Here is a 57,465-nt window from a genome sequence, read left to right as displayed (position 1 = left end):
CATGCACTCGCTTTACCCACAGGAGGTGCGCTCCGGCATCGTCCGGCTTATTTTGGCGCTTGGCGTGGCGTTCTCGGCCGCGGCATTTCTGATTCCGCCCCCATGGGTGACCTATACGACGCCGGCGTTCCAGCTCATTACGCTGTTCACCAGCGGCTACCTGCTGTTCAGCCTGGGCCGCGCCGTGCTTCGCAAAAGAGACGGGGCGCTATTCGCCGCGATCGGCTCGGGCGCTTACGTCGCTACGGTGATGCTGGACATCATGTACTATAACCAGTGGATCAAGCTTGGCGAGCTATCGTCGTACGGGCTGCTTGTCTGTGTATTCATGACCTCATTTATCCTGAGTGCCAAATCGGCCAAGGCTTACGTGGAAGTGGAGACGCTATCGCGGCAAATGCGCGAGATGAACACCGGTCTGGAGCATAAAATTCGCGAGCGGACCGCCGAACTGGAACGCATCAACCGCAGTTTGGAACGGATGAACGACGACTTGGCGCGGATGGAAACGTCCAGGCGGCACCTGCTCAGCAATATCTCGCATGATCTGGGAACGCCGATGACGCTGATTCAAGGGTACGTGGAAGCGCTCATCGACGGCGTTGTCTCCCAGCCCGATCAGCAGCAAAAGTATTTAAAGCTCATCCATAACCGGATCACGGGCTTGAACCGGCTCATCGCCGATCTGTTCCAGCTCTCGAAGCTGGAGGCTAGACAGATGGATTTCGATATCCAGCCGGTGAGCACGGACGATTTTATCCGTTATTTCGACGAGCGCTATGAGCTGGAGCTGGCCGGCGCCGGGCTCAAGTTCGAGACGGTCGCCTACTCGCTGCGGCCCGAAGCCCACCGGCAGGCCATCGTCAAAATCGACGTGGACCGGATCGATCAGGTGCTGACCAACGTTATTTACAATGCGGTCAAGCATACGCCCCGTGGCGGGCTCATCCAGCTTCATTTTATCGTGGACGAGCATTCGCTTGTCGTGCAGGTGCAGGATAACGGCTCGGGCATCGATCCGGAAGACTTGCCGTATATTTTCGACCGTTTCTACAAGAAAGACAAGTCCCGCAACACGTCCGGCGGCGGCAGCGGCCTCGGGCTGGCCATCGCCAAGGAGATTATCGACTACCATGGGGGCCGGATCTGGGCGCAAAGCCGCGTCGGTCAAGGCGCCTGCATTGCTTTCATGCTGCCCCTTGCGAAAGGGGGTGAATAGAGACTCGGACGTTAGCGGCGCCCGCGGTGAATCGCATGCCCGACGTTTAATCGCCGGAATCAGGGGGATGCAGCAGCGAGATGCGGTAATCGGTCGGCGAGAGCTGGTAGTGCCGCTTGAACTGCTTCGAAAAGTACAGCGGGTCCTGGAAACCGACCGAAGACGCAATCTGCTCCACGGTCAGCTCCGGGCGCTCCCGCAGCAGATGGCGCGCTTTGTCGAGCCGGAGCCGGAGCAGGAACGTCACGGGCGTCAGCCCGGTCTGACGCTTGAACAGCGTCGAGAGATAAGCGCGGTTGTAGCCGAGCGACTCGGCCATCAGCTCGATCGTGATCGGCTCCGCGTACTGCTTGGATAAATATTGCAGTGCCCGCTGCACCGTTTGCCCGGCGGCAGTTGCCTGCTCCGGCTCGTCCGCGCGAAGGGGGCGAAGCGCTTCCGCGAACTCGGCGAACAGCAGATGCAGGCAGCCGTTCGCTTCTAGATTGGCGCCTGCGCCGCGGTGTTGAAACGCCAGCTGCACTTGACGGAACAGGACGCCGATCGAGCGCTTTCGTCCGGTATGCACGACCGGCTGCTGCGAACTCAGGCCCGTATCCTGCAGCAAGCGCTCCGCGAGCCGTCCTTCGAAGGCGACCCAGCGGTAGTGCCACGGGTCAAGCGTATCGGCCATGTAATTGACCAGCTTGCCCGGCTCGATCAGGAAGCTGTCTCCTGCGCCGAGCTCGTAAGTCTGTCCCTGGCAGACGTAGGTGCCTTTGCCGGATAACACATGATGCAGCAAATAATAATCGACCACCTTCGGTCCGGGCTTATGACCCGGTTTCGTCTGGCTGTGGCCGGCGAACAGGACGGTCAAAGGGCTGTCTTCCGGCGCGGGGTACGGGTTGGATACGACAAAGTAGGTATCGGGACGTTTGACAGGCCCGGACACGGCGCGACTCGCCTCCTTTTGGGGCATCGCCCCGGATACGTTCAGTATAGCACAACCGGGGATGTCTGCGCGTTCATGATCTAACATTTTTCCATGTCGTTCTGACATCGCTCCATAGTGAAAACCGGTTGTCGGGGCTATACTTGAGGCAAAGCTTACTACAGAAATTCACTATATCGAACGTGTCTTCTTAAATCCATTACGAGGTGAACCGTCATGACGGAAGTCAAAGCATTGCAGGAGCAGTTTGTCGAACTGTACGGAGGAGATAGCTCCAATCCTATCCGGGCGTTTCATGCGCCAGGGCGCGTCAATCTGATCGGGGAGCATACCGATTACAACGGAGGCTACGTTTTCCCGGCCGCTCTGACGTTCGGCACGACGATGCTGATCCGGAAACGGGAGGACGATCAGGTGGGATTCGCTTCCACCAACTTTCCGCTGCGCAAGCATATTTCCATTCAGCAGGTCGAATTCCGCGCTGAAGACGATTGGATTAATTATCCGAAGGGCATCATCCGCGAGCTGCAAAAGCGGGGGCTTTCCGTCGGCGGCTACGATATTTTGTACAGCGGGGCAATTCCGAACGGCTCCGGCCTCTCCTCTTCGGCTTCTATCGAAGTGGTGACGGCTTACGGCCTGCTCACAATGGAAGGGCAGCCGACGGACAAAGTGGAGATCGCGCTGCTGTCGCAAAAGGCTGAGAACGAGTTCATCGGCGTACAGTGCGGCATCATGGATCAATTTGCGGTAGCGATGGGCAAGAAGGAGCATGCGATTTTGCTCATGTGCGATACGCTGGAATACAAGCACGTGCCGTTCGTCAGCGGTGAATACAAGCTGGTGATCGGCAACACGAACAAAAAGCGCGGGCTCGTCGACTCGGCCTACAACGAGCGCCGTTCGCAGTGCGAGCAGGCAGTGAAGCATTTGGCTGCCGAATATCCCGACCTGACGCTGCTCGGTCAGCTGTCGCTGGAGCAATACCGGAGCGCGCAGCATCTGATTCCGGACGAAACGGTGCGCAAGCGGGCGCAGCACGTCGTCGAGGAGATCGACCGGGTGCTGCAGTCCATCGAGGTGCTCGAACGGGGAGACTTGGCGGCATTCGGCCGGCTCATGATCGGCTCGCATAACTCGCTGCGCGACTTGTACGAGGTGACTGGCGTCGAGCTGGATACGATGGTCGAAGCGGCGCTTGCCGTTCCCGGCGTGCTTGGCTCGCGGATGACGGGCGCCGGCTTCGGCGGCTGCACGGTATCGTTAGTGCATCAAGACAGCGTGGAGCGGTTTGTCGGCGAAGTGGGCCGCGTGTATAAGGAGAAGACCGGCTTGACCGCGGACTTCTACGTATGCGACATTGGGAATGGCGTGCAGGAGATGCAGCTATAGGAAACCAACAAATATATTCAGCTTGACGGAAGGAGAGGCTTGATTATGGCCATTATGGTAACCGGAGGCGCGGGTTATATCGGCTCGCATACGGTAGCGGAGCTGCTGGCAAAAGGCGAAGAGGTGGTTGTCGTCGACAATTTGCAGCAGGGACACCGGGAAGCGGTGCTCGGCGGCAAGCTGTACGTCGGGGATATTCGCGATGCGGACTTTTTGGATACGGTATTCCGTGAAAACAAGATCGACGCCGTCATTCACTTCGCAGCGAGCTCGCTCGTCGGCGAAAGCATGCAGCTCCCCGGCAAATATTATCATAACAATGTTTATGGGACGCTCTGCCTGCTGGAGAAAATGAACGAATATGGCGTCAAAAAAATCGTGTTCTCGTCTACGGCGGCGACGTACGGCGAACCGGAGAACGTTCCAATTCTGGAAACGGACCGGACGCTGCCGACGAACGCTTACGGCGAAACGAAGCTCGCCATGGAGAAGATGATGCGCTGGTTCGATACCGCGCACGGCATCAAATACGTCTCGCTGCGCTATTTCAACGCGGCCGGTGCGCACGAAAGCGGCCGGATCGGCGAAGACCATTCGCCGGAGACTCATCTGGTGCCGATCATTCTGCAGGTGGCGCTTGGCAAGCGCGCGCATATCTCGATTTTCGGTGAAGATTATGCGACGCCGGACGGCACGTGCATCCGCGACTACATTCATGTGACCGACCTGGCAGACGCCCACATCCTGGCGGTAGAAAAGCTTCGCGCCGGCGGGGATAGCAGCGTGTACAATCTGGGCAACGGCAAAGGCTTCTCCGTGAAAGAAGTGATCGACATCGCGCGCGAAGTGACGGGACATGCGATTCCGGCGGTCGTCGAAGCCCGCAGAGCGGGAGACCCGGCGGTGCTTGTCGCCTCCTCGGAGCGCGGCAGAACGGAGCTGGGCTGGCAGCCGAAGCGGCACAGCCTGAAGCAAATTATCGCCTCTGCATGGGCTTGGCATCAAGCGAATCCGGACGGCTACGGCAAGTAAAATTACGGGTGCAGGCGTTCGGGCCGAAGGCCTGCCGATCCGAAGGAGTGGAGAACAATGGAACAAAGACAGAAGGAAATGGAATTCGGCTCCCCCGACCGGAAGGCGGCCTATTGGGTCGAACGGCTGCTGCAATTCGGCCTGAAGCGCGGACTATTGGAGCCGCTGGATGTCTATGCGGCCCGCAACGGGCTGCTCGATCTGCTGTGTATCGGCGAGCCGTACGAGGGCGAGCTGAGCGAGCCGGTGGCTGACAGCGTAGTGGAGCTGCTGGAGCCGCTGCTCGATTACGCGGCCGAATTGGGCCTGCTTGAAGAAAATAACACGACAGTGCGCGATCTGCTGGATGCACGTTTGATGGGGCAGCTCATGCCTCGGGCATCCGAGCTTGTGCACCGGTTCTGGACGACCGCGAAGTCCGCCGGGATCGAAACGGCGACGGATGCTTTCTACAAGCTGTGCATCGACTCGAACTACATCCGTATGGACCGAATCGGCAAAAACATGTATTGGCTTGCGCCGACGGAATATGGCGATATCGAAATTACCGTAAACTTGTCGAAGCCCGAGAAAGACCCGAAAGAAATCGCGATGCTCCGAAACGCGCCGCAGAGCCATTACCCCAAATGCCTGCTGTGCATCGAAAACGTGGGCTACGCCGGCAGGCTCAATCATCCGGCGCGGCAGAACCTGCGAGTCATTCCGGTTGAGTTGGCCGGGGAAACGTGGTATTTTCAGTATTCGCCTTACGTGTATTACAACGAGCACAGTATCATTTTTGACCGGGAGCATCGGCCGATGAAGACGTCGAAGGAGACGTTCGAGCGCCTGCTCGATTTCGTGGAGCGCTTCCCGCATTACTTCATCGGCTCGAATGCCGACCTGCCGATTGTGGGTGGATCGATCTTGAACCACGATCATTTTCAAGGCGGGCGGCACAAGTTTCCGATGGAAAAGGCCGGCGTTGAGGAAAGCTTCAGTCATCCGGATTATCCCGGCGTGAAGATCGGCATCGTCAAATGGCCAATGTCGGTCATCCGCATCGGCGCCCACAACCGCGATCAGCTGCTGAAGCTCGCCACGGCGATTCTGGACGCGTGGAAGTCTTACAGCGACCCGTCGCAAGATATTTTCGCGTTTACGGAGCAGGCGGGCGTCAAGGTGCCGCACAACACGATCACCCCCATTGCCCGCAACAATTCAAGCGGGGAATACGAGCTTGATCTGGTGCTGCGCAACAACCGGACCAGCGAGGAGCATCCCGACGGCATTTTTCACCCGCACAAGGAGCTTCACCACATCAAGAAAGAGAACATCGGCTTGATCGAGGTGATGGGGCTCGCCGTGCTGCCGGGCCGTCTCAAGGACGAGCTGGAGCTGGCGTTCAGGCTGCTGACCGGGGAAGAGAAGCTGGACGGGAAGATTACGCGCGATCCGTCGCATCCGCTGCACAAGCATGCCGAATGGCTGGAGGAGCTTGTTGGCCGTTACGGTACGGCTATGCCGGAGGAGGACGCGAGGCAGGCGCTGCAAACGGAGACGGGCCGCAAGTTCGCGGACGTGCTGCGCGATGCGGGCGTGTACAAGCGCAGCGAGCAGGGAATGGAGCGGTTCCGGACGTTTTTGCGGCACCTTGGTGTGCAGGCTTAATGCGGGAACGGGAACAGTTGTCCAAGGAACGTCTATTGAGCGACAAGAGCAGGCAGTAATTGTTCCGGTCCATTCCAGCATGCCCTTATTGACTATAGAGGAGCTAGAAAAAGACCCCCATCCGGGCACCGTGTTGACGGAGCGCCGAATGGGGGTCTTGTGCTTCTTCATGGAATCGGGGCTGGGGTTATCCCGCCCGGGAGCCTTCGTCGCCGGAAGGCCGGCGCGTCTTCGGCTCGATCTCGATCAGATCGGGCTTCCGGGTGATCTCTTCGACCTCGATGCCGTTTTTGGCGAGCGTGTTGGTCAAGAAATTTTCATCCTGTGCCGGGAAAATGTACGACGGATGCCGATCGGTGTCGTTGAGCAACTGCTCGGCCACCTGCAGCAATTTATCCATCGAGAACGGCTTGCGCAGAAACTTCTCGATATCTTTCTCGTGATAATCCTGCGGAGGCTCCAGAGCCGTGGATACGATCACCGGGGTCCGGTAAAACTTCGGATGGCGGTACAACTCGCCGATGAAATCCCAGCCGTTCTTCGTTCCCTCCAAATGAATGTCCACGATGCACAGTCTCGGACCGCCCTCTTCGATCCGGTGCAGGGCGAGAATGCCTTCCTCGGCCGAGCGCACATGCATCGTCGGGATATGCAGCTTGGCGAGCGCCACTTGAATCAGCTTCGCCAAATTATCGTCATCCTCCAAAATCATGATGCTGTTGTCCGCCGTACCGACCCGGTAAGCTTGGAGCGTCACGGTGAAGGTCGAGCCTGACCCCATCTCCGATTCGAACGCGACCGTCCCCTCGTGACCTTCGACGATTTCTCGCACGATGGACAGCCCGAGGCCTGTTCCGCCGATCTGCCTGCGGTCGGAATTGTCGACGCGGTAAAATTTGGAGAACAGCTTATCCTTGGCTTCCTCCGGAATGCCGAGGCCGTAATCCTGAACCAGAAATTGTACGGCTTCGCCATCCTGCCGGAGCGTCAGATCGACACGGTCCGCCTGAGGCGAGTATTTGATCGCGTTGCTGAGCAAATTGTGCGCCACCTGCTTCAGCCGGTCTGCATCGCCGCGCACCCACACTTCATGCTGCGGCAGATGCAGCGAGAGGTCGTGGCTTTGCTTGCCCCGCCACTGCTCGACCACCTCCTGCAGCAATCCTCCCAGCTCCACCGGGGCAAAATGATAAATTTGCTTGCCGGATTCCATCCGCTGCAGATCCAAAAAGTCGTTGATCAACGTCGAAAGCCGGGTCGCCTCTTTATAGACGGTTTGCAGGTAACGCTGCTGCTTCTCCGGCGTAAGCTGGCGGTTGAGCAAAATCTCGATAAAACCGAGAACGCTCGCAAGCGGCGTCCGCAGCTCGTGGGAGACGATGCTGATGAATTCGTTTTTCATCTCGTCGACTTTCTCTTCCTCGGTCCGGTCGCGGAATACGAACAGGAAGCCGAGCTCCTCGTCGTGGCGTTCGACCATCATCCGGATGGCGTACAGCTCCACATATCTTTGCTGCTCTTCCCCGTCGGTGAAGGAGAAGCGCTCCGTCAGCGTATTCAAGTCGCCTCGGAGCAGGCCGCGGATCGATTGGGAAACGCGGGCGAAGCTCGGCGAGCGATCGAGCAGCTCCTGGCTGATCTCGGCGATCGATTCGCCGGTGCGTTCGCTAAGCCGGAGGAAATCGTGCATGCGATGATTGAAAAACATCAGCTTCCCTGAAGCATCGCACATCATCATGCCCTCATGAGTCGATTCGAGGATATTGTTGATCAGGTCGCGCTGCTCCTCCATCGCCGCCTTCTCCTGCTGAAGCTGCTCGTAGAGCGCCTCCAGACGGGCGGATTGACGACGGCGCTCCTCGTTCATTTGCTGCGCCAGGAAGGCAAGTCCGAATTGGCGGATAAGCCCTTTGGCCAGCCGCGTTTTTTGCTCGTCCGGCGAAGTTAGATATCCGGTCAGCAGCAGGAAGCCGGTCGCTTCATGCTCATCGTTGAACAGCGGATAATAGCGGTCTATCGCGTGGGTGATGCCTTGATGGAAGCCGCCCTCCTGCGCAGTGGCTTGACGCACGCACTCCATCGGCATTTTCTCCTTCAGGACGCGCCGCGCCGTGCCGAACAGTTCGCTTTCCAGCATCGTGGGCAGCGTCGACGGATAGCCGATGGAATAGGCGACCTGATAAGAGGCTTCCGTCCCGTCGCCGCCCGGCGTTTTCAATAAAAGCAGAGCCGCGTCGAGATGCAGCGATTCCAGCAGCGCCGGGAGGGAAGCGTTCAAAAAGTCGGCCATGTCCGTCGAGCCAGTCAGCTTTTCCTGATAGCTGCTGATGGCTTCCAATTCCAGCTCGCGCTGCGACAGCTTCTCCAGCGTCGCTTCCTGCTCCTCCTGCTGGGCAATGATCTCTTCGTTCTGCACCTCCAGGCTTTCCGCCATGTACCGGTACGTTTCCTCGCTTTTGCGCAGCTTGGCTTCGGCTTGATTGGCCCGGTTGAAGATGAAGAACGAGAACAGGCCGACGATAATGGCGATCCCGCCTCCGATGAAAACGATGACGCGCGCCCGTTTCTCCGAGGTTTGAGCCGATGAATACGCTTCCTCTGCAATAAGCTCGATCTCGGCGGTCAGCTTCGTATGAATTTGGCGAAAGCGGTCCATCTGGTTCTTGCCCATGGACACCCGCTTGATCGCGTCAGGCAGCTTCCCGGCGCGGATCAGCTCGATTTGGCTGGCATAATGCTCCTGCAGCCGCTGAATTTGCGGGATCGCGTCGCCTTCCATGACGCTGCGCAGGCCGGGGTATTTTTTCTGAAACGCAGCCATGGCGAGCAAGTCGTCCTGCAACTGGGCTTTGCCGAAATCGTAGGGCTCCAGATATTTCTCGTCTTGCGTCACTTCGTAGCCCCGCAGCCCGGATTCCATATTGACCAGATCGACCAGGATGCTTTCGGCCAAATTGTTTAGCGGAATCACTTCGTTAACGACGCTGTTCAGTTCCTTTTCCGTGCTGGAGGATGCAACAAAGCTGGAGACGCTGATCATCACGAGCAGGGAAATCACGACAATCACGTACCCGAGTGAAATTTTCGATCGTGTCATGTTCATGGCAGAGCCACCTTCTTGGCAAATAGACATTCTTTTTTGTACGTTCCTAGTTCGACAAAAGCAGAGTAAATCCTCTATCGCGAACGGTGCATTTCAAGCCGGAACGCAAAAAAAATCACTGCTTTGCCGAAAAGAGCAGCTTATGACGGCATGAGTCGAAGGATGTCAGGAAGCTTTGCATTCCTATTGTTTTCCGGAAGCGGAGGAGAAAGGGAAGGGGAAAAGGACGCGTCTCTTCAAGCCGCATGCTGGAGCTCGCGTCCTTGCTTGATTCGGATTAGGCTGCGCATGAAGCGTGGGAAAAGGGAGGGACTTGCCGCAGATCTGCGTTTCCTGCTGTCTAGCTGTATTTGAGGCGAACGGCGGAGCGGCTCAGGCGCGCTCCACCCATTCGCTGCGCAGGGAGAACAACTCTCTCAAGTCGTCCGTCGACAGCTCGGTGATCCACTGCTCGCCGGTGCCGACGATTTGCTGGCTGAGCCCGAGCTTCTTGTCGATCATCTCGTCGATGCGTTCCTCCAGCGTACCCAGCGTGACGAATTTGTGTACCTGCACATGGCGCGTCTGGCCGATCCGGAAAGCGCGGTCCGTCGCCTGGTTTTCCACCGCGGGATTCCACCAACGGTCGAAATGGAACACGTGATTCGCCGCGGTCAGATTCAGTCCGGTGCCGCCGGCTTTGAGCGACAGCAGGAAGATACCGGAATCGTTCTCCTCCGGCGGCGCTTCGCCTTGGAACGTTTCGATCATGCGATCCCGCTCCGCCTTGGAGCTGCCTCCGTGAAGAAAAGGCACCTTGCCTCCAAACTCTTCTTCCAGCACCCGCTGCAGCAAATGCCCCGTCTCCACGAATTGGGTGAAAATAAGACACTTGTCGCCTTCCTGCCGCAGCTCCTGCACCATTTCCAGCAGCCGTTCGACCTTGTTCGAGCGTTCGCGCCACGGTGCCCGGACGGCATCCTTGGCGAGCAGCGCCGGATGATTGCAGATCTGCTTCAGCTTCGTCAGCGCGGCGAGAATCATCCCGCGGCGCTCCATCGCCGACAGCTTGTCGATCCGCTCGAACATATCTTGAATGTAGTTCTCGTACAGCGTCGCCTGCTCGGCCGTGAGCGAGACGTACGTTTTGTACTCGTACTTTTCCGGCAGATCGAGCTGAATGGATGGGTCCTTCTTGATACGCCGCAGCAGAAAGGGCCGGATCAGCCGCTGTACTTTGGCGATCAGCTCCTTGTCCTGCGTGCGCTCGATGGCGCCGACGTACCGCTGGGTGAAATCGCGCAGCGTACCGAGATAGCCCGGGTTGAGAAAATCGAAGATCGACCACAGCTCGGTCAGCCGGTTCTCGATCGGGGTCCCGGTCAAGGCGATCCGGTGCCGCCCGGCGAGCTTGCGGATCGATTGCGCCTGCTTCGTGTAGGCGTTCTTAATGTTCTGCGCTTCGTCGAGACAGATCGATTCCCATGAAACGGAGCCGAGCTCCGTCTCATCCAGATGCGACAGCGTGTACGTCGTCAGCACGAGGTCGCTTTCGCTGCAGCTCTCGGCGAAGCTGTTTCCTTTGGCCCGGGCCGGCCCGTAATGCAGATGCACGCGCAGGTCCGGCGCGAAGCGCTGCAGCTCCTTCTGCCAGTTGCCCAGCACGGACGTCGGGCAGATCAGCAGGGAAGGGGCGGCCCCGCCCGTCTGCGGCGTGTCAGCCACTTGGGTATCGATGGCCAGCTGCTGTTCCCGGAGGTGTAGCAAATACGTGATCATCTGGATCGTCTTGCCGAGCCCCATGTCGTCGGCCAGACAGCCGCCGAGACCGCATTCGCGCAAGAACACGAGCCACGAGATGCCTTCCACCTGATACGGCCGCAGCTTGCCGCGGAAGCTGTCCGGCGGCTCCAGCAGCGGCGGGCGCTTCGAATGATTCAGCAGATCGACAAGCTCCTGAAGCTGCTCGTCAAGCTCGACTTCCATGTTGAGCGTACGGTGGAAGTCTTTGTCCTCTTCGCCTTCGCTGGAGCCGAGCAGATGAAGCTCCAGCACGTCCCGGAACGACAACCCCTGCTTCTTCTCCACCTGATGCATGACGCGCTGGAGTTGGGCAAGATGAACCGGGTCGAGCTGGATCCACTGCCCGCGGATTTGCACAAGCCGCCGGTTCTGCTCCAGCAGCTCGCGGAATTCAGCCTCGGTCAGCTCGACGTCGCCCAGCGCGATTTTCCAATCGAACTGCATGAGCTGATTCAGGCCGAACATCGACTGCGGGCCGGAGCCGACCGACGATTTGATCTTCGCTTTGAGGCGCGGCCGCCATCTGCGGATGCGTTCCCACCAAGCGGGCAAGATGACCGAATAGCCCGCTTCCATCAGGCGCAGGCTGCCTTTGGCCAGCAGCTCCCACGCCTCGTCCGGCGTCAGCGTGCTGCGCAGCCCGGCTTCGCCCTCGGCCAGCCACGGCAGCATGCGCCGCCATTTCGCCGCATCGCGCGCTGCGCGGCCGAGATGCAGGCGCCACTCGGCGGGGAGCGCCTCAGCCGCCACGGCCTCGCGGTCCGCGGCGTTGTCCGCGGGCGCTTCCGCTTGCGCTTCCGCTTGCGCTTCAGGCGGCACAATGCCGCCTACCGCATCGCTCGCGGCTTCGTCCGCGGCCGTCACGCCGGCTTCCGGCTCCGCCGCGGCCCAACCGGCGACGGCGGACGGGGCCACCTCGCGCTGCACGTCCTTGTCGCTACGGTCCTGCAGCACGACGCGCAGCGGCCATGCGCTGCCGGACTCCGCCGGCTCTTCGAGCTTCAGGCACGTGCGGAACGGCGTGCCGTCCGACTGCCAGCCGATGGAGATGAGCCAGTCCTCCTCGTCCATCCACAGCTCGGCTGCCTGACCGCCCCCGCGTCCAAGCAGTGGAAACGAGCGCTCCAGCTGCTCCAGACTCTGGCGCATGACGCCGTCCTCCTGAATCCACGCCGGGATGAGCAGATCCAGCCAATGCTGCGCAACCGGCGAGGCGGACCAGGCCGCTGCCGCCTCGGGCAGCTGCAGCTTCCAGCCGAGCTCCCCGGCCTTCCACTTGGCGAAATCCGGCATGAAGCGGCCGTGCGTCAGCGCTTCCTTGACATGGGGCGCAAGCTGTGTCAGCTCCTTCAGCTCGCGGCCGAAGGCGAGCCGTTGGTGCCGGACGACGCCCGGCGCCGCAAAATAGTCAAGCGCTTCCAGCACAGGCAGCAGCAATCCTTCGACGTTCTGCGACTCGACGACTTCGATGAACGTTCCATAGAAGGAAGGCTCGTGCCAAGCGAACAGCCAGTCCCGCAAATCGTAAGCGTCGCAGATACCGCCGTTATAGCGGGCGCCCCACAGGAAGAAGCCGCCCTGCGGCGCCCAGCGCACATGGACGTGGGTGAGGCCCGTATCGGTCATGGAATCCATTTTCCTTTCCTCAGCTCTTCCTGCAGCGCGCGCAGGCGCGAATATTTCATCGCCAGCCGGTAAATGAAATCTTCCCAGTCGTTCGACCGGTTCAGTTTTTTGTACATAGTGTGCAGCTTTTTCAGCAAGCGTACGGCGTTTTTGTAGGCCGTCCGGTTTTTCTCCGCGATGCAACGCTCTACCGCCTGGTGAAACAGCGGCAGCATCAGCGACGGGTCGTGCTTTTCGACCGTTTGCAAATCCAGCGAGTACAGATCCAGCGGCGAGACGCGGTTCGAGAGCTGCAAGTCGATCCAAGCCTTATAGCGCTGCGCCTTCATCAAGTAAGCCGTATAGAAATGGTACGTCCGCGGCAGCAGCGCGATCATGACCGACACCCACTCGCCGTCGTCGGTCTGCTGCTGCACCGCCTCCATCCAATATTGGCAAAACTGCCGCAGCTCCTCCTGCTGGGCCCGCTGTACTACAGGCAGCAGCCAGCGAAGCCAGGCCAGCATCCGGTCCCACGCTTCTTCCTCGTAGCAGCGGTGCAGATAGAGGAAGTAGTCCCGCGCTTCCCGCTTGGACAGCGCTTCGAGCTTCTCCCGCGCCGCGTCGTCGTCGCCTTCGATCACGGCAAAATGCGCCTCCGCCAGCAGCAGCGCATCCCGCCGCCTCGGCATCAGATCGGGCGATTCCAGCATGCGCCGCAGCCGGGCGCGTTCCTCCGCCATCCATGCGGGATAGCTTGTCATCCGCCACCAGACGCTGCGGTATACGGTAGACCACGACAAAGGCGATTCCTTCCCCGACAGCGCCGCCTCCGCCAGCAGACCGAGCGTCTCCTTCCAGGGAGCAGAAGCTTTTTCCGCCAAAAGGGCGACATCGAGCCGGGGAACAAGCCGTAGCAGCTCCTCCAGACATTGGCGGCCGACCGTCCGGCAGCCCGTTTCGATATAATAAGAAAGGTAGGACGTTTTCGTCTCCTGATAAAATTGTTCGATTTTCCGCATCACGAAGAACAGCACATGAAGCGAGTACAGCCCCCGCAGCGGCTGCTCCCAGCCTTCGCCGTAGGGCAGCAGCTTTTCCTTGACCGCGCTGTAGAACAGCTCGATCGATTGCTGCTGGTTGAGGGAAAAGCCGTAAAACTGCTGGTCAAAAAACTTCTGCCACTGGGCCGGCGTGTGATCGGGGGCCGGAGGCTCGAACCGGTCCTGCCGCTTCTCCGCAGCCTTGGAGACCGCCGTCTGCTTGGCCTGCTGCCGCGAACGCACGGCGATCGCCTGCTTGAGCTGCTGGAGCAGCAGCTCCGGACGGCCGAACGGCGCGTACAGAGCGAAAGCGACTGCGGCCATATGCTTGCAGTTGTCCCCGTCCGGGCAACTGCATTCGCTTTTGCCGAACTGGTCCAGATCGAGAATCACTTCGTAGCGCTTCGTACCGCGCACCAAAGCATGCACTTCCACGCCATGCTTCAGCTCCAGCTCCGCCACTTGCCCCTTGTGGTAATAAGCCCATCCGCGCTCAAGCCTGGCCGGGTCGAAATTGTCGCGCAGATGCCCGATCAGCTCATTTATTCGATTTTTCGGAATCTGCAGCTTCAGCATGTTTCGCCCACCGCCCTTTTTGTCTATCCTTATAGTGTACCAGATTTTGCATCGAAATGCGTGCCGGATCAAGGCCGAAATGCGACTTTTTTTCCTCGTACACGGCTTTATTGCTGCGGTTGCGGGCCGTCCGGTTTCCGAGTACAATGAGTCAAAAGGATTGCCAAAACATGATTGCCGTTGCCGTCCGCCCGGCCGCGAGCCGCCGTCTCTTCGGAGAGCATGGACCTACGGACAGGGCGAATCAGATACGCGGAAGCGACGGTGGCAACGGGAAAGGCGGAGAACGATGGGGATTAAATTCGGCAGGGAATACCGCGACATTATTGACGATTTTACGAAAGCGCTGCAAGAAATCGAACGATGCCACGAGTTTCTGGAAATGTCGGTCGAGGATTGGGGCGAATTGGACGAAGGCGAGCGGAAGGAGTGCATCAAGACGCTGGCCGACGATTTGTTCTACGGGCTCGGGACAGAAGCGCAGATGAGCGTCGGCGACTGTACCGTTACGCACGACCCGAAGCGGCATGTCATCCGCATCGATCAAGGGGAAGCGCTAACAAGGGTCATACACTTGGTATAGGGAGGCGGCAGGGCATGGGGAGCAAGCTGACGGCGGAAGAAGTGAAGGCGAGTCTGTCCGGTCTTGAGGGCTGGACGGTGGAAGAGGGGAAGTGGCTGGTGAAAAAATACCGCTTCCCCGCCTTTGCAGGCAGTATCGCGTTTGTGAACCGGATTGCAGACATCGCGGAAGCCATGAACCATCACCCGATGATCGCCATCGATTATCGGATGGTGACGCTCCGTCTGACGTCGTGGAATGCGGGCGGATTGACGGAGCTCGACTTCGCGAGCGTCGCCCGGTACGACGAGGCTTATGCCGGAAACGCAGACGAGCGCACGCCGTAGCTCTTGCTCTAGCCTCCCGCCACTGCCATAGCTGCAAGCACGCGTGCGCGTACTTCGGCCGGTAACGGCTGCCGCAAGGCGGCCTCCAGCCGGTCCCGCCGAATGCCTTGCTGCTTCAGGCAGGCTTCGATGAGATCGGCTTTGCCGCCTCGCCAGGGCATGAGCAGGTACAGTACGAACCAATCTTCCAGCGGCGTCAGCGGGACGGAGACGCCCTCCAGCGGTTCGACCCGCGTGTTTGCGTCCATGCGCCAGTCCAACCGGTATACGCCTTCCGCATGACGGATACCGAGCAAGCCCATGACATCGACTTCCGTACCGAGTAGGGTGTAATGGGTGAAGTATTTGGTGCAGAACGGCTCCTTTGGCTGCAGCGTCTCGTACGTTCCGAGCTGGCTTAACAGCTCGTGCGCCCGCAGCGCATCGTGTTCCGCGACCAGCAGATCGATGTCGTTGGGGCGGTCGATGAGCCCGTGAAACCAAAGCATGGACGAACCTCCAAGCCCCCAGTCGACGGCATTGCTGTTCAAAATTTCCGCGATCCGCAGCAGCGCTTCTTTTTTCAATCGATGATCTCCGATCTTAGCTCGATGGATTCAAAAATTCGCGAATTCGCGCGATATGATGCCGGTCATGCCAGACGAAATCCGGGATGTACTCCGAGATGACGAACGGCTTGCCGTCCAAGTCCGGAAACGAACGGCGGAATTCCGTCTCTGACAACCCTTCCAGCGTATCCACAAGCCGGCTGCGCCATAATACGAGCTCCTCCACAAGCTTGCCGCCGGATTGATCCCGCCCGTACTGCGCCGCCCGGGCGTTAAACGCGTCGAAATCCAGATGCTTCAGCGTCAGCGGCTTGCCTTCCGCGATTTTGCCGACCGCCGATTCGTAGAAATACTGGTCCCACAGCAGCAGATGCCCGGCCACTTCTTTCATCGTCCACTTGCCGGGCGCCATAGGCTTGTCCCATGTCTGCTCGTCCACGCTGCGAATTTCCTCTGCAAAAGCGAGCAGCCCGCGAAACTCGTCAAGCAGCTCGGCCTTCGCTCGTACATCATTCCCCATTGTCTTGTCCTCCTTCGTTAATCGTGCCTGTCCATACCATGCAGTGAAACTCGCCGGACCCATCCGGCGTCGGGCGTTCATACGTATCCGTGATGACAAAGCCTGCCCGCTCGTAAGTCCGGATGGCGCGTTGATTCCACGTCAGCACTTCCAGATCGATTTCGTTGCCCGGTGCGCTGCGCTTGGCCTCGCTGACGATGGCGCGAACAAACGTTGTGCCGCTGCCCTTGCCGCACAAGTCCGGCCGCAGTCCGAGTCCGAGGCGCGTGACGCCGACCATGGGGAAAAACTGCGCAAAGCCGCACAGTTCCCCAGATTCGTCAAGCACAGACCGGAACTGCGCCTCGCGGATGCGCGGATCGCCGAATTCCTCGCCGCGCGCTACCATCCACTCCCACGGGTCCCAATGGTATAGATCGTAGGGAGGCGGATAATTCCACATACAGACATCGCGCCCATGCTCTTCCCGCATCGGAACGAGACGGAAGCTTTTTGTTTCGATTGGCATCGTTCCTCCTGCTTTTTGCACCGACGTTTGTGCTTTCGCCGGGCATTTTTCCGTTGTATACTGATAACTATACCGTATTTCATCCCATCTAAGGAAGTGATTGGTTTGAAGCATATTATAAGCCAACCGTGGCTCTTCGAACATGGTACGGACGATCACATCGTCATCGCGGATTGCCGGTTCACGCTGGGGAAGTCGGAATCGGGGAAGCAAAGCTACGATATCGATCACATTCCCGGCGCGGTGTATTTTGACCTGGAGCGAGACCTGTCGGGCCCGATCACGGAGCACGGCGGCCGCCATCCGCTTCCTGACGTGCAGAAGCTTGCGGCGAAGCTGGGGCAAGCAGGCATCCATGCCGACTCCACCGTCGTCGCTTACGACGATCAGGGCGGAGCGATGGCTTCGCGCTTATGGTGGCTGCTCACTTACCTCGGCCACGATAAGGTGTATCTTTTGGACGGGGGCTACAGCAAGTGGAAGGAAGCGGGTTACCCTGTCACCGACGAGCCGCCGTTACTGCGCGAGGCCGTATTTACGCCCCGCGTGCGCGAAGACATAGCTGTCAGCGTCGAGCAGGTCAAGGAACGGCTGGGCAAGCCCGGTGTGACTTTGATCGATTCCCGCGAAGTGAAGCGCTACCTCGGCATCGAGGAGCCGATCGACCGGATCGCCGGACATATTCCCGGCGCGAAGTCGTATTTTTGGAAGGACGCCTTGGACGAGACCGGCGCTTGGAAGAACGAAGCTGCGCTGGCCGAGCGTTTCGACGCGCTCCGTCAGGCGGAGGAGATCATCGTCTATTGCGGTTCCGGCGTTACGGCCTGCCCGAATGTGATCGCGCTGAGCGAAGCGGGGCTGAACAATGTGAAGCTGTACCCCGGAAGCTGGAGCGATTGGATTTCCTACGCGGACAATCCAGTAGCGACGGGGGAAGAGTAAGAGCCGAGAGGCCGCGTCGGACGCGGGTTGGAGGGCTGCGACAGGTTGCCGTGAGGCGGACTGTTGCGGCCCTCTTTGGGCTTGTTTGCAAACAGCTTGCAAACAAGAAGCCGGAGAAAACAGTTGCAGCAGGCCCAGAGCCAGCCACGGTTCAACAATTGAGACAGGTTACTGTTGAAAAGCTCGTCCAGTATATCCATCCACAAACGTGCGCGGTGTCTTTGGCTTGGGAGCAAGAGTCCGACCGTCATGCTAGGGTAGCTCTTCTTGATTTTATATTTCACTAATGTTATATTGCATATATGTAATATAAAAAGGAGATAAACAATGAATTCTCTTTCCAACGTGGAATTTATGTTGCTGCAAATTATTGCGGAATCCAAACAAGCGTCGGGGTACCAAATCAATAAGTTAATAGAGCTTAGAGGCTACAGGGAATGGGCGAATATAGGTACGACTTCTATTTACGTCGGATTGCAGAAACTGAAAGACAAACGACTGATCCGATCCGAAGATTCCGTCCATAAGTCTGGCAAAGGACCTGTGCCGTCTACGTATGTCATGATGGAAGCGGGGATAGAAACATTAAGGAATGAAATCATCGTAAGCCTAGCTTCTGCGCGGGAACGGGATAACCGTTTCGATCTCGGACTCGCGGCTCTCCCTTTTATAGGGAAAGATGAAGCCGTGGAAGCTTTGCGGAAACGGCAGAACTTTCTAGAGGAGACATTGAGGAACTTAGGTCAGAAATATGAATCGCAAGGCGGCTATCGATTGCCATTGCACGTTAGGGCTCTTTTCCTTCACCCGATGAGTCTCATCGAGACTGAAAAGACATTTGTCGCAAATCTGATCAGTGAACTAACAGGGGAACTGGAGGGACATGCCCATGTTGATTGAAGGTTTTGCTCTTTTTCAGGGAGAACACTGCGAGACGACAGCGATGGGCAATCTCCTTCAACATAAAGGTGTTCGATTATCGGAGCCGATGTTATTCGGTATAGGGCAAGGTTTGGGATTCATTTATTGGGATTCGAAGGGAATGGACTTTCCTTTTATTGGGGGTAGAGTAAAGCCTGATGAACTGTCTGCTTGCATAGCATCCCGGCTCAATTTGAATATCAGGGTGCAAGAAACCTCGTCTGTTACAAAAGCATGGCAGAACGTGCAAAGCTGCATAGACCGTGGAATTCCTGTGGGACTTAAATTAGATTCGTATTATTTAGATTACTTTACGAACAAAATACACTTTGCAGCCCACTATGCGGTGATATATGGCATGGATGACGAATATGCCTATATGGCAGACACAAGCCAACAAGGCGGACTCGTGACAACGCGATTGTCGAATTTGACTATGGCAAGAAACGCAAAGGGGCCCATGAGCTCCAGGAATCGCTCCTTTACGATCGAGCAAACGGATACCCTTCCGCCGCTTGCACCCGCCATACGATCATCCCTTATCAACAATGCTCATGACTATTTGAATCCGCCTATCCGCAATATGGGCAATAAAGGAATCAAAAAAATGAGCGGTGAAATCCTGAATTGGCCTTCTAGAAGCAAGCATTTAGAGAAAGATCTGTGTTTGACCGCTTTATTGATGGAAAGAGCGGGGACCGGCGGCGCCTTATTTCGAAACCTGTATAGAGATTTTCTAAAAGAATGCGTGGATTTGTTCGGTGATTCTAAATTAGAGCAGGCATACTTTCTGTTTACGGAAATCGCGCCGATGTGGAACGGTGTTTCGGCATCGATTGATAATGCGGGAAGAACCGGAAATCAACAGGAGCTAAGACTTGCATCCGAGCTTCTAGTCGACATTGCGGAGAAAGAACGATTAGCCATGGAGTTTGTATTGACAATTTAACTTTATAATTGGTTTCGCAACTTAACTCGTTTTGAATCGACATTAGGGTAGACGCAAACAACCGCCAACAGGCTGCAAACAACAGCGTTGCAGCGCTCTATCCGTCCACAACCCAGCCCATCCACACTTTGGGGTGGTTACCTTGCTTCACTTGGCCTTTTGTTGGCGATCCGTTCGGCTTGACCCAGCCACAGGTGGATACTTCCTCTTAGCTCAAACCATACTGTTTCGCCAACCCCGTCCTCCACGGGCTTCTTGTTCTTGAATTGCTCCCAAGCGTAGCCAAGGGAGGTCGTAGCACACGGGCACTGGCATGTCCTCCGAAGCATTCCCGCCGCGCTGCTCGGAACCCCCATTTGTCGGCGTTGGAACTATTCGAGCATAGGGGTTCGTGGGGGAATAAGAAGCTGGAGCGATTGGATTTCGTATGAGGGGAATCCGATTGCGACTGGAGAAGAGTAAGAGCTGAAAGGCCGCGTCGGACGCGGGTCGGAGGGCTGTGACAGGTGGTGAGTAAGTGACCTGTTGTTGAGCTGTCTTCTCAATTGTGAAACAAACAACCCCGGCCGAAGGGCAGGAGCCAGCACATAACATGCCGTTTTCTGCGCCATCGTAGCGCAACCTTACAAGAGTGTAAGGCAATTGTAATCTAGATCAATGGTATCAACCTAGTTGCTCCTGTAAACTAATCCTATCCATCGATGGGATTAGTTTTTAGGGGGAGTTGGCGTGAGGCTTTTTGAAATGCTGCTATTCTTTTCAAGTGCTTGTTTGTTGGCACTCCTATTCATTTTCAATCAACGTATCCGAAGATCAGCTTTGCTCCTGACAAGCGGAGCCGGCTCCATTTTTTTAGTGATACATTTGCTTGTCGAAGGATACAGGGTTCAGCTTTTATTTTTATACGGATTTACGATCCTGATGCTTATGCTTTCGCTTATAGACGTTTTCATAACGCAGAAAGCCGTTCGGACTGCCTCGCGAATCCGTAGGGTGCTGGGCCGCCTTTTTATCGTGATTGGGTTAATCGTAACGGCGTGCTTCCTCTATGTGTTTCCCGTATTCGACCTTCCGGCGCCAACCGGCGAGTTGAAGGTAGGCACGCAAGTCTTTCATTTCGTCGATCCAAACCGGGAGGAGACATTTGGAAAACCCGCGACAGGCAAGAGGGAGTTGATGGTTCAGGTATGGTATCCGGCTCAAGCTGGCACCGGCAAGTACGCTCCCTTTATCCCCGATACCCGGATTTTACGTTATATGGCGGCGAACTATGGCCTTCCCGGGTTTACTTTTCAACACCTGAAGTACGTATCCAGTCATGCTTATTCGGGGGCCGAAGTCTCTTCGGCACAGACTTCATACCCGCTGATCCTTGCGAATCCCGGCTTCAGTTCCTCCAGGTTCCTCCACACGTCGCAAGCCGAAAATCTCGCGAGTCACGGATATATCGTGGCAGTGATCGACCACACCTACAATACATTTGCAACCGAGTTTCCGGACGGTCAAATCACGACCAGCACAACCAACGACTTATTCTCGCCCGACCATGATTTCCGGACGGAAAGCGGAAACCGCGACAAGTTGGGAAAAGTGTTAACCGACGATGTGGCGTTTGCGCTGGACCAATTCGAGCTCATCCAATCGGGGCACATTCCAAGTCAGCTAAAAGGGAGGATTGATCTCGGTCATGTCGGGGTGTTCGGTCATTCCATCGGCGGAGCGACGGCCTATGACGCTTCTTACGATCCGCGAATCGCGGTTGGAATAGACATTGATGGAGGGCTTTATCGACTGCGTGACAGAGAGGGTCTGCGAAAGCCGTTTTTGTTCATGAACTCGGAAAGCGTATTCGAAAGATTAAAAATGGTGATGGATAACCGGGTCTACACGGATGCAGAGCTTAACCGTATAGGCAACACAAGAGAGTGGGTAGATCAAGAAACGGAATACAAAAAGTTGGAGCTTGAACGGATGCGCGAAACGGTTGCCGCAGGGGGACAATTCCTCTATATCGACAATACGGAGCATTTGAATTTTACCGACGCACAGTTCATTTCTCCGATTTTCAAAATGCTGGGCATTACAGGAAAGATTGCGCCCGAAAGAGCGAACTCCGTTATCAATGCCTATATGCTGGATTTCTTCGATATGTATCTGAAAAATCAAGGCGGAATCTTAATGAAAGGACCCGATAGCCGCTTTCCGGAGGTGAAGTTCGTAACCTCGCTATTATAATTACGGAACAGGCTACCGATATCGCGGCAGCCTGTTCTCTATGAGCTATCGTACCCGTTTCCTTAAGCGTGGCTCGGCAGACGCGGTTTTGGGGGCTGCGACAGACCAGCATGGGCTGACTGTTGCGGCCCTTTTCTTTTTTACCCAGGCTTACTACTCCTGCTTCAGCCTGTTCATCTCTTCCAGAGTCATCGCGTTGCACCGCTTGATAAAATCGAGAATCACGCACAGCTCCTGTTCGCTATAGCCCGATATAATGTTGTGCGTTGCCCGGAAGACCGAGTCGAATAGCGGGGGGATCGTTTCGGATTCCCGGCCGGTAGGCTTGACGACGACGCGCCGGCGGTCGTTCGGGTCCTTATCCCTTATCACATATCCCGCCTGTTCCAGCCGGTCGATCACGTTCGTGACCGCCCCGGTGGTTAGACCGGTTAACTCGGCCAACCGTCCGGCGGTTACCGGTCCGGCGCTGTTCAGAAAGTCGAGGCATTTGTGATCCGTGGCATTCAGTCCAAGCTTCTCGGAGATGAGCTGGTGGAACATGACGGCCCGCGCGCTATTTTGGCGCAATTCGAGGAGCAGTTCCTGCTGCAAGGGAGTAAGCTGCGGGACAGTATGATTGCGTTGATCGCTTGACATAAGGAGACCTCCGGTATAAGATGAAAATATCTTAATTAATTAAGATATATAATTTGTTAAGAAAATTTATGGATTAAGCATTTATCTGGTCAACAGTATATCACAATAAGGAAAGCACAGCCAAAAATCCAATGATCGAGAGGACGGAACTGGAAATGGAATACCAGCAAAGAGACATGCAAGCGATGCAGGAATTGTTTACGGCGTTAAGCGATGCCTGGAATCGGGGCGACGGAGCGGCTTTTGGCGAATGCTTCACGGAGGATGCGGATTACGTGACGTTTATGGGGCAGCATTTAAAAGGGAGGAAGCAGATCGCGGAGGTCCATCAGTGGTTATTTAACGGTCCGCTCAAAGGGTCGACCTTGGAATCCAGTGCTGCCGCCGAACTACGGCCGCGGTTCGTCACCCCGGAAGTAGCCATTGTCCATGGGATCGGGGAGGCGAAATTGGCAGATCCGGCGCAGGACTCGACGGACCGGGGATCCATCAATACGAACGTGGTGGTCAATCAAAACGGAGTGTGGAAAATTACAGCGTTCCATAATTGCCGTATTCAAGAAATTCCGGGAGGCAGGGGTTAATTGTTACCAAGTAAGGACGAGGCTTCGTGCAAAACGGCGGTGGGGTTGCAGCGGGCTGCTTTTGGGCAGCTTGGAGCAGCCCCTTTTTAGTTTATTTGCGTTATCATAGAACTTGCGAAGCTTTTGTAACCTTTGTGTGCTCCTTCGGCACCTTATACTGGAGCGGCAATGAAAGGGGGCGAAACTCACATGCTGCAGTGGATTGAACAGGCAAAACAGAGAGACCGGGAAGCGTTTGACCTTATCGTCCGGCGCTTCGAAGCGATGGCTTATACGGTCGCGTACGAGAGGCTGCGCGATTCCTATTTGGCGGAGGATGCCGTGCAGGAGGCGTTTGCGGAAGTTTTTGTCCATTTGCACAAGCTGAAGGATGCGGAAGCTTTTCCCGGATGGTTCAAAACGATCGTGATTCGTCAATGTCACCGTCTCGTGCGGAGGAAACGGCATACTACGGTGCCGTTCGATCAATTGACGCAAACGATCGGGCGACAACCAAGCGTACCGGAGATTGTCGAAAGAAGAGAGATGCATCAGTTGCTTTACGATTCCATAGCCGCTTTATCGTCCAACTTGCGCGTCGCGGTCCAACTGTTTTATTTTCACGGCTACTCTCTGCAAGAGATTTCCGCGTATTTAGGAACGTCAGTTCCGGTGTTGAAAAAGCGGCTGTTCGACGCCCGTGCGAAGCTGAAAGGAACGCTCCCCGTTGCCGATTTCGTCTCCGTGTTTCACCAATTGTACGAAGGAGGGAAACGAATGCTGCACATTGTTAATGGCGATATTGTTGCGGAAAAGCTGCGGCAGGGCGTCGTCCAAGGCGACATACTTGTCTGGAGAGAGGTGTATCCCGAAGGACCGGTATTTACCAACCCGGCTCAGGAGGCCAATCGATCGGTTCGGGCGCGCTATTTGGAGCAGGCGCTGGGAATTCCGAGTGCGGAATTTATACGAATAAGCGAAGAGCAGGAGAAGGTACGCGCAGACTTTCGCAACTATGAGGAAATCGTGCTGTGGTTCGAGTATGATCTGTTCGATCAGACGATGCTGTGTTGTTTGCTGCATTGGTTTGCGCAGCAGTCGTTAGGCGCAACGAAGCTAAGCTTGCTGTGTATCGGGGCCTTCCCGGGAATCGAGCTTTTTCGGGGGTTGGGGCAGCTGTCCGTGAACCAAATGGCGACCTTGTCGGGCACTTGGCAGTCGGTTGGCAAAGAGCAGCTCGAACTGGGCACAATCGTCTGGGAGGCTTACTGCGCCCCGGACCCGGGCAAGTTAGTTCAACTGCTTGAAGAGGAAGATACCTCTGCGCTGCCCTATGTGCACGACGCTTTTCGGCTTCATTTATCGCGGTTTCCTGCGATCCGGAACGGACTTGGCATTGTAGAACAAACCACACTGGAGATGATCCGCGGCGGCATGACTTCTCCGCTGGACTTGTTCGGGCATGTAGGAAAAGAGCTTCATGGGCTGGGCATGGGAGATCTTCAATACTGGCACCGTTTGGCTAAACTTACGCAAGGTCCGCACCCGTTGCTGAAGCTCGAAGGTTTCAATGCTTTTCCTGGTTATAAGGACCCGGCGCCGTCATTTCGTCACGGTACGGTTGCATTAACGGAAGCAGGCAGAAGGGTGCTGGACGGGGAAGCGGATTGGATTGCTTTAAACGGCATCGACGAATGGTACGGCGGCGTACGTCTGCAAGGACGGTCGGCCCCTTGGCGCTGGGATGCGTCTCAAAACACGCTCGTTCCATGGACGGCCGCTGGAGAGTGATGACGGCGGCCGGTTCGATTTTAGGGTGCGAATCATTCTTCTGGCCCCGCCTGTTATGGTATAATGGTTTACAAGTCAAGAAACAGGGAGGCGTTTGTTATGAAAACAAACAGCGTTCAGGGCAAACTTCATGCGGGGATTAGTGCCTAATTGCCCGTAAACCGTGCGATTCCCCGCCTGAGAGGGGAAAATAGTTTGAAACAGCATGCACTTCAGCAGTACGATTACCACGTATGGGCGAATACGAAGGTTTGCGCCTATCTGCAAGAGCTTTCCGAGGATGTGTACCGCAAGGAAATCGCAAGCGTGTTTCCGACGATCTACGATGCCATGACGCATATCTATGTGATCGATTGCAACTGGCTGACGTTCCTTGCCGGGGGCGGCGTCACGGAGATGACCGCCGACTATATTGAGGAACTGAAAGAAACGACGAACCGGTTGGTGGCCGAAACGGAAGGCAAGACGATGGAAGAGCTGGGCCGGCTGATGACCGGACTGAGCGTCCGATTCCGGACGTATATCGCACAGCATGAAGATCTTGAAGCGATGTGTCCATCTGGCGAATTCAAAGCACGGTATGTCGATTTTATCCAGCATCTCGTCAATCACGGCACGTATCATCGGGGGAACGTTACCGCCATGCTCAGGCAGCTCGGGCATCCCGGCACGCCGACGGATTTTGGCTTCTATCTGTACACTTTAAGTCAATCCTAATAGCAGCATGTTAAATCAGAAGCAGTCTGGCGCCTTGGGGCCAGACTGCTTTCTTTGCAAGGGAGGCTATCTGATCGCCCCGGTATCATTGACAAAATACCAAAACCATCCTATAATACCCACAATACCTAGTTAATAAGTTGGTTTTTGGGAAGCCGGAACGCACTCGATAATCAAAGGAGAGTATACTATGGCCGCGGTTCAAACCTTCAAAGCAACAGCACATTTGCAAGACGGAGTGAAAGTAAAGGCCCGTTCCAGACAGTTCGAGCTGACTATCGACGAGCCGAAAAGCTTGGGCGGGACGGATACCGGAATGAATCCGGTGGAAGCGCTGCTGGCTTCGCTAGGCGCTTGCCAATCGATCGTAGCCAGAGTCTATGCACCCAAGTTCGGGGTCAAACTCGACGATTTCCAAGTAGACGTGGAGGGCGATCTTGATCTCGACGGATTTTTCAACCGCTCGGAGGTTCGTCCGGGCTACTCCGAAATCCGCTATACGTTTCGAATTAAAACCGATTCACCGAAGGACAAGGTAGACGAATTTATCCGGTTCATCGAGAGCAAATGCCCGGTAGGAGATACGATCGCCAATCCGGTCAGTCTCAAATTAAACAGCATCGTTATCGAGAGCTAAGAGAATATGAAAAAAGCCGCGGGGACGCGGATGGTTAGAGCTGCAGCAGATTGCCGTCGGGCAACTGCCGCAGCTCTTTTTGCGCTTTATTCCTGCATCTTTTCGCCTCCGGAGCGCTCAACCCACAAGATTACGGACGACCAACCTCTAGCTGCTGATCGCCTTCCGAAGCAAACCGTAGCGCGCGGCTGATCAACACAGGAAGCACCGAGACGTGCCCTTCACCCTCGAACTCGTGGAACTTCACACGCACTCCGCGGCTCGCGAGAGCGGACAGCCGTCCCGCAAGCTCCTTCGCATTATCGTTCATATGGCTGTGATGATGTTTTTCGTGCTCTCCCACCGCAAGCAGCACTCCGACGCTGCGGGGCTCCTTCTCCAACCGGGAGGCGAATTGCCGTTCTTCTTCCAGCAGAATTCTTTTGCCCCAATGAATGGAAGGACTTCCTGCGACGTACGCCTGGAACGTCCCCGGCCTTGTAAAAAGCGCATGCAGCACGAAGAGGCCGCCAAGTGAATGGCCGAAAATCGTTTGGCTGCCGCGGTCGATGCTGAACTCGCGTTCGATCTCCGGCTTCAGGTCCTCTTCGATGAAATTCAAGAAAGCATCCGCTCCGCCCAGCTCCGGCCACTCCGTTCCGCGCGGACTTTGAGGCAGTTCCGCTGCGGGTACGGGCATCGTGAAATCGTAATAGCGGGCGTTCGAAAACGGCCCTTCCGTATCATAGCCGATGCCGACGATCACGGCCGGAACGACTCCGGTCTTCTCCGGCCTTCTCGACTGCAAGCGTATCGCCTCGGCCATCGTACCGAACACGGAATTTGCATCGAGCAAATAGATGACCGGATATCCCGAAGGAGGCGGCTCAACGTCCGGCTTGGCGACGAAAATGCGATATTCGCGATTTTCGGCCCGCGAACGCATGATGCGCTGTTCTGTTCGAGGAAGGGTCACCAAGCCTTCGGCAGCAGTCTGTCCCTCCGTTGCGGATGATTCCCTTGTTTGATCGACCACGGTGTTCCTTCCTCCCTGATTCTGCATTTCTGAACCGATCAAATTCCTGCAAAGGACGATCATTTCCAAATTATAAAGCACGGCTCCCTGCAGAGCCATGGACGATATCCGGAAATCCCATGAGCCCTAATCCGAAAAGGACAGGGAATTCTTTCGGTGGATCGGCGGCTATGCTTACTGAACTCTAGGGGCGCGGTCTGAACATGCAGTAAATGGTAACGCCGCCCAGGTTTCTCTTCTCTACGAGCCGATATCCGAACCGCTCATACAGGAGAACATTGTCCTCGTTTTCCGTGTCGAGTCCGATGCCCGCAGATGTCGGGTCCTGATCTGCAAGCGCATGAACTTCGTTCAGCAGCAGCTTGCCCAGCCCTGTCCCTTGATGCTCGGGGTCGACACCCACAAATACCAAATAATGATGAGGGACGGAGGGACGGACGGATGTCGTGAGCCGCATATACTCATTGATCAAAGCAAACGAGCGCGGCGGAACTTGACAGAAAAGCCCGATTGCCCGGCAGAGGAATCGCGCTTTTGCGAGGAATCCCGCATCTTTATAGCTTGTCGGAAGCTCTACGCATGCGGCGCCCCGCAGCGTACCGTGTTCTTGCACGCCGATCAGCATTTCCTGCAGCAGCAAGCTCTTATGAAATAAAAAGATAAAAAAATGCCCGATATGAATGGATCGCTTTGTCCCCGGGAACAGATGGCAGAACATCGGATCATCGGAGAAGGCTTTCGGCAAAATGTCCCTAGCTTGAGCGGCGTGTGCAGTTCCCAAACGGATAATTTCCCGGCCGCAGGTTGAATGGTCCCGGTCCGTCATCTTCTAACGCTCCCTCCGCGCATAATGATCCACCGCGAAGCTGAATACGACTTTAAAAATAAAGAAAAACAGCATGACGAGAAGAAGCTTGGGGATCGAGGCGAAGAATAGCAGCAGACCGGCAAACCCGGTGCATACGAAAACCGCCGCAATCGTTCGTTGAGCCGGATGCCCGAGGAGGGCATTGACGATAAAAGCCGACACGATCGTATAGCCCCACACGAAAAGGCAGGGAATAAAGTGCTCCCCCAAGACGGCAGCGAGCAGAATGGGTTGAACATGAATGGCGATAAACACCAGTCGCGCTACCGGATGAGCCTGGTAATGGTTATTGGTCGATAGCGTGAAGTTGGCAATGACGCCGCCATGGATGTCCAGTGCCAAGAGCAGAATGGCAAGCAGCTGCCACAGGACAAGCCCGCTCCACTCGGAATACGTCAGAGCAAGGAGCGCCGCGCTCATGCCGACGCCAAAACCTAAGGTTAGCGCCAACTCCAAGACGGTCGATCTTTTGCCGAACACTTCATGAAAAAAGGCCGGGATGTTTACAGGTTTCATGACAAATCCTCCTTAGACTCAAAATATGACCGTTCGAACGGTCAGTTTTATGCGAAACGAGCTCCGGCTTACGCCGGGGAGTCGTCTTCGGCCAAGTGTCGGCAGAGCATGCTAACCTGCAGCTGCCAAGCTTGTTCGTAGAGCTGAGCGTTTCCATTCAGCAAATAATGCAGGCCCATGCCGTCCATGAGCGAAAAGAGAAGCGCAGTCACGGATTCCAGCGTTTTTTCGTCGAGGGGGCGGGGAGCCAGCCGGTTGAGCTGATGGCGTAAGAGCTCGGTGATTTTATCGGTACAGCTTAGGAGGGCTTCTCGAAACTCCGCATTGAACATTCCTTCATGATAAAAGGAGAAGAACGCTTTGAACGCTTTAAGATATGGTTCCGGCACTCGGAATACGGACTGTCCGAGCTGATGAAGAAACTGCTCCAAGTCCCGATATTCCTGCGTCATTGGCTCAAGGAGCTCGTCGAACAAAATATGGAGCGCGCCGTGAAGGATTTCGTCGATGGATTTGAAATGGTGAAATATATTGCTTTTGCTCACGCCTGTCAGCTGCGCGAGCTTGGCCGCCGATACCTCTTTGATACCGTGCTCCGAAATGAAGGCAATCGCAGCGTGTAAAATTCGTATCCGGGTTTGTTCGCCCTTTTCCATGCGCTTATCGTGTACTTTAGGGTCCATGTGAAGCTCCTTTCCGGATCATTATATAACTGACCAACCGGACAGTCAATATGTTGACGTGTACAAGATCGATGGTTTCAAAGTCACATGGGCTGGCAGGAGAGTGAAAAAATAGGTCTAATTTACCAGAATTTTTGACAAATTGTGTCGAAAATCACATTGAAATGCCCTGCTTTTACCAGATATCATATAGTACATGCCGAATGGACGGGTAACCGTTGGATGCGCGTAAAAATTTTTTAGCGGGAGTGGAAGTTTTGGTATGCTGACAAATTCAGAGCTTCGCCGGATGGCGAGGGAAAGCTTGCAAGGGAACTGGGTGAACGCGGTTCTTGGCGTTTTCATTTATGGGATTATTCTTTCCGTGATGGCGAACATTCCGTTGATCGGATGGATTGGCGCTATCGTGATTACCGGACCTTTGACGTACGGCCTGTACGGTTATTACCTGGGCACGGTTCGCGGCGAACTGACGTCGGTCAGCAATTTGTTCGACGGATTCAATAACAACCAGTTCGGAAATGCCTTCGTTTTAAATCTCGTGTCGGGCATCTTCATTTTCTTGTGGTCGCTGCTTCTTATTGTACCGGGGGTTATTGCAGCTTTGAGCTACTCGCAAGCGTATTTCATTATGCGCGACAATCCGGGAATACCGGCCCTCGATGCCTTGCGTCAAAGCAAGGAAATGATGAACGGACACAAGACCCGGCTGTTTATGCTTTATTTGAGCTTTATCGGATGGATTCTGCTCGGCATGATTCCGTTCGGCCTCGGCATGTTTTGGGTGCAACCGTATATCTATGCGGCGATGGCTGCTTTCTACGAGGAATTGAAAAACCAGAATTTTTCCACGCCCTATGAGGAAGCGCCTCGCAGCTATACTCTCTAATTTGCCATGATCGCAGGCAAACCCCGGAGCGGGCTTCCGGCAAGCGTATCACAAAAACAGAGCTGTCTCCGTCGAATGACGGCAGGCAACTCTGTTTTTTGTGCTTATTCACAACCGTTGAACCGAGAGAGGCCAGCTCTTCTTCCGCTAAAGACGGAAAGCCCTGCAGGCTTGTCCGGTCGGCTGTTCGTTGGAACGAACGCAGAGCAGGCAAACGCTGAGGGCTTTCGAAGGTACGGGAAACTTCCGTTCAGGTGTTAAATTTACTTGTCAGTCATCACTTGCGTGTACTGCTCGTCCGACAGGACGCGCCGCGCCGTGACGTAACGCTTGGCGTAGTAGGAGTCACTGAGTTTCGTAACGGTGACGCCTTGATCCGTAGCGGAGTGATAGAACTTGCCTTCGCCTACGTATACGCCGACGTGGGAGATCCCTTTGCCATCGGTGTTGAAGAACACCAGGTCGCCGGGACGAAGCTGGTCTTTGGCCACCTCGGTACCAAGCTCGGCTTGGCCTTTGGACGTATGCGGCAGATCGACGCCGAATTTGTCGAATACCCAGGAAGTATAGCCCGAGCAATCGAAGCCTTTGGTCGTGGTGCCCGCGTACTTGTAGGGCGTGCCCATAGCCTCGTTAACCGCTGCGCTTAGTGGGGTTTCTGCAAAAACGCTACCGACCGAAATGCTGCAAAACAGGGTCAAAGAAAATGCAAAACCTACAAGCTTTTTCAAAGAAGTTTCCCCTTCCGGTGCCTACGAGGTTAGCTTGAGGGTTCGGTTGAAGGTTCCCTATGATCACTCTACTGCGAGATCAATTCACCCAAAAATGGATCCCCCGTTTTCTGCGAACAGAAATTCGGCAAAATTTTCTTTTTTTAATTCCGAGTACATATATTCGAGCAAACATGACGTTTTCCTCCCTTTGTCACATAATTGTCACAAAATCAATGCTTATTTATGAAACTTTTTGTTTATAAGCCAAAAGAACGTCATCTTCCGGCAGTTTCGGAAGACGGCGTTCTCGAATTTTGGCACTATTTAACTTTAACGGGGGAATAGGGCTATGCCTTCTCCGCCCAAAGCGCATACTGCGTGCCGATCTCCCATACCTTGAAGAACATTTGCACCAGCCGGTACGCCTGCATGAGAACGAGCGCCGCGAAGCCTGCCCACCAGAAAGACGACACCATGACGGCGGCGGACAACACAATCGACAGAGTGGCGACCGCCAGCGCGGCCAGCGCGATGACCGGCAGATGCCGGAAGGCGAACAGCAGCGTGTACAACGTGGACCTTCCGTCCGTTTTACCAATCTGCAGGAACAGGAACAGCAGCTGCAGCAGGAACAGGTAGGCGGCGTACAAGGCCAAGGCGGGCAGCAGCGCTTGCCCCAGCGAAGCGTAGGAGGCATGGACGGCGAATTGCTTCGCGGCGTGAGGCGCAAGCCAGTAAAGCGGGCCGATCGTCAGGACGAGCTGGAGCGCATACAGCCCGAGGAACGGGAAGAACAGCTTGCGGATGCCGGCTACAAACCGGTAGCCCGCATTCAGCTCCCGGTACCGAAGGGAGTAGAAGACTCCGGCATTCAGCGCGGGATGCAGCAGCATCCGGAGCCCGAGCAGGCCGAGCCCCGTCCATAGGTACGGTACGATCAGGTCGGTCTTCATCAATTGAAATTGGCCCTCCACCCAGAACAGCCGTACCGACTCGCCGGGAAGCGCCCCGCCGGGATACCGGTGAAGGAGGGGGAGCACGACTGACTGAATGAGTTTATACAAGACGACGCCCCACAGCAGATTGTAGAGAAATAGAGCGAAGACGGCGAACGGCTGATGCCAGGCGATGGCCCAGCCCTTTTTAATCCGATTCCACATGTTCATCACCTCACCAGACGACCCAGCCGAACAAGGTCTCCAAAAATTTGACGATCCCCACGTTCCATCGAACGGACAGCTTGGTGTCGACCTCCGTTTTCATAAAGCTGTTGATCCGCTTGTTTTCCAGTACGATAGAATGCTGCGGATCGAGCGATACCCAAGCGAGCGGAGAGGCGTGATTCAGCTTCATGATTACTTCGCTGTCGACGCCGTCCCACGTCTTATCCAGCTCCGAGCCGTCGGCGAAGCGAAAGCGGATCGGCACATTGTGGTAGGTACCGCCCAGCTTGCGAAGCTGTACGCTGTTCTCATAGACGGGCTGCCCGTTTTCGGCCGCTTTCCGGACCTTGATTCCGGTGACGGCGTAGTCGACCATCATGCCGTTATAGATGTATTGATGGAAAAATTCCTGCCAGCTTGTTTTCGTTACGTCCTCGACCGTCCTTTGAAAATCGGCCGTACCCGGATGCTTGAACTTCCAGCGCTGGAAATAGGTGCGCAAAATTTTATCCATCGTCTCCAGCCCGGCCTGCCGTTCCATCGCCTTGAGCACAAGCTTCGCGCGGGTATAGACATTCTCGGCGTATTGATTGTGTCCGCCGTAGTTCCACGAATGCAGCTTGAGCGCCGCCGGATTCGTAATGTAGCTCGATTCGACGAGCAGGTTCGGGCGCACGCCGTATTCCGCTTCCATGATCCGGTCTTCGGCATACGAGGTGAAGCCTTCGTCGAGCCATGCTTCCTCGAATTCATTGCTGGCCACCATCCCGTACCAGAACTGATGGCCGATCTCGTGCACGACGACCCGTTCAAGCTCCAGCGACGGGTTTTCTTCAGCGGCTCCCCAGGCGGTCACGAGCGTCGGATATTCCATGCCTCCGGCGCCGTTGCCGTCTGCGGGCGGCACGACGATCGACAAGGTCGAATACGGGTAGCTGCCGTACCATTGGGAATAGCGGGCCAGCGCTTTTTTGGCGGCGGTCATGTAGCGGGCCTTGAGACGCTCGTGCTTCGGATCGAGATACAGCTTGATGCGGACGCCGGGCAGATGGGGAGTCGCGTAAGGCTCTTCGAAATAAACGAAACGCGGCGAGGCCGACCAGGCAAAATCGTGCACGTCGTCGGCATAGAAGGTGTAGGTTCTCGTCTTGCCGTCGTCGGTGACGGGTTTGGTGGGAAAGCCGGTGGCCGCTACGGTATAAGCGGAGGGAACCTTCAGCTTGACGTCGAAGATGCCGAAGTCCGAATAAAATTCCGAGTTGCCGTGATATTGGTGCAGGTTCCAGCCTTCGTCCGCCCGCCCGCGGACTCCTTTGGGTTCATAGACGGCAACTTTGGGAAACCATTGGCCGGCCATGACGAAATCTCCGGCATACCCCATCCGGGCGAACACCTGCGGCAGCTTGACCGAAAAATCGGTGCGCAGCGTCACCTTCTCGCCGGGTCCGACCGCTTTGGGCAGCGGCACCTTGATCAGCGTTCTGTCATCCTTGTTGCCGTCGTCCGGCTGGACGTATTCGATCCGGTCGCCGAGCTCGATTTCGTTGCCGTCCAGCGTCTTGATCGAGCTGACGGTCATGTTTCCGAAGCTGCCTTCCTTGCTCGCGTCCTGCCGCAGCTTTCCGCCGGACTCTTTCATGAAGGTCGATTTCTTCGATTCGAAGGCGTTCGGATACAAATGAAAATACAATTCCTGAACGGGTGCGCTTCCAGGGTTTTTCCAGGTCAATGCCGACGTGCCGCGGATCGATTTGCCCTGCGCGTCCAGCTCCGCGCTCAGGTGATATTCCACGATCCGGTCGCTGAGCGGCTTCGGAGCCGGCTTCTCCGCCGGGCGTGCCGGCAGACTGGGCGGCGCGGGCGGAGGTGCGACCGGTTCGTTCAGACGCGCGCTGGCCGGGAGCGCTCCGCCGGAGGGCAGGAAGATGCCCGTAGACGAGCCGTCCGCTTGTCCTTTGGCGTAAGGCCAGCGGGGCGCGGCGACGACGGCGCGACCCGTCATCGAAGGGACGGGTTTGAGCATCGTCAGCGGGTTCGCCGGTTCGTCTACAGGAAAGGCGGAAGGAATGGCGGCATCTGCGGGCAGCATCCACCCTGCCGCCGACTTGATCGGCTGCGGGCCGGATTCCGGCAGGACGTTCGTCAGCAGCGTGGCCGTGAAGGTAAGAGCAAAGATCGAGCCCCATGTTGCGATTCGGTAGCCGAGTCGTATTTTCATCCAATATTCACCCCGTTGACAAGCATCTACAGCATGTATATGTGGGGGGGACGAGGATTATTTCTACCGTATCGAAAAAGAATCGGCGGCTATGCGCAAGAGCCGAACTTGCCGGGGGGACCGCTTTTTAGTACAATTTTGATATCTGCAGTTTCAGGCTGCCGCTTGGCTGCAGCGGATCGGGACATTTTGGAAATAGCTTATTATCACGTGAAACAGGTGGTGCACGGATGGATATAAATGAACAAAACGCGCAGGCGGCGGATACGAAGAAGAAGCTGCCGACCTTGAACATCATCAGCAGCAAGGAGACGAAGCACCGCGGCTTCGGACAGGGCTCCATCGATCTGAGCCAGCTCTCCAGCGTCATTATCGACGGGGCGGAGGCATATCTCGATCTGGGGGCGCTGCACGCGAAGAGCAAGGTGGAGAAAGGCATCAAGTTTACCGTTAACGCCGAAGAAGTGCCGAACGGCCGTCCGTGCTGGATCGTATGGGTGGCGGTCGATTTTAAGGAAGAGGGCAAGTACTATGCCGGCGTCACCTCCTGCGAGATGCGGATCGATACCGAAGCGCGCAAAGGCTGGAAGCTGCTCGTCGACCATGTGAACCGGATGGATTATGCGCTCAAACGCCGCATCATGCTGGATAATCTCGGGCCGGAGCAAAAAGAGGCGCTCAAGCAATTGCTGGTGGACAACGATCCGGACATGTGGCAGCGTTCCGATGCCGCGCTGCATGAAGCGCTGGCCAATTAAATTTTTGTACATTATGTGACGGTCTTGTACCGTTTGCTTTAACGATGTATACTAATGGCTAGTATATGCATCATATACTAGGACAGCAAAAAGGCAGACCGTAGGTCTGCCTTTTTGTGTTTCCGCTAACAATACATTTTCCGCCTGCCTTACGCCATCCTTTTTGGTTCCCCGGCTTTTAGCTGCTCCACCAGCGCTTCAAGTCTTCCCACCAAGAGCGATTCTGCTTTCCTTTGCCAGATTTGCCCACATCGTTTTTCCCGGGCTGTTGCGTGCAGTATTCCGTCGGCTCCGTCCCTTGAATGAACGTTTCCATTCGCGAGCCTGGGCAGTCGTCGTTTGCCAGCTTGCCTGTCGCCGGGTCGACATATACGCTCACGACACCTTCCGGTACCGGGAACAGCTTCGGCGGCACCGATTCCAGCGTCCGCTCCGTAAACTCCGCGAAGAGCGGAGCGGCCAGGTGCGATTCGACGTTGTTGATGTTGCGCCCTTTGTCATAGCCCACCCAGACGGCGGTCGATAGCTCGGGCGTATAGCCGACGAGCCAGGCGTCCGTGTCCGTCGTGCCGGTTTTGCCCGCTACGGGGCGCTTGATCACGCTGGACACGCGGCTGCCCGTGCCGCCTTGGTCGAAGACGCTCTCCATCAGCTGCGTCAGCACGTAGGTATAGGCGGGCTCAATGACCGTTTCCTGCTTCGGCTTCGCCTCGTACAGCACCCGCCCGCGGCGGTCCTCGATGCGCACGATAGCCGTCGGCTCGACGCGCACGCCCTGGTTGGCGAGGATGCCGAAGGCCGAGGCCATCTCGTAAGGGCTGACGGGGAACGTGCCCAGCGCGAGCGAAGGCATCGGCTTCATCGGGCTCGTGATTCCCATCCGGCGAGCCATTTCGATGACGCGGTCCGGCCCCGTTTCCAGCACCGTATGCACGGCGTAGATGTTATCCGATTTGGCGATGGCCGTCCGCATGTCGATCCAATCGTAATAGGCGTTGCCGAAGTTGTTCGGCGTATAGGATTGCCGTCCCTGATCGTAGGTGAATGTCGTCGGCTCGCTTTTGTAGCGGGTGGACGGAGTGAATCCCTGTTCCTTCAGCGCCGTCAAATACACGATCGGCTTGAACGACGACCCCGGCTGCCGCGTGCTGGACAGCGCCCGGTTGTACTGGTTTTGGGCGTAATTGCGTCCGCCGACCATCGCTTTGACGTACCCGGTGCGCGGATCGATGGCGACAAGCGCCGCCTGCAGCTCCGGATATTTTTCCAGCTGCTTCGCCACGACTTCCTCGGCGACGGCCTGCGCCTTTAAGTCCAGCGTCGTATAAATCCGCAGGCCGCTTTCGACGAATTCCTTGTCTTCGAGGCCGAGCAGCTCGGCCGCCGCGCCTCGTACATAGTCGCGGAAGTAGGGGGCCGTCACCGCTTTTTTATGCTCCTCCAGCGGCAGAATGTGCAGCTTTTCCCGCGCCGCCTGGTCCGCTTCGGCGGACGTGATGTAACCTGCTTCCACCATCGTCTGCAGCACCGTTTTTTGCCGGTCGAGCGCACTGTCCATATCGTAATAGGGCGAATAATAACGCGGTCCTTTCGGGACGCCGGCGAGCAGCGCGCTTTCGGCCAGCGTCAGTTCCTTGGCCTCTTTGCCGAAAAAGAGCTTCGCCGCCGCCCCGATGCCGTACGTCGCATGCCCGTAATAAATTTGATTCAAATATTGCTCCAGAATTTGGTCCTTGCTCATTTGCAGTTCCATTTGCACGGCGTAATACGTTTCCTTGATTTTGCGGCTCCACGTCCGCTCGTGCGACAAGTACAGATTGCGCGCGAGCTGCTGCGTAATCGTGCCGGCCCCCTGCACCTTGGACATATGCTGGAGGTTGACCCAGGCCGCCCGGACGATCCCTTTCGGATCGAACCCGTAGTGCTGGTAGAATGTGCGGTCTTCCACCGCCAACGTCGCTTCGAGCAGCTTCGGGGAAATGTCCCGCAGCGATACGCTCTGCCGGTTTTTCACCGCGCCGTACGCTTCGATCAGCTCGCCGTGCACGTCGTACATCTCCGATGCCGCCTCCGTCTTGGATACGGGAAGCGCCTGCGAGCGCATGAACAGCAGCAGCACGATCATAATTCCGGCGCCAAGCAGCAGGCACGTCAACGAGAACGACAACCACGCCTTGAGCCGCCGGGCGAAGCGGAGCGCTCCGCCGTGTTCTGGCGCAGGTTGTTTTTTGGGCATATCCGACACGTTCCGTCAGCTCCTTTCGTCTTTCCACTGATGCTTTCCGTCTCTATTTCCAGTATGGAAAAACATAGCAGCACGTATTCACGCAGGGCTGGCGGAAACGTTAATTTTTTTTGAAAAACGGACGGAACGACCCTCTTTGTATTTGCAATTTTGGGGAGATACTCTATAATACAATTTGACATGCCAGAGACAAGCTGAATCCTTGGAAAAAAGCAGATGTCCGCCCGTCTTCCGGCCCTTGTCCGGCCGGCCCTAACGAACCGAACGAAAGGTGGAATTACATATGGAATTGTGGTACACGGAGAAACAGACCGATAACTTCGGCATTACGGCAAAAATCACCAAAACGCACGTCACCGAAAAAACCGACTTCCAAGATCTCGCGATGATCGAGACGGAAGAATGGGGCACGATGCTCGTGCTCGACGGCATGGTCATGACGACCGTGAAGGACGAATTCGTTTACCATGAGATGGTTGCGCATCCGGCACTCTATACGCATCCGAATCCGAAGCACGTGCTCGTGGTCGGCGGCGGCGACGGCGGCGTCATCCGCGAAGTCATGAAGCACCCGGAAGTGGAAAAAGCGGTGCTGGTCGACATCGACGGCAAAGTCATCGAGTACTCCAAGCAATTCTTGCCGACCATCGCAGGCGAACTGGACAACCCGCGCGTGGAAGTGATCGTGAACGACGGCTACATGCACATCCACGATCATAAGAACACGTACGACGTGATCATGGTCGATTCCACCGAACCGGTCGGTCCGGCGGTAAACCTGTTCACACAGGGCTTCTATAAAGGCATCTACGACGCGCTGAAGGAAGACGGCATTTTCGTAGCCCAAACGGACAATCCGTGGTTCAAAGCGGATCTGATCCAAAACGTCAACCGCGACGTGAAGCAAATTTTCCCGATCGTCCGCGTCTACTGTGCGAACATTCCGACATATCCGAGCGGCCTCTGGACCTTCACCATGGGCAGCAAAAAACACGATCCGCTCGCCGTCGACGAAACGAAAATTCCGGAGATCGACACGAAGTACTACTCGCCGCGTCTGCATAAGGCGGCTTTCGTACTGCCGAAATTCGTGGAAGATTTGACGAAGTAAGCGGAGGAGACTAGCGACTGATGAAACTTGATCAAAAATATTCCGGCAATGTGTTCATTCTGAGCTCGGACGACTATGCGGCGTCCCGCGCCGTCATTTACGGCATGCCGATGGACTATACCGTCAGCTTCCGTCCCGGTTCCCGGTTCGGCCCTTCGCGCATCCGCGAGGTGTCGATCGGCCTGGAGGAATACAGCCCGTATTTGGATAAAAGCTTGGAAGACATCACTTATTTCGACGCAGGCGACCTGCTGCTGCCGTTCGGCAACCCGGGCCGCAGCCTCGACATCATTGGCGAATACGTGCGCGGACTGCTGGCCGACGGCAAGTTCCCGCTCGGCCTTGGCGGCGAGCATCTCGTTTCGTGGCCGGTGATCCAAGAGGTATACAAGAAATACCCGGATCTTGCGCTCATCCACATCGATGCGCATGCCGATCTGCGCGAGCAGTACGAAGGCGAGCCGTTGTCCCACTCGACGCCGGTCCGCAAAGCGGCGCTGCTCATGGGCGGCAAGAACGTTTACCAGTTCGGCATCCGTTCCGGCTCCCGCGAGGAATTCCAATTCGGACGCGAGAATATCAACTTCTATCCGTTCGAAGTGTTGGAGCCGCTCAAGAAGGTGCTGCCGGAGCTGGCAGGACGTCCGGTTTATTTGACCATCGACATCGACGTGCTCGATCCGATGTGCGCCCCGGGTACCGGTACTGCCGAAGCGGGCGGCATCACGTCCAAGGAGCTGCTCGCGGCGATTCATGCGATGGCCGCCTCCGAATTGAACTTCGTCGGCGCCGATCTCGTCGAAGTGGCCCCGGCCTACGACCCGACGGAGCAGACCCAGATTGTCGCCAGCAAGCTGATTCGAGAAATGCTGCTCGGCTTGGTGAAGTAAGCTAAATCGCGCGGAAACAGCCGCCGCCATGTTTCTCCTTATGGGAAGCATGGCGGCTTTTTGCGTTGGCTTCCCGCCCGGTACTAGTCGAAGTTAGTACTTATCCCTCAATTGGATGCGGCCTACAATAGAGCCATAAAGAGAGGGGGGTCCCGCGGTTGAATGCGACAAAATCATTGGCTGCAACAAAGCCTGGGTTTCCGGTTTTCGTCCTGCTGGCGTACGGGGTATTCTGGGCATGGATGGCGATAGCGCCGTTAAACCGGTTCGACTGGCTGCTGGAAAATTTGCTGATTTTTCTGTGTGTGGGGGTGCTGATCGGAACTTACCGCTTGTTTCCGCTCAGTCACGGTTCTTATGTGGGGATTGCTTTGTTTTTGGCGCTTCATACGTACGGGTCGCACGGCTCCTATGGCGCGACGCCGATCGATCCGCTGCTGCAGCTGCTGTTCGGCGGGGGGCGTCTGCCGTATGACCGGCTGGTGCATCTGGCTTACGGAGTGCTGCTGGCCGGACCGATCCGGGAGGCGCTCATGAGGCTTGCGGGCTTGAGAGGATTTGCGGCGGATGCGCTTGCCGTTGCCGTCGTGCTGGCCACCGGCGCATTTTACGAGTTGATCGAGATGTGGGTTGCGGGACTGGTGGCCCCCGAGATGGGCGCGCTGTTTCTTGGATCGCAAGGCGATCCGTGGGACGCGCAGCACGATATGGAACTCGAGATGTTCGGGGCCGTGGCGGTATTGGGGCTGGGGGCCTTGCTGCGTCGCTTCAACCTTTTCGCAAAGTGAACACCGTCAGCTCCGGGCGGCATAGAAAGCGGACGGGTTGTTCAGACACGCCGATGCCCCGGTTGACGTACAATTGCAGCTTGCCGGCGCCAAGAACGTAATGCCCGAGCACATACTTCTTTCCGAATTTCGGCGTAATCACATGCCCGTAGAACGGCAGCCGCACTTGTCCTCCGTGGCTATGTCCCGACAGCTGGAAGTCAACCGGATAGTGCACGGCAATGTCGGCAAAATCGGGGCAATGCGACAGCAAAATGACGAAGTCCTCCGGTTTAACGCCGGCCAGCGCCTTGTCGATGTCGGGGTAACCTTTCCATTGATCGTCTACGCCTGCCATGACGAAGCTGCTCCCCTGGTGCTGAATCCGGACCATCCTGTTGGTCAGGAGCTCGAAAGCTGCGTTTTTCAATAGAGCTTCAACTTTCGGAGTATCTTTATAGTAATCGTGATTGCCCAGCACCGCGTATTTTCCCAGCGGAGGCCTCAGCTCCGAGAGAACGCGGGCATACGCATCGCCGTCGGGTCCGACGGCATAATCCACCAGATCTCCGGTAAAGCATACGATATCCGGTTGGATTCGATTGATGAGTCCGATCAGTTCCGACAAGTCCTTCGTATCAAAATTAAAGCCGAGATGCACGTCACTGAACTGCACCACTTTTATTCCGTCCAACTGTTGGGGCAGTCTTGCAAAAGACAGCGTATATTCCGTAACTTCCAGCCATTTCGGCTCGGCATAACGGGCATATCCGTAGGTCGCTCCGGGCAGGGCAACGAGTCCGGCGGCGGTTAACGTCAATGTCTTCAGAAATGATCTTCTGGACAACTTTTTATTGCGGTTGCTTTCATTGGAATCCATGTGAATGAGCAATCTCCTCGGGATGGATTGGCCGGCGGTCTCTCGTGGCTGCCGAAACTTACTATAACAGACGTATGAAGGCTTCATTTGGTTTCCATAAATGGAAGCCCATTATTCCTATACCATCTTAGCAAGAATAAGGAGTCTTGCAAACCGCCGCCTCCCGTCGACTGGGCTTGTCCGGGAGCGGAAGAAGTCCTGTCCGCGGACTTCTTTTTTTTGTACAATAGGAGGATCACAACAGGACGGGAGAGAAAGCGAGATGACGGAAAAGCAGCAAACCGGCGCCGGCAAGCGGGCCGTACGCATTACGCTGGAAAGCGACAGCGGCGGGGAACGGGTCGTGCGGCAGATGACGGGCGAATGGTTCTCGAAGGGACGGCATGCGTACCTCCGGTATGCGGAACCTCCGGAAGCGGAGATGGGCCGTACGGTAACGACCGTCCGGGTGGATAAGGGGGAAGTGCGGATTGTCCGGCACGGGGACGTATCCTTCGAGCAGACGTTCGTTCCGGACCGGCGGCATTACGGCTATCTTCAGACCCCTCAAGGGCGGCTTGAGTTGGAGACGTTCACCCAAACGCTGGACGTTGCCGCAGAAGGACCGGACGCTCTGCTTGCCGTCCGCTGGAGCTATGAGCTGTCGGTGATGGGGCAAGCGCCCGAACGATGCAGCATATGCCTAACCGCCGTACCCGAACCGGAGTGACCGGTTATTTGGATACGGCGGATACGCTTCGGAAGGCGTGGATTTCCTTGGCGCCGGTCATCATTTTGCGTGATTTTACGATATAGCGGGCATGCTTGCGCAGCAAATTTTTAATTCGCAGCGGCTTGAGGCCTGGCTTTTTCGCGAGCATCAGCGCGATAACCCCTGTGACATGGGAGGTTGCCATAGACGTGCCGCTGAGCTCGTGATACTTGCCCCGCAGCCAGGTGGAGTATACTTTTTCCCCGGGCGCGTAAATGTTGATCTGTTTGCCGATATTGCTGAAGGGGGCAATCCGGCTTTTGCGGGTCGTCGCGCCGACGGCGATCACTTGACGCAGCCGGGCGGGATAGTCGACCTGGGCCTGATTGCCTTCGTTGCCCGAGGAGGCTACGACGATGATGCCGCTCCGGTAGGCGCTGAGCACCGCCGCTTCCAGCGCTTTGCTGTACGTTCTCATACCGAAGCTCATATTGATGATATCGACGCCGCTGGAGACGCACCAGTCAATGCCTCCGATAATATCGGAGACGAATGCGCCGCCGTGCTGATCGAAAGCCTTCACCGGATGAAGAACGGCCTGCGGCGCCACGCCGATAATGCCCCGGTGCCGGGTGTGCGCCGCGATCGTTCCCGCAATATGCGTGCCGTGGCCGTTGTCGTCAATCGGCGGCAGCTGACGGTTCAAAATATTGACGCCCCGCGACAAACAGTGGCGAAGGTCGGGGTGCGTATAATCCGCGCCCGTATCGATGACGCCGATGCGTACCCGTTCCCCGCGCGATTTGCTCCAGGCCTGCGGGGCGCGGATGTGGCGGACTCCCCAAGGGATGACAGCCTTGACGGGCGATTTTTTTTCTTCGCCGGAAGGCAGAGCGGACGAAGCATGGCCCAGGGCATGCAGCTTGATGCGCGTATCCGGCTCGATCGAACGGATAAAAGGGGCAGAAACCGCTTCGCTGCCGGTCCGAAGCGTGCAGGAGATGGCGCGGATGAGACGGAGCGGCTGAATCTGGTGCAGCCGGGGCAGCGATTTCCGTTGCCGGCCGATTTGCCGGGCGAAAGAGGCATAGTCCCGATCGTTCAGAAACTGGATAATATGCCGCTTATCGGTACCCTCGGAGCCTTCCATGGCTTCGTGAAGCCATGACACGAACGTCGACGGATCCATGTCGTTCCCTCCCACAGGCTCGGAAATTCCTTTTTGTATCGTATGAGGGACCGAAAGCTTCCGTATGAGCGCATGGCCTTATTCAAAATAATTAGGTGCGTGACCGTGGCAAAGCGAAAGCGGGCACATACCATATTAGGGGAGGGTCTGGCACTCCTCCGTTTTTCATTCAGCAGGGGCAAAAGACGGCGGGCGGTCGGCTGCTTGTCTTTTGCGGATACAGTCGGAACAAGGATCACGCCTGCAGCGGACGGCGCCGAGCGCGAAGGAGCTGCCGGTGCGGTCCTTGTTTCCATTTCGGGAAATGCCGCGCGGCCAGTTGCTTTTTTACATAAAATAAGGTTTACTTATTGGTGATAGTGGATAGTTTAGTGGTAGTTAAAGACGTTGGAAGGGATGTGCCCCGAAATGAGTGCTCAAAACTTACTGCTTAAAATCGGCGCAGAACAAGCCAAGGAAATGCCTATGGTCGACCTCGCCTTTGAGCTTCTGAAAGCGGCCAATACGCCGTATTACTATCGGGATTTGATGGCGGAGATTGCCAAAATCAAAGGTCTGTCCGATGACGAAGTCATGCAGGTCATTGCGCAATTATATACGGAGATTAATATCGACGGCCGTTTTGCGTGCGTCGGCACCAATCTGTGGGGATTGAAACGCTGGTACCCTGTCGAGAAGTCCGAGGATTCGATGGGCAGCGGCAAGCGTCCGCGCATCATTAACGACGAGGATGACGATCTCGACGACGAGGATCTGTACGCCGAGGAAGAAGACGTATTCGTCGAAGAAGAAGAATACGATTCGTTCGATGCGCCTCGCGACGACGATTTTGACGCGGAAGAAGAAGTCGAGGAAGAAACCGAGTTTTTCGAAGACGAAGAGCTCGACGACGAGGAACTGGACGAAACGCTGGATGAGGAAGAGTCCGAAGAAGATCTGGAAGATTTGGGCGATGACGATGACAGTGCGGACGACGAAGAAGAAGAAAATAAATAAAACAGGCTTGTCCTTGACAGCAGGGATCGTTCAGAGTAAACTATTTTCTGGGCTTTAGATGGAACGTTACGAACCTTGATGATTTTTGATAAAAAGTGCCCCGTATTCACGGGGGGCTTTTTCTTTTTTTTGGTTGGAAAAATTTTATAAGTTTTCGTAACTTGTCGCTTCGTATCAACCTGGATAAACGTGCTTATCCTTTTAAAGATAGAGACGTTGAAGCCGTTTATCCTGGATCGGGATGCAAAACTTTTGGGAGGTATTACAGATGACAAAGTACATTTTCGTGACCGGGGGCGTCGTTTCCTCCTTAGGCAAAGGCATCACGGCCGCATCGCTCGGAAGACTGCTCAAAAATCGCGGACTGAAGGTCACGATCCAGAAGTTCGATCCTTACATTAACGTGGACCCGGGAACGATGAGCCCTTACCAGCATGGGGAAGTGTTCGTCACCGACGACGGTGCGGAAACGGATCTTGACCTCGGACACTACGAACGTTTTATCGACATCAATCTGTCGAAGAACAGCAATGTCACCACGGGGAAAGTGTATTCCTCCGTCATTGCCAAAGAGCGCCGCGGCGAATATTTGGGCGGGACCGTTCAGGTCATCCCGCACATTACGAACGAAATCAAGGAGCGGGTATTCCGCGCCGGACGCGAAGCGCATTCGGACGTCGTCATTACCGAGATCGGCGGTACGGTGGGCGATATCGAGAGCTTGCCTTTCCTTGAAGCGATTCGTCAGATCAAGAGCGACATCGGCCGTGAGAACGTCATGTATATTCACGTCACGCTCATTCCTTATTTGAAAGCGGCCGGCGAAGTGAAAACGAAGCCGACTCAACACAGCGTCAAAGAGCTGCGCAGCATCGGCATTCAGCCGCATGTGATCGTCTGCCGGACGGAGCATCCGCTGACCGAGGACATGAAGCGCAAGCTGGGTCAGTTCTGCGATGTCGACCCGGGCGCCGTGATCGAGTGTATCGACGCCGAGACGTTATACGAAGTGCCGTTGATGCTGCGCGAGCAAGGGCTCGACGACATCGTCGTCAACCACCTGAAGCTGTCCACGAACGAGCCGGACATGACGGAGTGGGAAAACCTTGTGGGCCGGGTGAAGTCGCTTAAGACGACGACCGAAATTGCGATTGTCGGTAAATACGTGGCTCTGCACGACGCTTATCTCAGCATTGTCGAATCGCTCGGCCACGCCGGAATCGACTGCAATACCGAAGTCAAAATCCGTTGGATCAATGCGGAGGAAGTCTCCGACGATAACGTGGACCAGCTGCTTTCCGGCGTTCAAGGCATTCTGGTGCCTGGCGGCTTCGGCGACCGCGGCATCGAAGGCAAAGTGACGGCAATCCGTTACGCGCGCGAGAACAAAATCCCGTTCTTCGGCATTTGTCTCGGCATGCAGGTGGCCGTTGTCGAATATGCCCGCTCGGTGGTGGGACTCGAAGGCGCGAACAGCTCGGAGATTCATCCGACGACGCCTTATCCGGTCATCGACCTGCTTCCGGAGCAGAAGGATATCGAAGACCTCGGCGGAACGATGCGCCTTGGCCTGTATCCTTGCAAGCTCAAGGAAGGATCGCTTGCGATGCGCTGCTACGACGACGAGCTCGTTTACGAGCGCCATCGCCACCGGTACGAGTTCAACAACGAGTACCGCGACCGCATCGAAGCGGCCGGCTTGCAGATTTCCGGCACAAGCCCGGACGGCCGTTTGGTCGAGATTATCGAATGCCCGGACCATCCGTGGTTCCTGGCCGTGCAATTCCATCCGGAATTCACCTCGAGACCGAACCGTCCGCAGCCGCTGTTCAAGCATTTCGTACAGGCGGCGCACGATCACTCGAAATAAATCGCTGTACGCAGCTATCGAAGCAGGAGACGTATCCGGCAAGAACCGGACGCGCCTCCTGTTTTTTTATCCCAAGAAGCGAACGGTTTGTGCATGTCTGCTTAATTTGTAAAAGTTTTCAACTTTTTTTGAAGATACGGCAGGAATCGCGGGAGCGGCAGCGAATACTGTTATTGCGGGCATAACAGAACGGAATTCTTAACCTCAGGGAAACGGAATAGGAGGATACCTCGATGAAAAAGAAGCTGCTCATTGTTGACGATCAAAACGGCATCCGCATCCTGTTGATGGAGGTTTTCAGCAGCGAAGGCTACGAAACCTATCAGGCTTCCAACGGAAAACTCGCACTCGAGATTGTAAGAAACGTATCGCCCGATCTGGTTTTACTCGATATGAAGATACCGGGCATGGACGGTCTCGATATCCTCAAGCACATTAAAAGCATCGATGCGTCGATCAAAGTCATCATGATGACGGCATACGGCGAGCTGGACATGATCAAGGAAGCGACCGATCTCGGCGCGATCATGCACTTTACGAAGCCGTTCGACATCGACGAGCTGCGCCAAGCCGTCAACCAGCAGTTGCGAACTCCTAACAATAACTCTTACGCCGTAGGATCCTGATGAGGGTCCTCTTTTTTCTTGGGGCGTTTCCCGGAGTTTATCGTCTTGGGCAGGGTGTGCGATAGATTATTAACGTTTGTCGCGATCTATGATATAATGGGCCAGTATGACAAAAGAGTACAGACAAGCACTCTGGCACGGTCATTAACGACATAGGAGGAGAGAACCACCATGCCACTCGTTTCGATGAACGAATTTTTGCCTAAAGCAAAAGCGAACAAGTTCGCCGTAGGTCAGTTCAATATGAATAACTTGGAATTTGCCCAAGCCATTACGGAAGCGGCGGAAGAATTGAAATCCCCGTTTATTTTCGGCGTATCCGAAGGCGCGCTGAAGTATATGGGCATCGAATTTACGGTAGCGATCGCGGAAGCGGCCGCTAAGAAATCCGGTCTTCCGATCGCCTTGCATCTCGACCACGGCAGCAGCTTCGAAGTCGCGATGAAATGTATCCGCGCAGGCTTCAGCTCCGTCATGTTCGACGGCTCCCATTATTCCTTTGAAGAAAACATCCGTCTGACCAAAGAGGTCGTGAAAACTGCGCATGCGATGGGCGTATCCGTCGAAGGCGAGCTTGGAACGATCGGCGGCGTGGAAGACGACATTAGCGTAGATGAGTCCGATGCCAACCTGGCGAAGCCGGAAGAAGCGATCCGCTTCTACGAAGAGACAGGCGTCGACTGCCTGGCCATTGCCGTAGGTACGGCGCACGGCATGTATGCCGGCGAGCCGAACATCCATTTCGATATTATCGAGAAGGTATCCAAAGCGATCCCGGTTCCGGTCGTATTGCATGGCGGCTCCGGCGTACCGGACGAAATGATCCGCAAGTCCATCGAAGCCGGCGTAGGCAAAATCAACGTGAACACTGAGAATCAAGTGGCGTGTACGCAAGCGATCCGCGATGTGCTCAATAAAGACGCGAAAGTGTACGATCCTCGCAAATACCTCACTCCTGCCCGCAAAGCCATGGTTGAAGTGGTCAAATCCAAAATCCAGCTGTTCGGAAGCGCCAACCAAGCTTAATCGACCACAGCGGGAAATACACCAGATTTCGGTGTATTTCCCTCTCTTCTTTTGTCAACGTAGGCACGGAACCCAACTTAGACGAGTTTGCACCTGACTGGTAATGCGTTAAAGCAGTGAAGTGGGAGGAAGAACAACGAATGGAGAAATTGATGATCGCCGGTGGGCGCCCGCTGCGGGGAACGGTTCAAATCAGCGGGGCCAAGAATAGCGCGATTGCGCTTATTCCGGCCGCCATTTTATCGGAAACGGCTGTTACGCTCGATAATTTGCCTGCGCTTAGCGATGTGGCGATTTATACCGAGCTGCTTCAGGAACTCGGCGCATCGGTAGAATGGAGCAAGGATCAGATGATGATCGATCCGAGCCGGCTGTTATCCCGGCCGATGCCTAACGGGAACGTGAAGAAGCTTAGAGCTTCCTATTATTTGATGGGAGCCTTGCTCGGGCGTTTCGGCGAAGCGACGATAGGGTTGCCTGGCGGCTGCAATTTCGAACCGCGGCCGATCGATCAGCATATCAAAGGTTTTGAGGCACTGGGGGCACGAATTACGAACGAAAACGGCGCCCTGCACATCCAAGCGAAGGAATTGCGCGGAGCCAAAATCTATCTGGACGTCGTCAGCGTAGGAGCGACGATTAACATCATGCTGGCGGCCTCTCGGGCCAAAGGCGTCACGACCATTGAAAATGCGGCAAAAGAGCCTGAAATTATAGATGTAGCTACACTTTTGAACTCCATGGGCGCGAAAATCAAAGGCGCAGGAACCGAAACGATCCGGATCGAGGGCGTCGATGCGCTGCACGGCTGCCGTCATTCGATCATTCCGGACCGCATTCAAGCAGGTACTTACATGATTGCCGCAGCGGCGACGCGCGGTGACGTCATTGTCGATAATGTCATCCCGAAGCATATGGAAGCTCTAACCGCCAAGTTGCAGGAAATGGGCGTACATATTTACGAAATGGACGAATCGATCCGCGTGGTCGGACAGCCGGAATACGAAAGCGTGGACGTGAAAGCGCTCGTATATCCTGGATTTGCGACCGACCTGCAGTCTCCGATGAGCAGTTTGCTTACGCAGACGCGCGGAGTCAGCATTTTGAGCGACTATGTGTACAGCAACCGGTTCAAGCATATCCCAGAGCTGTTGCGCATGGGGGCCAAGATCAAAGTAGAAGGCCGTTCTGCCATCATCGAAGGCTGCCAGCTGAGCGCGGCCAAGGTCAAAGCGACCGATCTTCGCGCAGGCGCAGCGCTGGTTATTGCCGGACTGACGGTCGCCGAAGGCGTTACCGAAATTACCGGCGTTGAATATATCGACAGAGGCTACGATCATCTGGTAACCAATCTATCGAATCTGGGAGCGGAAGTTTGGCGGCAGAATGACTAAGAACGGTATAGATTGCTCCGAAATTGGGTAAGGCTAGAGTATATTTTGCGCTGGCTTGAAAAATTAATAGTTTGGTGGTTGAAAATTTATGGATATGCATCTCGCTCAGCTTGAAGCGTTGAAGCTCACAGAGCTTTACAAGCTGGCTAAAAAACATCAAATCCCGTACTACGGCCAAATGAAGAAGAAGGAACTCATTTTTGCCATTCTACGCGCACAGGCCGAACAAAGCGGCTTGATGTTCATGGAGGGCGTGCTCGACGTTCTGCAGGAGGGCTTCGGCTTTCTGCGGCCGATCAACTATTTGCCGAGCTCGGAGGACATCTACATCTCCGCTTCGCAAATTCGCAGATTCGACCTGCGCTCCGGCGACGTCGTATCCGGCAAATGCCGGCCTCCCAAGGAGAACGAACGTTACTTCGGGCTGCTGCACGTGGAAGCCGTCAACGGCGAAGACCCGGAAACGGCCTCGGAACGGCTGCATTTCGCAGCGCTTACTCCTCTTTATCCGCAAAGGAAACTGGTTCTGGAAACCTCTCCTACGAAACTGTCCACCCGCTTGATGGATCTTCTGGCTCCTGTAGGCTTTGGCCAACGCGGCTTGATCGTAGCCCCGCCGAAAGCGGGAAAAACGCTGCTGCTCAAGGAAATCGCCAACAGCATCTCGACCAATCACCCGGATGTCAAGCTGTTCGTTCTCTTGATCGACGAACGTCCGGAAGAGGTTACCGACATGCAGCGCTCCGTCAACGGGGAAGTGATCGCTTCCACCTTCGACGAGGTGCCGGAAAATCATATCAAGGTCGCGGAGCTTGTGCTGGAACGCGCACAGCGTCTCGTGGAGCATAAGAAGGACGTCGTTATTTTGATGGACAGCATTACGCGTCTGGCGCGGGCTTACAACCTCGTCGTACCGCCGACGGGCCGGACGTTATCCGGGGGGATCGATCCCGGGGCCTTCCATCGTCCGAAACGTTTCTTCGGCGCCGCGCGCAATATCGAAGAAGGCGGCAGCCTGACGATTCTCGCGACCGCCTTGATCGAAACCGGCTCGCGGATGGACGACGTCATCTATGAAGAATTTAAAGGAACCGGGAACCTGGAGCTGCATCTGGACCGCAAGCTGGCGGAACGCCGCATTTTCCCGGCTATCGATATCCGCCGCTCGGGCACGCGCCGCGAAGAAATGCTCCTGACGAAAGAAGAGCTCGACAAAGTATGGGCGATCCGCAAAGGAATGAACGATTCGCACGATTATATCGATGCGTTCCTCAAAAAATTCGCCGAGACGAAAACGAACCAAGAGTTTCTGGACACCCTCGATCCGAACGGCGGCAGCCCGCAATCGGGCGGAAGCGGCGGCACATCCCGTCGGGTCAAGCACTCCGTCTCGTAGAAGGAGGACCTTATGAATCTGGTTTATGCGGACCGTGACGGCAACCTGTTCGACCATCCGGAATACACGGGCCTTGGCCGCAGCGGCGAGCTGGTGACGGAAATGATGGAAGACGAGCTGATTCCATTGCCCGAAGGCGCCACTCTCGTCAGCTTGCCGGATACGCGGCCGATCGGCGTTCATAAGCGGACGGGCGAAATGCAGGTCGTGCCGGGGGACTTCACCGCGGTCGGAGCTTTGCTTCCGCAGAGCTTTACCCGCTTGCTGCTGCCGGGTTACGTGAAGGCTGACAAATCCAAAATGCTGCCTTTGTTCGGCTATACGGCGGTCGTCTGGAAAGACGGCGGCTTCTATGTCGCAGCCGAGGCTTGCGACGATCCAGAGCGTTGGAACCCGCGCAACTGCGATCCCGATGAATTGGAGCTTGGAGTAAAGCGGATTCTCGGAGAGTACAAGGACAACCGGCTGTTTCAGCATTTGTCGAATTGCGCCCTCGGATATGAATGCCTGACGGCTTCCAATACGTTTTTGAACCGCTGGGAAGGGGCTGTTCCAGTCTCGTTCTCCTGTAATGCAGGCTGCTTCGGCTGCATCTCCGAGCAGCCGGATGATAGCGGGTTTCCGGCGCCGCAGACCCGGATGAACTTCAAGCCCTCAACGGAAGAAGTCGTGCAGGTGATGCTGGAGCATCTGAAGACGCCCGAGAGCATCATCAGCTTTGGGCAAGGCTGCGAAGGCGAGCCGTCCACCCAAGCCAAGACGATCATCGAAGCGATCCGCGAAGTGCGGAGCCGTACCGATCTGGGTTACATCAACATCAACACGAACGCCGGCTTGACCGATCATATCCGCGGCATCGTGGACGCCGGTCTCGATCTAATGCGCGTCAGCACGATCAGCGCGCTGGACGAACATTACAACGCCTATTACAAGCCGCGCGGCTATACGCTGCGCAATGTCGAGAAATCGCTCCGCTACGCCGCCGACAAAGGGGTTGTCACGTCGATCAACTACCTTATTTTCCCCGGGGTCACCGACCGGGAGGAAGAGATCGAAGCGATGATCGAATTCGCCCGCCGGACCGATCTGAAGCTGATCCAGCTGCGCAACCTGAACATCGATCCGGAGAGCTACTTGAGCCTCATTCCTGCTGCCCGGGGCGAGCGGTACGGCATGAAGCAGATGCTGGGGATTTTCCGGGAGGAGCTGCCGGATGTCGTGCTCGGGTCATATACGCACATTCCGGACGAGCTGGCGGAACGGCGCAAGAAACAGTTGCAGCGCGGCTAATGAACGTGATATAATCGCTCATGTGTGTTTAAATGATAACTCTGATTCACATGGTGTTTCAGGGCAAAAGAGGTGAAAGGGCAATGAAAACAGCGATTCATCCGACTTATCATCAAACGACGGTTACTTGCGCATGCGGTAACACGTTTGAAACGGGATCCATTAAGCAAAATCTTCGTGTAGAGATTTGCTCCGCTTGCCACCCGTTCTTTACCGGGAAGCAAAAATTTGTGGATGCTGGCGGTCGCGTCGATAAATTCAAAAAGAAATACGGCATGTAATTTGTTGCCAGCAGCATAACGGCATAAACGCGCCTCCTGTGGCTATCCTAAGATCATCCGATCTTAGAGCTGCAGGAGGTGTTTTCATTTGTTAAGATCGCTTGCCGTTCTGCTGAGCGCAGCTTTGGCGCTGTCCGGGCTTGCGGCGTGTCAGCAGCAGAAGTTCACCAAAAATTCAGCGACGCATACCCGGGACGGCGCGCTCGGAATTACTGAGACGAACCCGAATATGCCGCTCAGCGCCAGCTACCGCACGTATCCTGACGATGTACGCGTCATGCAGCATGCGATTAGCCAACGGTTTCCGAATGTCAGCATCGCGAGCATCAGCTTGAACGGGCCGACCGCTTACGTTCGCTTGAATGCTCCGGCCCCTACCCCGCCGGAAGAGATCGAGCGGATCCGGCAGGGAGCTGCCGAAGCTTTAGCCGCCGCTGCGCCGAGATATAATGCTAACGTTACCGTTACTGCTAAATAACCCCTTGAGGTTGCTATTTGGATACGAATCGACTATACTTATGTATGCCGTGCTAGACGGGGAGGTAGCGGTGCCCTGTAACCCGCAATCCGCTGCAGCGGGGTCGAACGCCTATTCGCGGTATTGCGATGTAAGGTTTGGGTTTTAAAGTTGGTGTTGAGAGTCGGGTCCTCCGCAATGGATGCCTGTGAATCTGGTCAGGTCCGGAAGGAAGCAGCCATAAGCAGGATGTTTCATGTGCCGGAGGGTGGCCTAACTTGAGCTGACGATAAAAATTCCACTTGGATCGTAATATCAAGGTAGGTGCGCGGTTTCCTAATAACAAAAAAATAACACCAAGATCATGAGCTGTAAAAGCTTGTCGAACTTGGTGTTTTTTTGTATTTGACAGAAGGAAAATGAAAAAATTAGGAGAATTGTATACTAAAGTTAACCAGACTAAGTAAACCATAATCAGACACCCATTGCGCTCGGCTATCCGCTGATTAATGGGGGGAGGAAGACGATGCGGCACGAACTGACCTTGCTTCAACGCTTTGCCGGCATATTCCTTAGGGACGTGAATCTGGGAGTGATGCTGATCAATACCGAATTTGAACTGATCGATATCAGCGACATGGCTTGCCGCGTGCTGGGGTTAGAAAGAGAAAAGGTACTCCATCAGGCGCTGGATTCCATTTTTGCCGATCTGCCTGCCGAGCATTGGCTGGTACGGCGGAGTATATTGGACGGGATGGTCGTACGCAACCATGCCTTGTCTTGGACCAATAACCAGGAGCGATACGAGCTGCTGGTCGATTCCAGTGTTCTTCGGGATGAGGACGAACGGATCGTCGGAGCTTATCTTATTTTCAAGGACGTCACCAACCTGCGTTCCCTGGAGGAGCAGGTCCAACGCAGCGACCGTCTGGCGATGATCGGCCAAATCGCCGCAGGCACGGCCCATGAAATCCGCAACCCGCTCACGTCGATCAAGGGTTTTCTGCAAGTACTGCGCAAGACGTTTCAGGAGCAGGGCATGGAACGCGAAGACGGATATACCGTGGTGATGCTGAAAGAAATCAATCGGATCAACGAGTTGGTCAACGAATTTTTGCTGCTCGGCAAGCCGAAGCACGTTACATACGACGAAGTGGACATCTCCGAAGTGCTGCGGGACATTTTGCCCATTATCAATAACGAAGCGATCCTGCACCGGGTCGTCGTTCAATATGAGTCGCTCTACGGATTGCCTCATGTGGTCGCGGACCGTGAGATGCTGAAGCAGGTGTTTCTCAATATCAGCAAAAACGGAATCGAAGCGATGGGAGAAGGGGGTATTTTGACGGTAAGCGAGAAAGTCGATTTGGAGGAACGCTTGGTCAATATCGAGATTCATGATACCGGTCCGGGCATCCCCGCCTATGTGATCGATAAAATTTTCGATCCGTTCTTTACGACCAAAGCGGAAGGAACGGGATTGGGTCTATCGGTCTGCCAGCGGATCATTCACGATATCGGAGGGCATATCCGGGTATCGTCCAAAGGGTACGGCACGACGTTTACCGTCAGCATTCCGTTTCCTTAAAAAGCAGCGCGGCTTCAATCCTCCCTCCAAGTGTAGTATAATAGACGACAAACAATCATTGGAGAGGGCAAGATGGCACATATCGCCTTATATCGAACGTGGCGGCCGCAGTCGTTCCACGATATGGTCGGCCAAAAGCATATTGTCCAAACCTTACAAAACTCGCTTCGCGAAGGGCGGTTCAGCCACGCCTATTTGTTCAGCGGTCCCCGCGGGACCGGGAAAACGACCACGGCCAAAATATTGGCCAAAGCCGTCAACTGCTTGAACGGGCCGGGCGTAGAGCCTTGCAACGAATGTGATGCGTGCGTGCGCATTACCGAAGGCGCGGTCATGGACGTCGTCGAGATCGATGCCGCCTCCAACCGCGGCGTGGATGAAATCCGCGACATCCGGGATAAAGTCAAATATGCGCCGACCGAAGTACGCCAGAAGGTGTATATCATCGACGAGGTGCATATGCTGACGACGGAGGCGTTCAACGCGCTGCTCAAGACGCTGGAGGAGCCGCCGCCCCATGTCATGTTTATTTTGGCTACGACGGAGCCTCACAAGCTGCCTGCGACGATTATTTCGCGCTGTCAGCGGTTCGATTTTCGCCGTGTCTCGCTTGAGGAGCAGGTCGAGCGGCTGCGTCAAGTGTGTGCCGACGAACGGATCGAGGGCGACGATGACGCGCTGGCGTTCATCGCGCGGTTATCCGATGGCGGAATGCGCGATGCGCTCAGCCTGCTCGATCAGATCATCGCATTTTCAGGCGCCCGGGTGACGTATGACGACGTATTGTCGATCACAGGCGGGATGGCTTCGGATCAATTCGAGCGCCTGGTGATGGCGATACAAGATCGGGACGTAGGCGCCGCTTTGAGGTTAATCGATACGTTCATGCAGGAAGGCAAAAGCGCCGACAAGTGCATGGAGAGTCTGATCTATTATTTCCGCGACCTGCTGATGGTCAAAATGGTTCCCGGCTCACAGGCGCTCACCGAGCGCATTCTCGACGTGAAACGGTTTGCCGAGGTGGCACAGCGGTTTTCTGCCGATGCGTTGATTGCCATGATCGATACATTGAACTATTATCAGACGGAGATGAAATATTCCGTTCAGCCGCAGACGCTGCTGGAAGTCGCACTCATGAAGCTTTGCAGCCAGGCGGGCGCATCGTCTGCTCCGGCAGGTGGATCGAGCGCCGGCGGGGCGCCGGCTTCGGAACGTCAGGACGGGGTAGTCGGACAGCTGATGAACCGCATTCAGCGGTTGGAGGAGCAGCTGTCTCAGCTGCTGAAGCAGGGCGTCGCCCCCGCAGCCTCAGGTCCTGCATCCGGTGCGAGCTCGCGCCAGGCACCTGCGCCTGCCGTCACCAAGAAGATCGAGAAGCTGGACGCTTACCTGCAGGGCAGGGATGATCCGGCTTTCCGGAACGTCGTTCAGCAGTGGAGTCAGGTGCTTGGCCGGGTGAAAGAGCTCAAAATCACCGTTCATGCGTGGCTTGTGGACGGGGAACCTGTCTCCGTACATGACAGCAACGTGCTCGTAGCTTTCAAAAGCGCGATGCACCGGGAGACGACCGAGAAGCCGGCCAACAAGCAGCTGATCGAACAGGCGTTGGCCGAAGTTTACGGTCAGCCTTACCGTCTTGTGACCATGATGCTAAGGGATTGGAAGGCTGCCGCCGACCAAGCGAAGCCGGGCGACGGACCGAAGGAGGAGCTGCAGCTCGTTCCGGAGGACGAAGGGGCATCCGGCGGCGCGAAGGAAGAATGGATCAGCGAGGCCATTCAATTGTTTGGGGAAGATTTGGTTAAAATTAAAGAAGATTAAGCGACGAGGAGCGTGTCTTTCATGAACAACATGAATCAGATGATGAAGCAAGTGAAAAAAATGCAGGAGCAAATGCTCAAAGCTCAGGAGGATCTCGCGAACCGCACCGTAGAAGGAACGTCCGGTGGCGGCGTCGTCAGCGTAACGGTAAACGGACAAAAGAAAGTTACAGCCGTTGTGATCAAGCCGGAAGCGGTCGATCCGGACGACGTGGAAATGCTGCAAGATCTGGTGCTTAGCGCCATCAACGACGCGATGACCAAAGCCGAAGAAATGGCCGGCAAAGAAATGTCCAAATTAACCGGCGGTATGAATATCCCGGGATTGTTCTAATCGAAGCCGGATCAAGCCCCAGAACCTACTCTGGGGTTTTCAACTTTAATGCGTGAGGAGCCAATCGCTTGTTTTATCCGGAACCGCTAGCCAAACTGATCGATTCCTTCTCCCGTCTGCCGGGGATCGGACCCAAAACGGCGGGTCGTCTTGCTTTTCATGTGCTGCGCATGAAGGAAGACGATGTCATCGACTTTGCCAAAGCTCTGGTCAATGTCAAACGCAATCTGCACTATTGCTCCGTATGCTGCAATATCACCGATACCGATCCCTGCCGCATCTGTCAGGATAAAAGCCGGGACGCTTCCGTCATTTGCGTCGTGCAGGAGCCCAAAGACTTGGTTGCCATGGAGCGGACCAAGGAATTTAACGGCTACTATCATGTTCTCCACGGGGCGATTTCCCCGATGGAAGGCATCGGGCCGGACGAAATCCGGATCGCCGATCTTCTGAAGCGGCTGAGCGACGAGCAAGTGCAGGAGCTCATTCTGGCAACGAACCCGAATATCGAAGGCGAAGCGACTGCGATGTATTTATCCAGGCTTGTTCGCCCGTTCGGCCTCAAAGTGACCCGGATTGCGCACGGATTGCCCGTCGGAGGAGATCTCGAGTATGCGGACGAGGTAACTTTAACCAAGGCGTTGGAAGGCAGAAGAGAGCTGTAATAAAATATTGATTTTCTACCACAAGAAGCCGGCTTACAGTTGTCCATTTGCGGTTACGCACACGGGGTAACTGTAAGGCTCTCAAAGCATGATTTGCGCGGTTCGCCGTGCGGATGCTTTTGAGAAGGCTTCTTTTTGGTTCTAACCCGGCTAAGCTCCCTATAAATATTTAAGTAGCAGGACAAACCTGGAGACTTGAATCGGGAGGTTGGCGGGAATGAAGCTTTGGAAATGGGAAATAGGAAGCAAGAAAGACCGCCTGCAGCGCGAAGCCGTTGAGCAAGACCGTCTGCTGCTGGTAGAAGAAATTCGCAAAGCCCATATGGAATGGGAAGTAGCGCAGAGACGCTTTGATTACGTCGTGGAGAAAGAACAGATCGACTATGCCATCTTTGCCCTCGAAGCGGCGGAGAAACGATTCGAAATGCTGCTGAAGCAAGCCAAAAACCTGAATATCTCGGCTAGAGAAGCATGTGCCGCCCGTTCGGTGGAGGTGTCTTCGTGAAATCGTACTTGTTGTGGAGCGTGCTCGTCGGGTCCGGTTTATTGTTAGGATTGGTTATGCTGCGCAATCGGTATGCGTTCCAATGGTTAGGTATGATTTGCCTGCATATTGCATTTGCTTCGATTTTGTTGTATATTCTAAATCTGTTCAGTTCGTACACGCATTTGGAGCTGCCTCTGAACGCAGTGACGGTTGGGACCGTAAGCGTTCTGGGTTTGCCCGGACTTGCTGCTTTGGCGGCACTGAAATTGTGGGTCGTTGGGGTTTAACCTCGACTCCAATAAATAGTCTAAAAAAAATGCTTGCAATCTACTGGGCGAATGTGATATATTATAAAAGTCGCCGCTAAACGAGACGACAACAACCGACAAAGCTGAATAGCCTAACGAAGCGGCTTTTGTCGATC

Annotated in this window: 53 protein-coding genes, 1 other RNA gene and 1 riboswitch (1 of these 55 only partly in view); of the genes, 36 read left to right on the top strand and 18 right to left on the bottom strand. The window is 55.6% G+C overall.

All coding sequences use genetic code 11. The features are described 5' to 3' along the window. Positions 1-1,219 carry the 3' portion of a sensor histidine kinase gene (locus NI000_RS23000; protein ID WP_253413729.1) on the top strand. It extends 737 nt beyond the left edge of the window, so the window shows 1,219 of its 1,956 coding nt (coding positions 738-1,956); the start codon falls outside the window, past its left edge; its stop codon occupies positions 1,217-1,219. A 46-nt stretch (positions 1,220-1,265) separates the two neighbouring features. Here NI000_RS23000 and NI000_RS22995 read toward each other — a convergent pair whose 3' ends face one another. Further along, positions 1,266-2,153 carry an AraC family transcriptional regulator gene (locus tag NI000_RS22995; protein ID WP_253413728.1) on the bottom strand — a complete coding sequence of 296 codons (888 nt, stop codon included), beginning with the start codon at positions 2,151-2,153 and terminating at the stop codon, positions 1,266-1,268. A 216-nt stretch (positions 2,154-2,369) separates the two neighbouring features. On the opposite strand from NI000_RS22995, the gene NI000_RS22990 reads away from it, so the two are divergent. The 3 genes from NI000_RS22990 to NI000_RS22980 are packed head-to-tail and all read left to right on the top strand — an operon-like array spanning position 2,370 to position 6,227. After that, entirely contained in the window at positions 2,370-3,545 is a 1,176-nt protein-coding gene (locus NI000_RS22990) for a galactokinase (RefSeq protein WP_253413727.1), read from the top strand. 45 nt (positions 3,546-3,590) lie between these two features. Further along, positions 3,591-4,577, top strand: a complete 987-nt coding sequence (gene galE / locus NI000_RS22985; protein ID WP_253413726.1) for a UDP-glucose 4-epimerase GalE — start codon at positions 3,591-3,593, stop codon at positions 4,575-4,577. A 57-nt stretch (positions 4,578-4,634) separates the two neighbouring features. Further along, complete coding sequence (locus NI000_RS22980; protein ID WP_253413725.1) at positions 4,635-6,227, top strand: UDP-glucose--hexose-1-phosphate uridylyltransferase; 1,593 nt, start codon at positions 4,635-4,637, stop codon at positions 6,225-6,227. A 187-nt stretch (positions 6,228-6,414) separates the two neighbouring features. Here the strand turns inward: NI000_RS22980 and NI000_RS22975 are convergent, their stop codons facing one another. The 3 genes from NI000_RS22975 to NI000_RS22965 all read right to left on the bottom strand — a co-directional run bounded on the left by NI000_RS22975 (position 6,415) and on the right by NI000_RS22965 (position 14,336). Next, entirely contained in the window at positions 6,415-9,330 is a 2,916-nt protein-coding gene (locus NI000_RS22975) for an ATP-binding protein (RefSeq protein WP_253413724.1), read from the bottom strand. 372 nt (positions 9,331-9,702) lie between these two features. After that, the gene (locus NI000_RS22970) at positions 9,703-12,747 is read right to left on the bottom strand and encodes a DEAD/DEAH box helicase (protein ID WP_253413723.1); all 3,045 of its coding nucleotides are present in this window, start codon (positions 12,745-12,747) and stop codon (positions 9,703-9,705) included. Continuing rightward, complete coding sequence (locus tag NI000_RS22965; RefSeq protein ID WP_253413722.1) at positions 12,735-14,336, bottom strand: SWIM zinc finger family protein; 1,602 nt, start codon at positions 14,334-14,336, stop codon at positions 12,735-12,737. The genes NI000_RS22970 and NI000_RS22965 overlap by 13 nt, the downstream gene beginning before the upstream one ends. 289 nt (positions 14,337-14,625) lie before the next feature. Between NI000_RS22965 and NI000_RS22960 the strand changes: the two genes are divergently transcribed. Both NI000_RS22960 and NI000_RS22955 read left to right on the top strand, forming a co-directional pair. Next, entirely contained in the window at positions 14,626-14,919 is a 294-nt protein-coding gene (locus NI000_RS22960) for a hypothetical protein (protein WP_253413721.1), read from the top strand. Positions 14,920-14,933: 14 nt separating this feature from the next. Next, on the top strand, positions 14,934-15,245 hold the full coding sequence (locus NI000_RS22955) for a 4a-hydroxytetrahydrobiopterin dehydratase (RefSeq protein WP_253413720.1): 312 nt from the start codon (positions 14,934-14,936) through the stop codon (positions 15,243-15,245). A gap of 8 nt (positions 15,246-15,253) precedes the next feature. On the opposite strand, the gene NI000_RS22950 is transcribed toward NI000_RS22955, so the two are convergent. Genes NI000_RS22950 through NI000_RS22940 form a run of 3 tightly spaced genes read right to left on the bottom strand, consistent with a single transcriptional unit; the run spans position 15,254 to position 16,821 of the window. After that, positions 15,254-15,811, bottom strand: a complete 558-nt coding sequence (locus NI000_RS22950; RefSeq protein ID WP_253413719.1) for a hypothetical protein — start codon at positions 15,809-15,811, stop codon at positions 15,254-15,256. 16 nt (positions 15,812-15,827) lie between these two features. After that, the gene (locus NI000_RS22945) at positions 15,828-16,313 is read right to left on the bottom strand and encodes a DinB family protein (RefSeq protein WP_253413718.1); all 486 of its coding nucleotides are present in this window, start codon (positions 16,311-16,313) and stop codon (positions 15,828-15,830) included. Then, the gene (locus tag NI000_RS22940) at positions 16,303-16,821 is read right to left on the bottom strand and encodes a GNAT family N-acetyltransferase (RefSeq protein WP_253413717.1); all 519 of its coding nucleotides are present in this window, start codon (positions 16,819-16,821) and stop codon (positions 16,303-16,305) included. Before NI000_RS22940 ends, NI000_RS22945 begins: the two co-directional genes overlap by 11 nt. A 105-nt stretch (positions 16,822-16,926) precedes the next feature. Between NI000_RS22940 and NI000_RS22935 the strand changes: the two genes are divergently transcribed. The 4 genes from NI000_RS22935 (at position 16,927) to NI000_RS22920 (ending at position 21,868) form a co-directional block, all read left to right on the top strand. Next, complete coding sequence (locus tag NI000_RS22935) at positions 16,927-17,763, top strand: sulfurtransferase (RefSeq protein WP_253413716.1); 837 nt, start codon at positions 16,927-16,929, stop codon at positions 17,761-17,763. A 327-nt stretch (positions 17,764-18,090) separates the two neighbouring features. Beyond that, positions 18,091-18,663: a helix-turn-helix transcriptional regulator gene (locus NI000_RS22930; protein ID WP_253413715.1), complete on the top strand. Its 573-nt coding sequence runs from the start codon at positions 18,091-18,093 to the stop codon at positions 18,661-18,663. Next, positions 18,647-19,633 carry a BtrH N-terminal domain-containing protein gene (locus tag NI000_RS22925; protein WP_253413714.1) on the top strand — a complete coding sequence of 329 codons (987 nt, stop codon included), beginning with the start codon at positions 18,647-18,649 and terminating at the stop codon, positions 19,631-19,633. Before NI000_RS22930 ends, NI000_RS22925 begins: the two co-directional genes overlap by 17 nt. Positions 19,634-20,362: 729 nt before the next feature. Beyond that, positions 20,363-21,868, top strand: a complete 1,506-nt coding sequence (locus NI000_RS22920) for an alpha/beta hydrolase family protein (RefSeq protein WP_253413713.1) — start codon at positions 20,363-20,365, stop codon at positions 21,866-21,868. Between the two features lie 153 nt (positions 21,869-22,021). Here NI000_RS22920 and NI000_RS22915 read toward each other — a convergent pair whose 3' ends face one another. Further along, the gene (locus NI000_RS22915; protein ID WP_253413712.1) at positions 22,022-22,507 is read right to left on the bottom strand and encodes a MarR family transcriptional regulator; all 486 of its coding nucleotides are present in this window, start codon (positions 22,505-22,507) and stop codon (positions 22,022-22,024) included. 131 nt (positions 22,508-22,638) lie between these two features. On the opposite strand from NI000_RS22915, the gene NI000_RS22910 reads away from it, so the two are divergent. From NI000_RS22910 to NI000_RS22895, 4 genes are all read left to right on the top strand, one after another. Then, positions 22,639-23,091, top strand: coding sequence for an SgcJ/EcaC family oxidoreductase (locus NI000_RS22910; protein WP_253413711.1), 453 nt, complete (start codon positions 22,639-22,641; stop codon positions 23,089-23,091). Positions 23,092-23,280: 189 nt separating this feature from the next. Continuing rightward, positions 23,281-24,861 carry a sigma-70 family RNA polymerase sigma factor gene (locus NI000_RS22905; protein WP_253413710.1) on the top strand — a complete coding sequence of 527 codons (1,581 nt, stop codon included), beginning with the start codon at positions 23,281-23,283 and terminating at the stop codon, positions 24,859-24,861. Between the two features lie 195 nt (positions 24,862-25,056). Then, positions 25,057-25,578, top strand: coding sequence for a DinB family protein (locus NI000_RS22900; protein WP_253413709.1), 522 nt, complete (start codon positions 25,057-25,059; stop codon positions 25,576-25,578). 190 nt (positions 25,579-25,768) lie between these two features. After that, complete coding sequence (locus NI000_RS22895) at positions 25,769-26,215, top strand: OsmC family protein (protein ID WP_253413708.1); 447 nt, start codon at positions 25,769-25,771, stop codon at positions 26,213-26,215. A gap of 130 nt (positions 26,216-26,345) precedes the next feature. Here the strand turns inward: NI000_RS22895 and NI000_RS22890 are convergent, their stop codons facing one another. The 4 genes from NI000_RS22890 to NI000_RS22875 all read right to left on the bottom strand — a co-directional run bounded on the left by NI000_RS22890 (position 26,346) and on the right by NI000_RS22875 (position 29,297). Beyond that, the gene (locus NI000_RS22890; protein WP_253413707.1) at positions 26,346-27,257 is read right to left on the bottom strand and encodes an alpha/beta hydrolase; all 912 of its coding nucleotides are present in this window, start codon (positions 27,255-27,257) and stop codon (positions 26,346-26,348) included. Between the two features lie 157 nt (positions 27,258-27,414). Next, entirely contained in the window at positions 27,415-28,056 is a 642-nt protein-coding gene (locus NI000_RS22885) for a GNAT family N-acetyltransferase (RefSeq protein WP_253413706.1), read from the bottom strand. Positions 28,057-28,059: 3 nt separating this feature from the next. Continuing rightward, positions 28,060-28,614 carry a hypothetical protein gene (locus tag NI000_RS22880; RefSeq protein WP_253413705.1) on the bottom strand — a complete coding sequence of 185 codons (555 nt, stop codon included), beginning with the start codon at positions 28,612-28,614 and terminating at the stop codon, positions 28,060-28,062. A gap of 68 nt (positions 28,615-28,682) precedes the next feature. Next, complete coding sequence (locus tag NI000_RS22875) at positions 28,683-29,297, bottom strand: TetR/AcrR family transcriptional regulator (protein WP_253413704.1); 615 nt, start codon at positions 29,295-29,297, stop codon at positions 28,683-28,685. 262 nt (positions 29,298-29,559) lie between these two features. On the opposite strand from NI000_RS22875, the gene NI000_RS22870 reads away from it, so the two are divergent. Next, positions 29,560-30,186, top strand: a complete 627-nt coding sequence (locus NI000_RS22870; RefSeq protein ID WP_253413703.1) for a DUF975 family protein — start codon at positions 29,560-29,562, stop codon at positions 30,184-30,186. 263 nt (positions 30,187-30,449) lie between these two features. On the opposite strand, the gene NI000_RS22865 is transcribed toward NI000_RS22870, so the two are convergent. The 3 genes from NI000_RS22865 to NI000_RS22855 form a co-directional block, all read right to left on the bottom strand. After that, a complete protein-coding gene (locus NI000_RS22865; RefSeq protein WP_253413702.1) occupies positions 30,450-30,917 on the bottom strand; it encodes a C40 family peptidase in 468 nt (155 codons plus the stop codon). Between the two features lie 3 nt (positions 30,918-30,920). Next, positions 30,921-31,057, bottom strand: a riboswitch (cyclic di-AMP (ydaO/yuaA leader). A gap of 189 nt (positions 31,058-31,246) precedes the next feature. Continuing rightward, positions 31,247-32,059, bottom strand: a complete 813-nt coding sequence (locus NI000_RS22860; RefSeq protein ID WP_253413701.1) for a hypothetical protein — start codon at positions 32,057-32,059, stop codon at positions 31,247-31,249. Between the two features lie 10 nt (positions 32,060-32,069). Further along, entirely contained in the window at positions 32,070-34,280 is a 2,211-nt protein-coding gene (locus NI000_RS22855; protein ID WP_253413700.1) for a M1 family metallopeptidase, read from the bottom strand. Between the two features lie 230 nt (positions 34,281-34,510). Here NI000_RS22855 and NI000_RS22850 point away from each other — a divergent pair, with 230 nt between their 5' ends. Next, positions 34,511-35,038, top strand: a complete 528-nt coding sequence (locus tag NI000_RS22850; protein WP_253413699.1) for a YwhD family protein — start codon at positions 34,511-34,513, stop codon at positions 35,036-35,038. Positions 35,039-35,216: 178 nt separating this feature from the next. On the opposite strand, the gene NI000_RS22845 is transcribed toward NI000_RS22850, so the two are convergent. After that, entirely contained in the window at positions 35,217-37,274 is a 2,058-nt protein-coding gene (locus NI000_RS22845; protein WP_253413698.1) for a transglycosylase domain-containing protein, read from the bottom strand. A 292-nt stretch (positions 37,275-37,566) separates the two neighbouring features. Between NI000_RS22845 and speE the strand changes: the two genes are divergently transcribed. The 3 genes from speE (at position 37,567) to NI000_RS22830 (ending at position 40,072) form a co-directional block, all read left to right on the top strand. Then, positions 37,567-38,394, top strand: coding sequence for a polyamine aminopropyltransferase (gene speE, locus NI000_RS22840; RefSeq protein WP_253413697.1), 828 nt, complete (start codon positions 37,567-37,569; stop codon positions 38,392-38,394). A gap of 20 nt (positions 38,395-38,414) precedes the next feature. After that, positions 38,415-39,284: an agmatinase gene (speB, locus tag NI000_RS22835; RefSeq protein ID WP_216795653.1), complete on the top strand. Its 870-nt coding sequence runs from the start codon at positions 38,415-38,417 to the stop codon at positions 39,282-39,284. A gap of 158 nt (positions 39,285-39,442) precedes the next feature. After that, positions 39,443-40,072, top strand: a complete 630-nt coding sequence (locus tag NI000_RS22830; RefSeq protein WP_253413696.1) for a DUF2238 domain-containing protein — start codon at positions 39,443-39,445, stop codon at positions 40,070-40,072. Here the strand turns inward: NI000_RS22830 and NI000_RS22825 are convergent. Continuing rightward, positions 40,053-40,931: a metallophosphoesterase gene (locus tag NI000_RS22825; protein WP_253413695.1), complete on the bottom strand. Its 879-nt coding sequence runs from the start codon at positions 40,929-40,931 to the stop codon at positions 40,053-40,055. The genes NI000_RS22830 and NI000_RS22825 overlap by 20 nt on opposite strands. A gap of 262 nt (positions 40,932-41,193) precedes the next feature. On the opposite strand from NI000_RS22825, the gene NI000_RS22820 reads away from it, so the two are divergent. After that, positions 41,194-41,640 (top strand): DUF1934 domain-containing protein, encoded by a 447-nt coding sequence (locus tag NI000_RS22820; RefSeq protein ID WP_253413694.1) that lies wholly within the window; start codon positions 41,194-41,196, stop codon positions 41,638-41,640. Positions 41,641-41,644: 4 nt separating this feature from the next. On the opposite strand, the gene NI000_RS22815 is transcribed toward NI000_RS22820, so the two are convergent. After that, entirely contained in the window at positions 41,645-42,811 is a 1,167-nt protein-coding gene (locus NI000_RS22815) for a S8 family peptidase (protein WP_253413693.1), read from the bottom strand. Positions 42,812-43,219: 408 nt separating this feature from the next. Between NI000_RS22815 and rpoE the strand changes: the two genes are divergently transcribed. The 16 genes from rpoE (at position 43,220) to NI000_RS22735 (ending at position 57,328) form a co-directional block, all read left to right on the top strand. Then, on the top strand, positions 43,220-43,807 hold the full coding sequence (gene rpoE / locus NI000_RS22810; RefSeq protein WP_253413692.1) for a DNA-directed RNA polymerase subunit delta: 588 nt from the start codon (positions 43,220-43,222) through the stop codon (positions 43,805-43,807). 268 nt (positions 43,808-44,075) lie between these two features. After that, positions 44,076-45,677, top strand: a complete 1,602-nt coding sequence (locus NI000_RS22805) for a CTP synthase (RefSeq protein ID WP_253413691.1) — start codon at positions 44,076-44,078, stop codon at positions 45,675-45,677. Between the two features lie 233 nt (positions 45,678-45,910). Next, positions 45,911-46,303: a response regulator gene (locus tag NI000_RS22800; RefSeq protein ID WP_010500317.1), complete on the top strand. Its 393-nt coding sequence runs from the start codon at positions 45,911-45,913 to the stop codon at positions 46,301-46,303. A 171-nt stretch (positions 46,304-46,474) separates the two neighbouring features. Next, the gene (fba, locus tag NI000_RS22795; protein ID WP_253413690.1) at positions 46,475-47,329 is read left to right on the top strand and encodes a class II fructose-1,6-bisphosphate aldolase; all 855 of its coding nucleotides are present in this window, start codon (positions 46,475-46,477) and stop codon (positions 47,327-47,329) included. 140 nt (positions 47,330-47,469) lie between these two features. After that, complete coding sequence (locus tag NI000_RS22790) at positions 47,470-48,723, top strand: UDP-N-acetylglucosamine 1-carboxyvinyltransferase (RefSeq protein WP_253413689.1); 1,254 nt, start codon at positions 47,470-47,472, stop codon at positions 48,721-48,723. An 88-nt stretch (positions 48,724-48,811) separates the two neighbouring features. Further along, a complete protein-coding gene (rho, locus tag NI000_RS22785) occupies positions 48,812-50,119 on the top strand; it encodes a transcription termination factor Rho (RefSeq protein ID WP_253413688.1) in 1,308 nt (435 codons plus the stop codon). A gap of 12 nt (positions 50,120-50,131) precedes the next feature. Continuing rightward, entirely contained in the window at positions 50,132-51,409 is a 1,278-nt protein-coding gene (locus NI000_RS22780) for a radical SAM protein (RefSeq protein ID WP_253413687.1), read from the top strand. An 83-nt stretch (positions 51,410-51,492) separates the two neighbouring features. Continuing rightward, positions 51,493-51,690: a 50S ribosomal protein L31 gene (gene rpmE, locus NI000_RS22775; protein ID WP_010500323.1), complete on the top strand. Its 198-nt coding sequence runs from the start codon at positions 51,493-51,495 to the stop codon at positions 51,688-51,690. An 88-nt stretch (positions 51,691-51,778) separates the two neighbouring features. Continuing rightward, positions 51,779-52,168 carry a hypothetical protein gene (locus NI000_RS22770; protein WP_253413686.1) on the top strand — a complete coding sequence of 130 codons (390 nt, stop codon included), beginning with the start codon at positions 51,779-51,781 and terminating at the stop codon, positions 52,166-52,168. Between the two features lie 47 nt (positions 52,169-52,215). Further along, positions 52,216-52,479: signal recognition particle sRNA large type (ffs, locus tag NI000_RS22765), an RNA gene on the top strand. Between the two features lie 194 nt (positions 52,480-52,673). Further along, complete coding sequence (locus NI000_RS22760) at positions 52,674-53,735, top strand: ATP-binding protein (protein ID WP_253413685.1); 1,062 nt, start codon at positions 52,674-52,676, stop codon at positions 53,733-53,735. A gap of 72 nt (positions 53,736-53,807) precedes the next feature. Then, positions 53,808-55,556, top strand: coding sequence for a DNA polymerase III subunit gamma/tau (gene dnaX, locus NI000_RS22755; RefSeq protein ID WP_253413684.1), 1,749 nt, complete (start codon positions 53,808-53,810; stop codon positions 55,554-55,556). Positions 55,557-55,577: 21 nt separating this feature from the next. After that, positions 55,578-55,889 (top strand): YbaB/EbfC family nucleoid-associated protein, encoded by a 312-nt coding sequence (locus NI000_RS22750; RefSeq protein WP_025851926.1) that lies wholly within the window; start codon positions 55,578-55,580, stop codon positions 55,887-55,889. Positions 55,890-55,957: 68 nt separating this feature from the next. After that, entirely contained in the window at positions 55,958-56,554 is a 597-nt protein-coding gene (gene recR, locus NI000_RS22745) for a recombination mediator RecR (protein WP_010500328.1), read from the top strand. A gap of 217 nt (positions 56,555-56,771) precedes the next feature. Further along, the gene (locus NI000_RS22740) at positions 56,772-57,059 is read left to right on the top strand and encodes a DUF2508 family protein (RefSeq protein ID WP_253413683.1); all 288 of its coding nucleotides are present in this window, start codon (positions 56,772-56,774) and stop codon (positions 57,057-57,059) included. After that, positions 57,056-57,328: a pro-sigmaK processing inhibitor BofA family protein gene (locus tag NI000_RS22735; protein WP_036688414.1), complete on the top strand. Its 273-nt coding sequence runs from the start codon at positions 57,056-57,058 to the stop codon at positions 57,326-57,328. The genes NI000_RS22740 and NI000_RS22735 overlap by 4 nt, the downstream gene beginning before the upstream one ends. Positions 57,329-57,465 lie beyond the last annotated feature (137 nt).

This window comes from Paenibacillus tyrphae, from assembly GCF_024158745.1.
Classification (GTDB): domain Bacteria; phylum Bacillota; class Bacilli; order Paenibacillales; family NBRC-103111; genus Paenibacillus_G; species Paenibacillus_G tyrfis_A.
The sequence above is the reverse complement of the archived record's forward strand: the minus strand, read 5'-3'. Positions and strand labels throughout refer to the sequence as shown.

Bases quoted from the DNA above. Each gene is read 5' to 3' on its own strand.
- NI000_RS22990 (WP_253413727.1), top strand. From the start codon at position 2,370: ATGACGGAAGTCAAAGCATTGCAGGAGCAGTTTGTCGAACTGTACGGA.
- galE (WP_253413726.1), top strand. From the start codon at position 3,591: ATGGCCATTATGGTAACCGGAGGCGCGGGTTATATCGGCTCGCATACG.
- NI000_RS22980 (WP_253413725.1), top strand. From the start codon at position 4,635: ATGGAACAAAGACAGAAGGAAATGGAATTCGGCTCCCCCGACCGGAAG.
- NI000_RS22975 (WP_253413724.1), bottom strand. From the start codon at position 9,330: ATGAACATGACACGATCGAAAATTTCACTCGGGTACGTGATTGTCGTG.
- NI000_RS22970 (WP_253413723.1), bottom strand. From the start codon at position 12,747: ATGGATTCCATGACCGATACGGGCCTCACCCACGTCCATGTGCGCTGG.
- NI000_RS22965 (WP_253413722.1), bottom strand. From the start codon at position 14,336: ATGCTGAAGCTGCAGATTCCGAAAAATCGAATAAATGAGCTGATCGGG.
- NI000_RS22960 (WP_253413721.1), top strand. From the start codon at position 14,626: ATGGGGATTAAATTCGGCAGGGAATACCGCGACATTATTGACGATTTT.
- NI000_RS22955 (WP_253413720.1), top strand. From the start codon at position 14,934: ATGGGGAGCAAGCTGACGGCGGAAGAAGTGAAGGCGAGTCTGTCCGGT.
- NI000_RS22945 (WP_253413718.1), bottom strand. From the start codon at position 16,313: ATGGGGAATGATGTACGAGCGAAGGCCGAGCTGCTTGACGAGTTTCGC.
- NI000_RS22940 (WP_253413717.1), bottom strand. From the start codon at position 16,821: ATGCCAATCGAAACAAAAAGCTTCCGTCTCGTTCCGATGCGGGAAGAG.
- NI000_RS22930 (WP_253413715.1), top strand. From the start codon at position 18,091: ATGAATTCTCTTTCCAACGTGGAATTTATGTTGCTGCAAATTATTGCG.
- NI000_RS22925 (WP_253413714.1), top strand. From the start codon at position 18,647: ATGCCCATGTTGATTGAAGGTTTTGCTCTTTTTCAGGGAGAACACTGC.
- NI000_RS22915 (WP_253413712.1), bottom strand. From the start codon at position 22,507: ATGTCAAGCGATCAACGCAATCATACTGTCCCGCAGCTTACTCCCTTG.
- NI000_RS22910 (WP_253413711.1), top strand. From the start codon at position 22,639: ATGATCGAGAGGACGGAACTGGAAATGGAATACCAGCAAAGAGACATG.
- NI000_RS22905 (WP_253413710.1), top strand. From the start codon at position 23,281: ATGCTGCAGTGGATTGAACAGGCAAAACAGAGAGACCGGGAAGCGTTT.
- NI000_RS22895 (WP_253413708.1), top strand. From the start codon at position 25,769: ATGGCCGCGGTTCAAACCTTCAAAGCAACAGCACATTTGCAAGACGGA.
- NI000_RS22890 (WP_253413707.1), bottom strand. From the start codon at position 27,257: ATGCAGAATCAGGGAGGAAGGAACACCGTGGTCGATCAAACAAGGGAA.
- NI000_RS22885 (WP_253413706.1), bottom strand. From the start codon at position 28,056: ATGACGGACCGGGACCATTCAACCTGCGGCCGGGAAATTATCCGTTTG.
- NI000_RS22880 (WP_253413705.1), bottom strand. From the start codon at position 28,614: ATGAAACCTGTAAACATCCCGGCCTTTTTTCATGAAGTGTTCGGCAAA.
- NI000_RS22875 (WP_253413704.1), bottom strand. From the start codon at position 29,297: ATGGACCCTAAAGTACACGATAAGCGCATGGAAAAGGGCGAACAAACC.
- NI000_RS22870 (WP_253413703.1), top strand. From the start codon at position 29,560: ATGCTGACAAATTCAGAGCTTCGCCGGATGGCGAGGGAAAGCTTGCAA.
- NI000_RS22860 (WP_253413701.1), bottom strand. From the start codon at position 32,059: ATGTGGAATCGGATTAAAAAGGGCTGGGCCATCGCCTGGCATCAGCCG.
- NI000_RS22855 (WP_253413700.1), bottom strand. From the start codon at position 34,280: ATGAAAATACGACTCGGCTACCGAATCGCAACATGGGGCTCGATCTTT.
- NI000_RS22850 (WP_253413699.1), top strand. From the start codon at position 34,511: ATGGATATAAATGAACAAAACGCGCAGGCGGCGGATACGAAGAAGAAG.
- NI000_RS22845 (WP_253413698.1), bottom strand. From the start codon at position 37,274: ATGCCCAAAAAACAACCTGCGCCAGAACACGGCGGAGCGCTCCGCTTC.
- speE (WP_253413697.1), top strand. From the start codon at position 37,567: ATGGAATTGTGGTACACGGAGAAACAGACCGATAACTTCGGCATTACG.
- speB (WP_216795653.1), top strand. From the start codon at position 38,415: ATGAAACTTGATCAAAAATATTCCGGCAATGTGTTCATTCTGAGCTCG.
- NI000_RS22825 (WP_253413695.1), bottom strand. From the start codon at position 40,931: ATGGATTCCAATGAAAGCAACCGCAATAAAAAGTTGTCCAGAAGATCA.
- NI000_RS22820 (WP_253413694.1), top strand. From the start codon at position 41,194: ATGACGGAAAAGCAGCAAACCGGCGCCGGCAAGCGGGCCGTACGCATT.
- NI000_RS22815 (WP_253413693.1), bottom strand. From the start codon at position 42,811: ATGGATCCGTCGACGTTCGTGTCATGGCTTCACGAAGCCATGGAAGGC.
- rpoE (WP_253413692.1), top strand. From the start codon at position 43,220: ATGAGTGCTCAAAACTTACTGCTTAAAATCGGCGCAGAACAAGCCAAG.
- NI000_RS22805 (WP_253413691.1), top strand. From the start codon at position 44,076: ATGACAAAGTACATTTTCGTGACCGGGGGCGTCGTTTCCTCCTTAGGC.
- NI000_RS22800 (WP_010500317.1), top strand. From the start codon at position 45,911: ATGAAAAAGAAGCTGCTCATTGTTGACGATCAAAACGGCATCCGCATC.
- fba (WP_253413690.1), top strand. From the start codon at position 46,475: ATGCCACTCGTTTCGATGAACGAATTTTTGCCTAAAGCAAAAGCGAAC.
- NI000_RS22790 (WP_253413689.1), top strand. From the start codon at position 47,470: ATGGAGAAATTGATGATCGCCGGTGGGCGCCCGCTGCGGGGAACGGTT.
- rho (WP_253413688.1), top strand. From the start codon at position 48,812: ATGGATATGCATCTCGCTCAGCTTGAAGCGTTGAAGCTCACAGAGCTT.
- NI000_RS22780 (WP_253413687.1), top strand. From the start codon at position 50,132: ATGAATCTGGTTTATGCGGACCGTGACGGCAACCTGTTCGACCATCCG.
- rpmE (WP_010500323.1), top strand. From the start codon at position 51,493: ATGAAAACAGCGATTCATCCGACTTATCATCAAACGACGGTTACTTGC.
- NI000_RS22760 (WP_253413685.1), top strand. From the start codon at position 52,674: ATGCGGCACGAACTGACCTTGCTTCAACGCTTTGCCGGCATATTCCTT.
- dnaX (WP_253413684.1), top strand. From the start codon at position 53,808: ATGGCACATATCGCCTTATATCGAACGTGGCGGCCGCAGTCGTTCCAC.
- NI000_RS22750 (WP_025851926.1), top strand. From the start codon at position 55,578: ATGAACAACATGAATCAGATGATGAAGCAAGTGAAAAAAATGCAGGAG.
- NI000_RS22740 (WP_253413683.1), top strand. From the start codon at position 56,772: ATGAAGCTTTGGAAATGGGAAATAGGAAGCAAGAAAGACCGCCTGCAG.